62 protein-coding genes, 1 rRNA gene and 1 other annotated feature (1 of these 64 running past the window's edge) are annotated in these 55,529 nt (G+C 42.6%); of the genes, 9 read left to right on the top strand and 54 right to left on the bottom strand.

Features of this window, described 5'->3' with window-relative positions:
• The 9 genes from AABI20_RS02410 to pepV form a co-directional block, all read right to left on the bottom strand.
• On the bottom strand, nucleotides 1–558 hold the 5' portion of the coding sequence (locus AABI20_RS02410) for an ATP-binding cassette domain-containing protein (protein ID WP_338346689.1). The gene continues 105 nt to the left of window position 1, outside the view; 558 of the gene's 663 nt are visible here — the first part of the coding sequence; it begins with the start codon at nucleotides 556–558; the stop codon falls past the left edge of the window.
• Nucleotides 559–568: 10 nt separating this feature from the next.
• Complete coding sequence (locus tag AABI20_RS02405) at nucleotides 569–1,315, bottom strand: hypothetical protein (protein ID WP_338346688.1); 747 nt, start codon at nucleotides 1,313–1,315, stop codon at nucleotides 569–571.
• 141 nt (nucleotides 1,316–1,456) lie between these two features.
• The gene (gene msrB / locus AABI20_RS02400; RefSeq protein ID WP_047975548.1) at nucleotides 1,457–1,894 is read right to left on the bottom strand and encodes a peptide-methionine (R)-S-oxide reductase MsrB; all 438 of its coding nucleotides are present in this window, start codon (nucleotides 1,892–1,894) and stop codon (nucleotides 1,457–1,459) included.
• A gap of 2 nt (nucleotides 1,895–1,896) precedes the next feature.
• Nucleotides 1,897–2,418, bottom strand: a complete 522-nt coding sequence (msrA, locus tag AABI20_RS02395; protein WP_059393265.1) for a peptide-methionine (S)-S-oxide reductase MsrA — start codon at nucleotides 2,416–2,418, stop codon at nucleotides 1,897–1,899.
• A 73-nt stretch (nucleotides 2,419–2,491) separates the two neighbouring features.
• Nucleotides 2,492–3,076 carry a ribosome biogenesis GTP-binding protein YihA/YsxC gene (yihA, locus tag AABI20_RS02390; protein WP_047975546.1) on the bottom strand — a complete coding sequence of 195 codons (585 nt, stop codon included), beginning with the start codon at nucleotides 3,074–3,076 and terminating at the stop codon, nucleotides 2,492–2,494.
• 2 nt (nucleotides 3,077–3,078) lie between these two features.
• A complete protein-coding gene (clpX, locus tag AABI20_RS02385; RefSeq protein WP_338345849.1) occupies nucleotides 3,079–4,332 on the bottom strand; it encodes an ATP-dependent Clp protease ATP-binding subunit ClpX in 1,254 nt (417 codons plus the stop codon).
• Nucleotides 4,333–4,459: 127 nt separating this feature from the next.
• Nucleotides 4,460–5,752 carry a trigger factor gene (tig, locus tag AABI20_RS02380; protein WP_047975544.1) on the bottom strand — a complete coding sequence of 431 codons (1,293 nt, stop codon included), beginning with the start codon at nucleotides 5,750–5,752 and terminating at the stop codon, nucleotides 4,460–4,462.
• Between the two features lie 309 nt (nucleotides 5,753–6,061).
• Nucleotides 6,062–6,760, bottom strand: coding sequence for a hypothetical protein (locus AABI20_RS02375; RefSeq protein ID WP_288846430.1), 699 nt, complete (start codon nucleotides 6,758–6,760; stop codon nucleotides 6,062–6,064).
• Between the two features lie 208 nt (nucleotides 6,761–6,968).
• Nucleotides 6,969–8,387: a dipeptidase PepV gene (gene pepV, locus AABI20_RS02370; protein WP_338346685.1), complete on the bottom strand. Its 1,419-nt coding sequence runs from the start codon at nucleotides 8,385–8,387 to the stop codon at nucleotides 6,969–6,971.
• A gap of 114 nt (nucleotides 8,388–8,501) precedes the next feature.
• On the opposite strand from pepV, the gene AABI20_RS02365 reads away from it, so the two are divergent.
• Entirely contained in the window at nucleotides 8,502–9,335 is an 834-nt protein-coding gene (locus AABI20_RS02365; RefSeq protein WP_338346684.1) for an NAD(P)H-hydrate dehydratase, read from the top strand.
• A 60-nt stretch (nucleotides 9,336–9,395) separates the two neighbouring features.
• Nucleotides 9,396–10,214: an exodeoxyribonuclease III gene (locus AABI20_RS02360; RefSeq protein ID WP_047975540.1), complete on the top strand. Its 819-nt coding sequence runs from the start codon at nucleotides 9,396–9,398 to the stop codon at nucleotides 10,212–10,214.
• Between the two features lie 177 nt (nucleotides 10,215–10,391).
• Here AABI20_RS02360 and AABI20_RS02355 read toward each other — a convergent pair whose 3' ends face one another.
• From AABI20_RS02355 to AABI20_RS02340, 4 genes are all read right to left on the bottom strand, one after another.
• On the bottom strand, nucleotides 10,392–11,141 hold the full coding sequence (locus AABI20_RS02355) for a helix-turn-helix transcriptional regulator (RefSeq protein ID WP_338345852.1): 750 nt from the start codon (nucleotides 11,139–11,141) through the stop codon (nucleotides 10,392–10,394).
• 670 nt (nucleotides 11,142–11,811) lie between these two features.
• Nucleotides 11,812–12,060 (bottom strand): GNAT family N-acetyltransferase, encoded by a 249-nt coding sequence (locus AABI20_RS02350; RefSeq protein WP_338346683.1) that lies wholly within the window; start codon nucleotides 12,058–12,060, stop codon nucleotides 11,812–11,814.
• 44 nt (nucleotides 12,061–12,104) lie between these two features.
• On the bottom strand, nucleotides 12,105–12,305 hold the full coding sequence (locus tag AABI20_RS02345; RefSeq protein WP_338345854.1) for a hypothetical protein: 201 nt from the start codon (nucleotides 12,303–12,305) through the stop codon (nucleotides 12,105–12,107).
• Nucleotides 12,306–12,415: 110 nt separating this feature from the next.
• Nucleotides 12,416–13,615 carry an MFS transporter gene (locus tag AABI20_RS02340; protein ID WP_338346682.1) on the bottom strand — a complete coding sequence of 400 codons (1,200 nt, stop codon included), beginning with the start codon at nucleotides 13,613–13,615 and terminating at the stop codon, nucleotides 12,416–12,418.
• Between the two features lie 82 nt (nucleotides 13,616–13,697).
• Between AABI20_RS02340 and AABI20_RS02335 the strand changes: the two genes are divergently transcribed.
• A complete protein-coding gene (locus tag AABI20_RS02335; protein ID WP_288846437.1) occupies nucleotides 13,698–14,612 on the top strand; it encodes a helix-turn-helix domain-containing protein in 915 nt (304 codons plus the stop codon).
• Between the two features lie 323 nt (nucleotides 14,613–14,935).
• On the opposite strand, the gene AABI20_RS07565 is transcribed toward AABI20_RS02335, so the two are convergent.
• From AABI20_RS07565 to tsaE, 4 genes are all read right to left on the bottom strand, one after another.
• A complete protein-coding gene (locus tag AABI20_RS07565; RefSeq protein ID WP_082131961.1) occupies nucleotides 14,936–15,040 on the bottom strand; it encodes a putative holin-like toxin in 105 nt (34 codons plus the stop codon).
• A gap of 231 nt (nucleotides 15,041–15,271) precedes the next feature.
• Nucleotides 15,272–15,805, bottom strand: coding sequence for a 3'-5' exonuclease (locus AABI20_RS02330; protein ID WP_338346681.1), 534 nt, complete (start codon nucleotides 15,803–15,805; stop codon nucleotides 15,272–15,274).
• Entirely contained in the window at nucleotides 15,805–16,341 is a 537-nt protein-coding gene (locus AABI20_RS02325) for a GNAT family N-acetyltransferase (RefSeq protein WP_047975704.1), read from the bottom strand. The genes AABI20_RS02330 and AABI20_RS02325 overlap by 1 nt, the downstream gene beginning before the upstream one ends.
• Nucleotides 16,338–16,796: a tRNA (adenosine(37)-N6)-threonylcarbamoyltransferase complex ATPase subunit type 1 TsaE gene (tsaE, locus tag AABI20_RS02320; RefSeq protein WP_248661327.1), complete on the bottom strand. Its 459-nt coding sequence runs from the start codon at nucleotides 16,794–16,796 to the stop codon at nucleotides 16,338–16,340. Before tsaE ends, AABI20_RS02325 begins: the two co-directional genes overlap by 4 nt.
• Nucleotides 16,797–16,938: 142 nt before the next feature.
• Between tsaE and budA the strand changes: the two genes are divergently transcribed.
• Complete coding sequence (gene budA / locus AABI20_RS02315) at nucleotides 16,939–17,649, top strand: acetolactate decarboxylase (RefSeq protein ID WP_288846440.1); 711 nt, start codon at nucleotides 16,939–16,941, stop codon at nucleotides 17,647–17,649.
• A 109-nt stretch (nucleotides 17,650–17,758) separates the two neighbouring features.
• On the opposite strand, the gene queA is transcribed toward budA, so the two are convergent.
• The 4 genes from queA to murI all read right to left on the bottom strand — a co-directional run bounded on the left by queA (nucleotide 17,759) and on the right by murI (nucleotide 21,604).
• Nucleotides 17,759–18,820: a tRNA preQ1(34) S-adenosylmethionine ribosyltransferase-isomerase QueA gene (queA, locus tag AABI20_RS02310; protein WP_288846441.1), complete on the bottom strand. Its 1,062-nt coding sequence runs from the start codon at nucleotides 18,818–18,820 to the stop codon at nucleotides 17,759–17,761.
• Between the two features lie 106 nt (nucleotides 18,821–18,926).
• Nucleotides 18,927–19,985 (bottom strand): Holliday junction branch migration DNA helicase RuvB, encoded by a 1,059-nt coding sequence (gene ruvB / locus AABI20_RS02305; protein WP_338346767.1) that lies wholly within the window; start codon nucleotides 19,983–19,985, stop codon nucleotides 18,927–18,929.
• Between the two features lie 97 nt (nucleotides 19,986–20,082).
• Nucleotides 20,083–20,688 (bottom strand): XTP/dITP diphosphatase, encoded by a 606-nt coding sequence (locus AABI20_RS02300; protein ID WP_288846442.1) that lies wholly within the window; start codon nucleotides 20,686–20,688, stop codon nucleotides 20,083–20,085.
• An 82-nt stretch (nucleotides 20,689–20,770) separates the two neighbouring features.
• A complete protein-coding gene (gene murI, locus AABI20_RS02295) occupies nucleotides 20,771–21,604 on the bottom strand; it encodes a glutamate racemase (RefSeq protein WP_047974888.1) in 834 nt (277 codons plus the stop codon).
• A gap of 97 nt (nucleotides 21,605–21,701) precedes the next feature.
• Between murI and AABI20_RS02290 the strand changes: the two genes are divergently transcribed.
• Nucleotides 21,702–22,751 (top strand): YslB family protein, encoded by a 1,050-nt coding sequence (locus AABI20_RS02290; protein ID WP_053068939.1) that lies wholly within the window; start codon nucleotides 21,702–21,704, stop codon nucleotides 22,749–22,751.
• Between the two features lie 85 nt (nucleotides 22,752–22,836).
• On the opposite strand, the gene AABI20_RS02285 is transcribed toward AABI20_RS02290, so the two are convergent.
• The 6 genes from AABI20_RS02285 to AABI20_RS02260 all read right to left on the bottom strand — a co-directional run bounded on the left by AABI20_RS02285 (nucleotide 22,837) and on the right by AABI20_RS02260 (nucleotide 29,427).
• The gene (locus tag AABI20_RS02285) at nucleotides 22,837–24,195 is read right to left on the bottom strand and encodes a DEAD/DEAH box helicase (protein ID WP_338345857.1); all 1,359 of its coding nucleotides are present in this window, start codon (nucleotides 24,193–24,195) and stop codon (nucleotides 22,837–22,839) included.
• Between the two features lie 16 nt (nucleotides 24,196–24,211).
• The gene (locus tag AABI20_RS02280) at nucleotides 24,212–25,180 is read right to left on the bottom strand and encodes a DHH family phosphoesterase (protein ID WP_047974886.1); all 969 of its coding nucleotides are present in this window, start codon (nucleotides 25,178–25,180) and stop codon (nucleotides 24,212–24,214) included.
• Nucleotides 25,181–25,280: 100 nt separating this feature from the next.
• Nucleotides 25,281–26,375: a DNA polymerase IV gene (gene dinB / locus AABI20_RS02275; RefSeq protein ID WP_288846446.1), complete on the bottom strand. Its 1,095-nt coding sequence runs from the start codon at nucleotides 26,373–26,375 to the stop codon at nucleotides 25,281–25,283.
• Between the two features lie 79 nt (nucleotides 26,376–26,454).
• Nucleotides 26,455–26,817: a 50S ribosomal protein L19 gene (gene rplS / locus AABI20_RS02270; protein ID WP_047974884.1), complete on the bottom strand. Its 363-nt coding sequence runs from the start codon at nucleotides 26,815–26,817 to the stop codon at nucleotides 26,455–26,457.
• A gap of 223 nt (nucleotides 26,818–27,040) precedes the next feature.
• Entirely contained in the window at nucleotides 27,041–28,744 is a 1,704-nt protein-coding gene (locus AABI20_RS02265; RefSeq protein ID WP_288846448.1) for a phospho-sugar mutase, read from the bottom strand.
• 2 nt (nucleotides 28,745–28,746) lie between these two features.
• The gene (locus AABI20_RS02260; protein WP_338346679.1) at nucleotides 28,747–29,427 is read right to left on the bottom strand and encodes a DedA family protein; all 681 of its coding nucleotides are present in this window, start codon (nucleotides 29,425–29,427) and stop codon (nucleotides 28,747–28,749) included.
• Between the two features lie 610 nt (nucleotides 29,428–30,037).
• Here AABI20_RS02260 and AABI20_RS02255 point away from each other — a divergent pair.
• Genes AABI20_RS02255 through AABI20_RS02245 form a run of 3 tightly spaced genes read left to right on the top strand, consistent with a single transcriptional unit; the run spans nucleotide 30,038 to nucleotide 32,195 of the window.
• The gene (locus AABI20_RS02255; protein WP_047974881.1) at nucleotides 30,038–31,054 is read left to right on the top strand and encodes a zinc-dependent alcohol dehydrogenase family protein; all 1,017 of its coding nucleotides are present in this window, start codon (nucleotides 30,038–30,040) and stop codon (nucleotides 31,052–31,054) included.
• Nucleotides 31,055–31,059: 5 nt separating this feature from the next.
• Nucleotides 31,060–31,770, top strand: a complete 711-nt coding sequence (locus AABI20_RS02250; protein ID WP_338346678.1) for a DUF6198 family protein — start codon at nucleotides 31,060–31,062, stop codon at nucleotides 31,768–31,770.
• A 35-nt stretch (nucleotides 31,771–31,805) separates the two neighbouring features.
• A complete protein-coding gene (locus tag AABI20_RS02245) occupies nucleotides 31,806–32,195 on the top strand; it encodes a VOC family protein (protein ID WP_047974879.1) in 390 nt (129 codons plus the stop codon).
• Nucleotides 32,196–32,465: 270 nt separating this feature from the next.
• On the opposite strand, the gene trxB is transcribed toward AABI20_RS02245, so the two are convergent.
• From trxB to miaA, 24 genes are all read right to left on the bottom strand, one after another.
• Nucleotides 32,466–33,407, bottom strand: a complete 942-nt coding sequence (gene trxB, locus AABI20_RS02240) for a thioredoxin-disulfide reductase (protein ID WP_047974878.1) — start codon at nucleotides 33,405–33,407, stop codon at nucleotides 32,466–32,468.
• 114 nt (nucleotides 33,408–33,521) lie between these two features.
• Nucleotides 33,522–34,397, bottom strand: coding sequence for a UTP--glucose-1-phosphate uridylyltransferase GalU (gene galU, locus AABI20_RS02235; RefSeq protein WP_047974877.1), 876 nt, complete (start codon nucleotides 34,395–34,397; stop codon nucleotides 33,522–33,524).
• 69 nt (nucleotides 34,398–34,466) lie between these two features.
• Complete coding sequence (locus tag AABI20_RS02230) at nucleotides 34,467–35,477, bottom strand: NAD(P)H-dependent glycerol-3-phosphate dehydrogenase (RefSeq protein ID WP_288846450.1); 1,011 nt, start codon at nucleotides 35,475–35,477, stop codon at nucleotides 34,467–34,469.
• Nucleotides 35,470–36,435, bottom strand: coding sequence for an HPr(Ser) kinase/phosphatase (gene hprK, locus AABI20_RS02225; protein WP_047974875.1), 966 nt, complete (start codon nucleotides 36,433–36,435; stop codon nucleotides 35,470–35,472). Before hprK ends, AABI20_RS02230 begins: the two co-directional genes overlap by 8 nt.
• A 3-nt stretch (nucleotides 36,436–36,438) precedes the next feature.
• Nucleotides 36,439–36,792, bottom strand: a complete 354-nt coding sequence (locus tag AABI20_RS02220; protein WP_047974874.1) for a phage holin family protein — start codon at nucleotides 36,790–36,792, stop codon at nucleotides 36,439–36,441.
• 113 nt (nucleotides 36,793–36,905) lie between these two features.
• Nucleotides 36,906–37,580 carry a phosphate signaling complex protein PhoU gene (gene phoU / locus AABI20_RS02215; RefSeq protein WP_047974873.1) on the bottom strand — a complete coding sequence of 225 codons (675 nt, stop codon included), beginning with the start codon at nucleotides 37,578–37,580 and terminating at the stop codon, nucleotides 36,906–36,908.
• A gap of 118 nt (nucleotides 37,581–37,698) precedes the next feature.
• Nucleotides 37,699–38,466, bottom strand: a complete 768-nt coding sequence (gene pstB, locus AABI20_RS02210) for a phosphate ABC transporter ATP-binding protein PstB (RefSeq protein WP_288846454.1) — start codon at nucleotides 38,464–38,466, stop codon at nucleotides 37,699–37,701.
• The gene (gene pstB, locus AABI20_RS02205; RefSeq protein ID WP_421823427.1) at nucleotides 38,463–39,227 is read right to left on the bottom strand and encodes a phosphate ABC transporter ATP-binding protein PstB; all 765 of its coding nucleotides are present in this window, start codon (nucleotides 39,225–39,227) and stop codon (nucleotides 38,463–38,465) included. Before pstB (AABI20_RS02205) ends, pstB (AABI20_RS02210) begins: the two co-directional genes overlap by 4 nt.
• An 85-nt stretch (nucleotides 39,228–39,312) precedes the next feature.
• Nucleotides 39,313–40,197 (bottom strand): phosphate ABC transporter permease PstA, encoded by an 885-nt coding sequence (pstA, locus tag AABI20_RS02200; RefSeq protein ID WP_248661345.1) that lies wholly within the window; start codon nucleotides 40,195–40,197, stop codon nucleotides 39,313–39,315.
• The gene (pstC, locus tag AABI20_RS02195) at nucleotides 40,197–41,120 is read right to left on the bottom strand and encodes a phosphate ABC transporter permease subunit PstC (protein WP_047974869.1); all 924 of its coding nucleotides are present in this window, start codon (nucleotides 41,118–41,120) and stop codon (nucleotides 40,197–40,199) included. The genes pstA and pstC overlap by 1 nt, the downstream gene beginning before the upstream one ends.
• Nucleotides 41,121–41,128: 8 nt before the next feature.
• A complete protein-coding gene (locus AABI20_RS02190) occupies nucleotides 41,129–42,019 on the bottom strand; it encodes a phosphate ABC transporter substrate-binding protein PstS family protein (RefSeq protein ID WP_288846457.1) in 891 nt (296 codons plus the stop codon).
• Between the two features lie 177 nt (nucleotides 42,020–42,196).
• Entirely contained in the window at nucleotides 42,197–43,315 is a 1,119-nt protein-coding gene (gene recA, locus AABI20_RS02185; protein ID WP_047974867.1) for a recombinase RecA, read from the bottom strand.
• A 128-nt stretch (nucleotides 43,316–43,443) separates the two neighbouring features.
• Nucleotides 43,444–44,022 carry a CDP-diacylglycerol--glycerol-3-phosphate 3-phosphatidyltransferase gene (pgsA, locus tag AABI20_RS02180; protein ID WP_338346674.1) on the bottom strand — a complete coding sequence of 193 codons (579 nt, stop codon included), beginning with the start codon at nucleotides 44,020–44,022 and terminating at the stop codon, nucleotides 43,444–43,446.
• A gap of 7 nt (nucleotides 44,023–44,029) precedes the next feature.
• A complete protein-coding gene (locus AABI20_RS02175) occupies nucleotides 44,030–44,899 on the bottom strand; it encodes a helix-turn-helix domain-containing protein (protein WP_288846460.1) in 870 nt (289 codons plus the stop codon).
• An 8-nt stretch (nucleotides 44,900–44,907) separates the two neighbouring features.
• The gene (gene yfmH / locus AABI20_RS02170) at nucleotides 44,908–46,176 is read right to left on the bottom strand and encodes an EF-P 5-aminopentanol modification-associated protein YfmH (protein ID WP_338346673.1); all 1,269 of its coding nucleotides are present in this window, start codon (nucleotides 46,174–46,176) and stop codon (nucleotides 44,908–44,910) included.
• Complete coding sequence (yfmF, locus tag AABI20_RS02165; protein ID WP_047974863.1) at nucleotides 46,163–47,476, bottom strand: EF-P 5-aminopentanol modification-associated protein YfmF; 1,314 nt, start codon at nucleotides 47,474–47,476, stop codon at nucleotides 46,163–46,165. The genes yfmH and yfmF overlap by 14 nt, the downstream gene beginning before the upstream one ends.
• 65 nt (nucleotides 47,477–47,541) lie before the next feature.
• On the bottom strand, nucleotides 47,542–48,384 hold the full coding sequence (locus AABI20_RS02160; protein ID WP_047974862.1) for an amino acid ABC transporter substrate-binding protein: 843 nt from the start codon (nucleotides 48,382–48,384) through the stop codon (nucleotides 47,542–47,544).
• Nucleotides 48,384–49,022: an amino acid ABC transporter ATP-binding protein gene (locus tag AABI20_RS02155; protein ID WP_047974861.1), complete on the bottom strand. Its 639-nt coding sequence runs from the start codon at nucleotides 49,020–49,022 to the stop codon at nucleotides 48,384–48,386. The genes AABI20_RS02160 and AABI20_RS02155 overlap by 1 nt, the downstream gene beginning before the upstream one ends.
• A 4-nt stretch (nucleotides 49,023–49,026) precedes the next feature.
• The gene (locus AABI20_RS02150) at nucleotides 49,027–49,668 is read right to left on the bottom strand and encodes an amino acid ABC transporter permease (RefSeq protein WP_047974860.1); all 642 of its coding nucleotides are present in this window, start codon (nucleotides 49,666–49,668) and stop codon (nucleotides 49,027–49,029) included.
• 73 nt (nucleotides 49,669–49,741) lie between these two features.
• Nucleotides 49,742–49,974, bottom strand: a binding site (T-box leader).
• A gap of 39 nt (nucleotides 49,975–50,013) precedes the next feature.
• Nucleotides 50,014–50,541 (bottom strand): rod shape-determining protein MreD, encoded by a 528-nt coding sequence (mreD, locus tag AABI20_RS02145; RefSeq protein WP_338346671.1) that lies wholly within the window; start codon nucleotides 50,539–50,541, stop codon nucleotides 50,014–50,016.
• Nucleotide 50,542: 1 nt separating this feature from the next.
• Nucleotides 50,543–51,397, bottom strand: a complete 855-nt coding sequence (gene mreC, locus AABI20_RS02140; RefSeq protein WP_047974858.1) for a rod shape-determining protein MreC — start codon at nucleotides 51,395–51,397, stop codon at nucleotides 50,543–50,545.
• 87 nt (nucleotides 51,398–51,484) lie between these two features.
• On the bottom strand, nucleotides 51,485–52,492 hold the full coding sequence (locus tag AABI20_RS02135) for a rod shape-determining protein (protein WP_047974857.1): 1,008 nt from the start codon (nucleotides 52,490–52,492) through the stop codon (nucleotides 51,485–51,487).
• Nucleotides 52,493–52,598: 106 nt separating this feature from the next.
• Nucleotides 52,599–52,772 carry a hypothetical protein gene (locus tag AABI20_RS02130; RefSeq protein WP_200898274.1) on the bottom strand — a complete coding sequence of 58 codons (174 nt, stop codon included), beginning with the start codon at nucleotides 52,770–52,772 and terminating at the stop codon, nucleotides 52,599–52,601.
• A 13-nt stretch (nucleotides 52,773–52,785) separates the two neighbouring features.
• Entirely contained in the window at nucleotides 52,786–53,685 is a 900-nt protein-coding gene (miaA, locus tag AABI20_RS02125; protein ID WP_338346670.1) for a tRNA (adenosine(37)-N6)-dimethylallyltransferase MiaA, read from the bottom strand.
• Between the two features lie 85 nt (nucleotides 53,686–53,770).
• Between miaA and AABI20_RS02120 the strand changes: the two genes are divergently transcribed.
• Nucleotides 53,771–53,956, top strand: coding sequence for a DUF3042 family protein (locus AABI20_RS02120; RefSeq protein ID WP_047974855.1), 186 nt, complete (start codon nucleotides 53,771–53,773; stop codon nucleotides 53,954–53,956).
• Between the two features lie 37 nt (nucleotides 53,957–53,993).
• Here the strand turns inward: AABI20_RS02120 and AABI20_RS02115 are convergent, their stop codons facing one another.
• The 3 genes from AABI20_RS02115 to rrf form a co-directional block, all read right to left on the bottom strand.
• Nucleotides 53,994–54,395, bottom strand: coding sequence for a rhodanese-like domain-containing protein (locus AABI20_RS02115; RefSeq protein WP_059393320.1), 402 nt, complete (start codon nucleotides 54,393–54,395; stop codon nucleotides 53,994–53,996).
• A 179-nt stretch (nucleotides 54,396–54,574) separates the two neighbouring features.
• Complete coding sequence (locus AABI20_RS02110; protein WP_338346669.1) at nucleotides 54,575–55,270, bottom strand: adaptor protein MecA; 696 nt, start codon at nucleotides 55,268–55,270, stop codon at nucleotides 54,575–54,577.
• A gap of 140 nt (nucleotides 55,271–55,410) precedes the next feature.
• Nucleotides 55,411–55,527 (bottom strand): 5S ribosomal RNA (gene rrf / locus AABI20_RS02105).
• Nucleotides 55,528–55,529 lie beyond the last annotated feature (2 nt).

Raw genomic sequence — 55,529 nt, 5'->3', positions numbered from 1 at the left:
TATGTGCGTTCGATCCGGAATTAACTCTTCAAATTGATGAGTTGTTAATAAAATGGTTTTCCCTGTTGCTAATTCTGAATAGAATAATTTCATTAATTGAGATACGTGATAGGGGTCTAAATTAGCGAATGGTTCATCAAACAAATAGAGTTTTCGTGGTACCTGTAACGAAGCCCAAATGATAATAAATCGCCGTTCGCCTCCCGACAAATTACCAAATCGTGCTTCCATATTTTTAGAAATGATTTCAGGTAAATTCAAATGATTTACCAGGTCAACGCCAGCCATTTCTCCAAATAATTTTAACGTTGTTAAAACAGTCACTTCATCAATAAAGCTTGCACCTTGAGTTTGATAGATAATATCTTTGGCATCCGGAAAGCCAATAAATTCCGCCGGTCGATTTCTATCCAAATTAGATATTTTATCCAGAATAACTGTTTTGCCAACTCCATTATTACCTATTAATAAATTTAACCGATTCGAATCAACTACAAAGGATCCCTGTCTAATTAATAATCGCTCACCAGCATAAATATCACATTTTTCTACTTTCATTATCTCCCCTTTAACCTCGTACATGAATTGAGGATACTGGAACTTTCTTAACCAAAATCAGACCCACAATAGCGATAACAATTATTGGTAACAAAACAGGCATCACAGTAACTATGGATAAATTGCCTTGATGATAAATTAGACTACCAACATCAATTGTTAGTGTGTACATACTAACCATGTTTAATAAGATATGAAGGAGAAAATTGTTGGTCTGCAGGCCTGATAATGCCAAACCAACAATAATATAAGTTGTTAAAATCATTGGAATACTGGAAAGCTTCATCCGACTAATTAAAATAATTGTTGAAGCTAAAGAAACAATGATATCCATTACGACAGCAGTGGTCAGTAAAATCAGAATAACCAAACTATTAATTGAATGAGTGATTCCTTGATAAATAGCCACAATAGCTAAAACTTGCAAGAGGTTCGAAAATAAATTGACTACAAAATTAGCAGCAAAAATATATAATTTATTACCAACAATTGAAGTAAAAGTTTTTAAGAAATTACGCTCTCTACTAATGAGCGTATTCATTACCCAACCATTAAGTACTCCGGTAACAACCATATAACCGACAAACGGTAATAAATCAGATAACTGATTTGCCGAACTAATTTGTCGATGGCTGTTCGACATAGTGTTTACTAATAAATACGCCAGTGGCATAAAAAATGAATAAACTAAGTCTATCTTGTTATCAAGCGCAACTTTAATTTGAAAGAAAATCAAAGCCTTTATTTTCTTTATCATCCCTTTTCTCCCAATAATTATAATGATAATCATCTAATATTAATATCATTATATTATCATATAATATTTGAAAAGGAAATTATTAATATTCATTCTAAAAAAACGCCGCCCCTAAGGGCAGCGTTTTTCTGTCAAACTGATTTAATTAAACAGGTAAGAATACTTACCATAGCCTTCTTTTTCCAAGTCTTCCTTTGGAACAAAGCGCAAGGCTGCAGAATTGATGCAGTAGCGCAATCCGCCTTGTTCAGCTGGTCCGTCATTAAAGACGTGGCCAAGGTGTGAGTCAGCTTCCCCAGAGCGAACTTCCGTCCGCGTCATGCCCAAGGAATTATCAGTTGATTCTTTCAAATCAACATCATCAATTCCCTTGGTAAAGGATGGCCAACCACAACCAGAATCATACTTGTCGGTTGATGAAAAAAGTGGTTCACCGGAAACGACATCAACAAAGATGCCGTCGTTCCACCACTGGTCGTACTTACCAGTAAAAGCACGTTCAGTAGCAGCATTTTGCGTCACATCGTACTGTTCAGGTGTTAAGCGTTGCTTTAATTCTTCTTGATCATACTTTGCCATGACTACTTGTCCCCCCAATACTTTGCTTGATAATCGTGTCGAGGGGCCATCATTGCTGCTTCACGCAATGGGTCCTTTTTATAGAAGTCTTGGTGGTATTCCTCGGCCTCATAAAATGGCTTAGCATCCTCGATTGACGTCAAGATTGGCTTGTCGAATCGACCTGATTCGTTCAACTCCTTCTTTGACTCCTCGGCAATTTGGCGCTGCTCAGGTGAGTTAACAAAAATTACTGGGCGGTATGAATCACCACGATCAGCAAATTGTCCAGTTGCATCAGTTGGGTCAGCTACTTGCCAATAAAGTTCAACCAAATCCTTGTAAGAGAACTTGTCAGGGTCAAACCAAATCTTTACTGCTTCGGTATGTCCGGTAGTATGGGAGCAAACTTCCTCGTAGGTTGGGTTTGCCACGTGGCCACCAGTGTAGCCGGAACGAACCTTTTCGATTCCTGGCAACGAGTCAAATGGCTCGACCATGCACCAAAAACATCCTCCAGCAAAAATTGCTGTATCTTGTGACATTGCAATTACCTCCTACATAACATTGTAAACAGTAACGAAAAATAGTCAATGGTATAGTTGTATTTTTATAAATTTAAAGTCGGTCTTCAATCCATTGCCAAACTTCATTTTTTCCTGATTTAGTAACGGAAGAGAAAAATTGGAAATCAGAATTTTCATCATCAAAATCAACTGCTTTTTTGATAATTGATTCAGATTGGTTTAATTTTCCACGGGCAATCTTATCAGACTTAGTTGCGACCAAGAGAACCGGAATATTGTAATACGCCAACCAATTGTACATCATGATGTCCTCTTCGCTTGGCTTATGGCGCGCATCAACCAAAGAAATCACACCACGAAGCTGCTTCCGAGAACTAATGTAGGTCTCAATCATTTGACCAAAGGCTTCACGCTTCTTTTTGGAAACCTTTGCATAGCCATAACCAGGAACGTCAACGAAGTAGAGCTTTCCCTCCACATCATAAAAGTTCAGTGTTTGAGTTTTTCCAGGCTGACCGGAAGTTCGGGCAAAATTTTTACGATTAATCAGGGTGTTCGTCAATGATGACTTGCCGACATTTGACCGACCGACCAAGGCAAATTCCGCCCGACCGTCCGTAGGATATTGGCTTGGTGAGACCGCTGACATCACCATTTCAACGTTATGAACGTCCATACTTAGTCCTTTTCATCTTTCTTCAAAACCAGCTCGGGTTCCTTACCAGACGTTACAGACGCCTTAGTGATTACAACCTTTTCAACATCATCACGACTTGGGATATCAAACATCGTATCCTTCATGACGTTTTCAATGATTGAGCGCAAACCACGGGCACCAGTGCCTCGTTCGATGGCCAAATCAGCCATAGCAGACAAGGCAGCAGGCTGGAATTCCAACGCAACGCCATCCAAGCCGAGCAATGCTTGGTACTGCTTAACCAAGGCATTCTTTGGTTGCGTCAAAATGTGGGTCAAATCCTCCACCGTTAACTCATCCAAAACCGTGATAATTGGCAAACGCCCAATAAATTCTGGAATCAAACCAAACTTCGTCAAATCTTCCGGTTCAACATTCTTCAAAACATTTGGCTTTTCCAAGGCCTTGGCCTGGTCTGATGTGCTTGAACCAAAACCGATTACTCGACTTCCCAAACGTTCCTTAATCAACGTATCAAGGCCAGCAAAGGCACCACCAACGATAAAGAGGATATTGGTGGTATCAACTTGGATTAATTCCTGTTGTGGGTGCTTACGACCACCTTGTGGCGGCACGGAAGCAATCGTCCCTTCCAACATCTTCAGCAAAGCCTGTTGGACTCCTTCACCCGAAACATCACGGGTAATCGAAACGTTTTCTGATTTTTTAGCAATCTTGTCAATTTCATCGACATAGATAATACCACGTTGAGCAGATTCCACATCAAAATCAGCAGCCTGCAAAAGCTTGAGCAAGATGTTTTCAACGTCTTCACCGACATAGCCAGCTTCTGTCAACGTTGTTGCATCCGCAATGGCGAACGGAACTTGCAAAATCTTTGCCAATGACTGAGCCAAGTAAGTCTTTCCTGACCCAGTTGGTCCTAGCAAAGCGATGTTTGACTTTTGTAATTCAACATCCGTCGTCTTCAAAGCATTTTCGTTAACACGCTTGTAGTGGTTATAGACTGCCACAGCCAAGGTCTTCTTAGCATCTCCTTGGCCAATCACGTAATCGTTCAGATTTTCAACGATTTCCTTTGGCGTTGGCAAAGTCAACTGCTCAGACTGCTGGTCAACTCGCATCTCTTCTTGGATGATTTGATCAGCCAATGCGATACACTCGTTACAAATATATAATCCATCAGGACCAGCGACTAGCTTTTTGACTTCGTCAGCATCCTTACCACAAAAAGAGCAGTGGACTGGAGTGGTTTCATTCGGTGTTTGGACCATAATATTCCCCCTCTATATCGTCTTTCTCCGGCATGAGCACTCGCCTGCCGGCTTGTTCAAAAAGAACAGCTGCCTAAATCAGTAGGCTATGTAAGAAAAAAAGCCCAACCGGGCTCTTTTTAATGGCTTACTTCACCTTGGCAGATGAAACAATCTTGTCAACGACTGCCTTCATAGCAATGTCGTGCTTCAACAAATCATCTGACAATGATTGCTTAACTTGTTCTTCTGAAATATTGTATTGATCAGCCAATGACTTAACTTCGGCAGCAACTTCATCAGCGCTTGGATCAATCTTTTCGGCCTTAACAATCGCTTCCAAAACCAAGTTTGTCTTAACGCGGTTGTCAGCGCCTTCTTCAAATTGCTTGTGGAATGATTCCTGAGTTTGACCAGAAATCTGGAAGAACATTTCTGGTGAAATGCCTTGTTGTTGCAATTGAGCCAAGTATTGTTGCATTTGACGATCAACGTCTTCGTGGATCATCTCTTCTGGCAAGTTGCCACCAACAACTTCAGCATTGTCAACTGCGGCTTGCACAGCAGCATCTTCGAAAGCATCCTTAGCTGCTTCGTCGCGTGCTTCTTGCAAGTTCTTCTTTGTCTTTTCCTTCAATTCAGCCAAAGTTTCAACGTCTTCATCAACGTCCTTGGCGAATTCATCATCTAAATCAGGCAATGACTTACGCTTGATTTCGTGAAGCTTTACTTCAAACAAAGCTTCCTTACCAGCCAAGTCCTTAGCTTGATATTCTTCAGGGAAAGTAACCTTAACGTCAACATCGTCGCCGGCTACATGACCAACCAATTGGTCTTCAAATCCTGGGATAAATGAGCCTGAGCCCAATTCCAAAGAATAATCCTTAGCTTGTCCACCATCGAAGTGGTCGCCATCAACAGAACCGTCAAAGTCAATGACAACAGTGTCGCCATTTTCAGCCTTTGTGCCATCTTCTTGCAAAATCAATTCGGCTTGGTTTTCTTGTTGGCGCTTGATTTCGGCATCAACTTCTTCGTCTGATACAGTGGTGTCTTGCTTTTCAACAGACAAACCAGTGTAATCACCCAACTTGATTTCAGGGGCAACGGCTACTTCGGCCTTCATTTGCCAGTCAGCACCCTTGTCCATTGAAACTGGAATGATGTCGGGGCGACCAACAACTGTGATGCCTTGTTCAGCAACAGCTGCATCATAAGCGGCTGGCAAAACGATATCCATGACGTCTTGGTACAATGCTTCTTCACCAAACTTTTGCATGAACAATGACATTGGTACCTTACCCTTACGGAAACCGGGTACGGCAATTTGGTTCTTGTTCTTGTCAAATGCTGGCTTCAAGGCCTTTTGTACATCAGCTTGAGCAATTGAAAATTCTAGTGTACCGCGGTTTGCATCCGCAGCAGCTGTCCATTTAGACATGTTAAATCCTCCAAAAATAAGTTCTATATAATTTTAGACCAAATGACTGATTTTATCAAGGCCAGCGACCAATATGCTCATGGCGATTAGCAAGTAATAGCAATGATTGATTGCCCTTCAACCAACTTTTGCTCAAAAACTAGACCAAAAAGACTATCCATCCATATTTTTTCATCCCCATTGAACTAGCAAGCACCTACCCTTTGGCGGATTCTTCTAAATTTTTTCACATAAAAACCGCTATCGTTAGCGTAGCGGTACTTTCCCATTCTTTACACTTTTTTTGACTAGACATTGATCTTCTGGCCATCATAATTCGACAAATTCACCTTCATCGTTTACATCCGCATCGTCAAACACGTTCAAATCAAAGACACGATTGAATTCTTCCATGTTGTCTGGATAATCGTTGCTACCCTCGATAGTCAAGACTTCTAATCCGTGATTGAAATAAATACGCACACTCCACTGAGTCGCATCCATGACGCTTTCATCCACATACTTTCTCTCCCAACTACCAACTCGAAGGTCTTTCAAAGCCCGGAAGAAATCAGTCTTAGCCATCAATCGCTCACTTTTAAAGTTTAAATCATCCGTTTCTTCCGTCCCCATTTTGACAAAATAACTAGAAGCGATGAGGTCATCCCCAACTACGGTAAAGGTATCATTCTGCTGTCCCCACATGTAGTCACCAGTTATAACCTCCATCTTGTCGATCGTCTCAATTTTATGATTAAAACCAGCTTCACGCAGGTCAGTTTCCATTAGAGGATAGGATCCACCATGAAAAATTAGTTCCGCCTTTTTCTCAATCAATTGTTCATAAACCTGGTCTGATTCCATTATTTGCCCGTCAGTTCGTAATAGCTCCTTTGGTGCAAAGCCCACAAGACTCCGGCGTGATTGACGCATTTTTTGCCAGTAATCTTGAATTTCTTCAATTTCACCAACCAAGTCATCGTTTTCATGACGATGGTTATATTCATGAAAAAAGTCTTCTACTCTCATCTCTCTAACTCCCCTAACTCTCTAACTCGAATTAGATTCATTATATGAGAATCAAAAAACGACTCTTTTATTTTTTACATGCAAAGCGGTTACATTTTAAAGACAATTATTATTGGCCAAAATAAAAAGCCAGACAAAAGTCTGACTTTGATGAGTGACTCCCTAAAAGATGTTTTAACTTTCAGAGTGTGCATCGCTTTACTGATTTTTATTCGGGCAAATTAGCTAAGTCCACAATGGCTTGACCGTAGATTCCCATTGAACGAACAAGGTCATCAACCAAGGCAAATTCGCCAACCTGGTGCATCGTATCTGGTGAATCAGGGAACAAAGCCCCAAAGGCAACCCCGCGGTCCATCAAGCGGCCGTAAGTCCCACCACCAATCACTTGGTCATGTGCTTCTAGACCAGTTTGGTTGTGGTAAATGTTCAACAAAGTCTTAACAACTGGATCCTCAGGTGAAACATAGTGTGGCACTTGAGCATGGCCACCAATCTTGGCTGAGTAATCCCAGACTGGCATTGCCTTTGCTAACTTTTCCTCGATGAATGCTGGTTCGATTCCCTTTGGATAGCGGAAATTAAAGTTGATGTAAACGCCCTTTTCCAAATCAAACTTTTGGATTCCAACGTTCATTGACAAGGCACCCATCACGTCATCAACATGGTTGACACCTAATTTTCGACCAGTTGGATCATCGTGTGACAAGTCACCCAAGTAGGCAAGAAAGTGAGCAGCTGTGCCACCAAAGTCATATTGCTTCAAGAACTTTGCCAAGTAAGTTCCGGCGTTTTCACCCGTTTCAGGCAAAGAACCGTGGACCTGCTTACCAAAGACTTCAAAGGACAATTGGTCTCCATCTGTTGTCACCGTTCCAGACACCTGAGGGTTATCAGTCAAGAAGGATGCAAAATCAGTTTCCACCTGATCAGCGGCAAGACCTGATACGGCAGCACGGGCAACACCCGGCACCATGTTCGTCCGAATTCCTGATTCAAATGAAAGCAACTGGGCATCATCCCCGTTAGTTGCTGGTGAAGTGATGTTCACCTGCAAGTTTCCCTTTTCACCATTAATAATTGGATATTCGGCATCAGGGGAGAAACCAAAGGCTGGTGCTGGTTCAACTTCGAAGTAGCGCGTCATGCCAGTCCAATCGTTTTCTTCATCAGTACCGAAAATCAAGCGGACACGACGCTTCAACGGCAAGTCCAAATCACGAATCATCTTAAAGCCGTAATAGGCAGCCAAACCGGGTCCCTTATCATCAGATGCCCCACGGGCAATCACCTTACCGTCTTCAATGACGGGATCAAAAGGATCCGTTTCCCAACCTTCACCAGCAGGCATAACGTCCACGTGAGAAAGCAAGGCGACATATTCATCAGCATCCTTGGGGCCAATTTCGATGTAACCAACCAAGTTATCAATGTTCTTAGTTGTAAAACCATCTCGGTCGGCCAAGGCCAAAATATGAACCAATGCATCCTTAGGACCAGGTCCCAACGGTGCATCCGCCGTCTTCTTGCTATCGTCACGAACAGAAGCGATTTTCAAAAACTCCTTCAAATCAGCCAAGTAAGCCCGTTCTTCTTCCTTAGCTTTTTCCTGCCAATCAATCATCAAAGACCTCCTTGTGGGAAGTGACCAAAGTCGCTCTCACCTTTTTCATTATTTTCTCATTAAGTTATTTTCATTATACACATCTTAGGCGTAAAATGCTTAACAGAGAGGTGAAAAATGATTAAATTAACTGAGAAAATCGTGCAAGAAGTGATTCAAGTTCGACCCCGCCAATCACATAAGGGCACTTTCGGCAAAACTTTAATCGTCGCGGGTAACCAAGACCTGGGCGGAGCAGCCATCATGAATGCCCAAGCCGCCATTTACGGCGGTGCTGGTTTGGTCACGGTGGCCACCGACCCTGTTAATAAAGTTGCCCTTCACGCCCGCTTACCAGAGGCCATGGTCGTTGACTATCATCAAGACCTATCGGATTTAATTGCCGGCGTGGACGTCGTCCTCATTGGTTCTGGTTTAGGAAATGAATTAACCATTTTAAAGCAAGTCCTAAATGAACTCACTGACAAACACAAAGTCATTTTGGATGGATCAGCCTTGACCATGATGGCACAGGAAAACTTACCTCTACCACAGGGCCAAATTATCTTAACGCCTCATCAAATGGAGTGGCAACGTTTTGGTCAAGTCGCCATTGCTGACCAATCAAAAGAAGACAATAATTGGGAGGCCCTTGTCGCCATGAATGCTGAACCAATTTTGGTTTTGAAGTCTGACCAGACTCAGGTATACTTGGAAAATGAGCTTTACCAATTGACAGTTGGTGGCCCCTACCAGGCAACCGGTGGCATGGGTGATACGTTGGCCGGTATCATTGCGGCCTTTATAGCTCAATTTCAAGACACAAATAGAGCCGTTTTGGCAGCAGTCTACAGTCATTCGGCCATTGCAGAGAGTTTGGCGGACACAGCCTACGTCACCTTACCAACCGAAATTGCCAAGGCCCTCCCGGCCTTCATGAAGGAAATGGCGGACCAAACTCCAACACTCTAACCAGCATTTGCCAAAGTTGGTTTACCCTCAACTAAAATCAGCAAAGGATACTGAGACATAATGAAATTTATTTCGTGGAATATCGACTCCATTAACGCCGCTGTTGAACACAGTTCAGATCGTGGCAAGATGACCTGGGGCGTTTTATCTGATTTGGCTGCGCAAAAGCCAGACGTTCTCGCCATCCAGGAAACGAAACTCAAGGGCTCCGGTTTAACTAAAAAGCACCTAGCCGCCTTGACTGAACTCTTCCCGAATTATCACTTTTACACCAACTCATCAACAGCCAGAAAGTCTTACGCTGGTACCATGATGATTGCTAAAGAAGAGCCAGTTGCCGTTGACTACCCAACGATTGGTGCCCCTGGTGAAATGGATCAAGAAGGACGGATTGTTACCCTTGAATACAAAGACTTCTTTGTTTCGACAGTCTACACACCTAATGCTGGTTCAAAATTAGATCGACTTGAGGACCGTCAGGCGTGGGATGATGCCTACCGGTCCTATATTGATGGTTTGAATGAAAAAAAGCCCGTCATCTTTTCCGGTGACTTTAACGTTGCCCACGAAGAAATCGACCTCAAGCATCCAAGCACCAACCACCATTCCGCTGGCTTCACCGACGAGGAACGCGAAAAGTTTACCTTGTTGCTGGATGCCGGTTACACCGATACCCTGCGCGCCAAAAATCCTGGACAAGCAGATATCTATACATGGTGGGCACAGCGAGTTAAAACTTCTAAGATTAATAACTCTGGTTGGCGGATTGACTATTACTTGGTTTCAAACCGGATTGCCAATCAGGTTCAAGATATCAAGGTCGTTGATACTGGTGCCAGACAAGACCATGCTCCAATTGAGCTGACTATCGACTTATAACAAATAAAGCCCTCATCGGTGAGATAATTCACTGATGAGGGCTTTTATCAAAAAATAAGTTATTCTTTTAAAAATGGACAAGACACATTTTGATGAAAAACAACTGTATCGCTTAGAAAAATTTAATAAAAAAGGGGCCGCTACTGTTTATTCGCATAACGACCCCCTTTTGTAATGCTAATTGTTATTTATTGTTCGAATTGTATCGGTGAGATGCACTTTCTTTTTCAAATCCTTTTGAAAATTAGAATCATCGCTCGCACCTTTTTTAGATGTTTCTTGTTGATATTTTTCAAAAGCCTCAAGGTCTCCTCGAACAAGCGTGCTAACCTCGCTTGCAGGCACAATTCGGCTTATTTTGACATAACTGCCCTTGTGATAAGCCATCACATAGGGTTCCACAACACCAGGATTTTCACCAGTTGACAAGGTTAACTTGGTCCAAGAGGTTCCCATTTCATTATCAGAATACCAAGCCGTCCATTCACGTTGGCTATTTGTCTTTGTTAAAGCTGGCATTTTTGTATAAGAAACTTGATACGTCAAAAAGGGGTTCCAACGATCAATAGCACCAATTCCTTTTGAGTAGCCAAAAATTAGTACACCAATCCAAGCGCAAAAGAAAATAAAAATCGTTGCCAATGTAATTGTCAATTTTTTATAGCGTGTTTTTAATTTCACCTCCCGATCAATTGTCGTCGCCATATCTTGCTTATTTTTCATTGTGTTTTCTTCTCCAAACATAATTTGTTCGAAAGACACATCAAACAAAACACAAATGCTTCTCAAAATTTCCAAACTAGGATAATTTTTCCCATTTTCCCAGGTCGACACCGTTTGGCGACTGACGTGTAGAATGTCAGCTAATTCTTGCTGAGTCATTTTTTTACTTTGACGAAGCCTTTTAATATCTTGCTCAAAACTCATATCTTTCACCTTTAATTTAGAGAATTTACTCTTATAAGACTAGCAAGAAAGACTGTCATTCGTAAAGCAAGTTATACTTGCACCATGTCTATTAGTGTCCTTCTGTTATATCCCTCAGCAAATATAGTGACTTCTTTTTTGATATAATTAAAAAAGAAAAATAAGGGAGAAAAGTATTGACTCAACATAAATTCGCTAAAATTGTCATGATACTTATACTAATTGCTGAACTCTATTGGCTATTTTTTGATTTCGTATCAGAAGGTTTTTGAGGTGCTGTTATTCCATTTTCAGCAGTCATTTCGAACTGTTTTTTTACTTTCAGCGGTCTTTGGAAAAAAATCTAATGATGATTTTCAAAGATAATTTTTATTCAAAAAGTGTAGACTGGAGAGAATTTTGAAACAATATTTGAAGAAAAACTTTTTATTTTATTTGATGAGTACAACTGTGTACTATGTGCTTACTTTTTTTGTGCTTAAAATAATTAATTTTGGATTGATCAAGAGTATTTTAGCGATAGTAGTGTATTTTTTTGTTTCATTATTAATGGGTTATTATTTAGATAAACGCGCTCATAAAGAGTCTCATCAAAGATAATTTCACAAAAAGCCCACAATCCTGATATTCACCAGGTTGTGGGCTTTTACTTTTTATAAGACGTGTTATATCAACTAGTTATATTGATTAGATAACGTTCTTTCATTTTATCTTCAACGATGTATCTAACATCTAAAACACCATGGTTTTTTAAAATGATTTTCTTGGAATTTTCGTTAAAACTATTGCAAGTCAATACAGCTTGACGAATACCTTTTTCCCGTAATTTTTCAAGTCCTAATTCCAGTAACTTATTACCATATCCTAATCCTCTAAAATCAGGACTAACTCCGTAGCCAATATGACCGCCTTCAATCATTAGATTTTCAGTTAAATCGTATCTAATTTGAACACTACCAACGATTACATCATTAGAAAATAAAAAAGAGTTTCTGCTGGAACAAACTTACCATCCTTATTTACCTTGTCATCTTTTAGCTTTTGAACAAAGTCGGGAAAAGTTTGATTAGTAAATGAAGATGTTGGCACCATCTTTTCCTTCCAAGAATTTTTATAATTGTTGTAGGCAATTTCATCACGTATTGTTAATTCTCTCAGCTGCATAAGTCTCTCCTAATTCATGTTTAGCTTATTTTATCAAACAGTCGCTGTAAATAAACTAATCTATAACTACTATAAAAAAACATATTATCTGTTTATTTAAAGAAAATAAATTATCTTTCATGAGCCAACGGCGATACCGCTGCTCCTACCCCAGCACTTGCCCTTAATACTCCTGCTATTAAAATGACCCAAGACATCGAAATACCTTGATTTAACAGTAAACCACCAAACCAAGATCCAACTGGAATGGAAGCATAAGAAACCATTCTAGTAACAGAAACAACCCGACCTAATTGTTCACTCGGAACGGTATGTTGTCGCAGTGTGAAATAAGTGATGACGTTGATTGTGCCAAAGAAACTAACCAATCCTAAAATGACACCAATATAAATGTAATTAGTATTAATCAATAATAAAAGTGTACTTAATCCTGCTAACACCGTGCTGATGGATAGTAGCACACCGGCTCGAAATCGCTCAACAATTAATGAACTAACTGGTCCGGCTATTAATGCGCCAACTCCACCTAACGATAAGGCTATCGTTGCATCTATCAGTGGGTATCCTAATGCCTTCGTCATATAAAAAATATAGTTTGCTTCAAACATATTGAGAGCAAAGTTAGTTATGAAGAACATCAAAGACCCACTAAAAATCACTTTTTGGTGAAAGCTATATTTGGCTCCCTCTAAAATGTCATTTTTAAGGAGGTTAAGCGTAATTTTTTTCGTGTGCCCTTTGTCAGTCTTTGGTAAAGCATATAAAATGCAAGCCGAAAGGATAAAAGAAAAAATATCAAACCAAAGCGCATTGATACCCCCTATTAGCATAACAACACTGCCACCTGCTAATGGACCTAAAATGGTTAATGTATTATCAATTGTTTGAATCAATGCATTCGCTTTTACATAATCGTCTCGTTTTATACTTTCTGGAATAATACTTTGAAAGCTTGGGTGAATTAACGAATCAACAGAAGCTAGCAAAAATACGGCTAGGTATAACAACGTAAAATTAATGTTCTTTACACTCAAAATAAATAACAAAAAACCGCTAAATATTGAGGCAAAAATATTGCCCACAACTAATATCTTTCGTTTGGAAAAATTATCAGCCAATGTACCCCCTATCAATGAGAATACGACCCAAGGTATAAAAGATATGCCAAAAGCCGTCGCAGCATGGTAAGCAGAACCAGTTTTTGACAAAACAATGATTGGTAAGGCAAGACGATACATCCAATCACCCAAAGTAGATACTAAAAAGCTTAACCACAACAGGTGAAAACTTTTTTTCTGAAAACTAAGCATTCATCAACCTCTTTCTAAATGTATGCCCTAATGATAGAATACGCATATCAGAAAGAGACAAAATGTGCATATAGGTAAAATTATGGCTGAAATCGGTGAAGTTTTTAAGACATTTCGAAAAGGAAAAAATATCACTTTAAAAGAAGCAAGCAGTGGCATTGTTTCATATACTTTTTTGTCTAAATTTGAAAGAGGATTGACCGATATTTCCTTCATGCACTTACTAGAATTGTTGGATAGAATTAATGTTCAACTTTCAGAATTTGAATTCGCTTATCAACAATCAAATAACTATCTAAATGATTTTTTACCCTCCCTACAAAGAGCCTACCAATCATCCGATATTGATTCTTTAAATGACCATCTGCGACGATGGCAAAATAAATCTGATAAATTTTCCAAACTACAAGTAATCCAAATCAAAATGATGTTGACCACACTCGGTAAAGGCACCATTACTGAAGATGAAATTAATACTCTACAAAATTATTTTCAAAGCATCGCCAACTGGACATTCTTTGAACTTTACCTCTTTGGGCATGCAATCCCTTTTCTCGAAGAAAAATTCATGTTAAATCTATTTTTAGAACTGCAAAAAAAGGCCATATTATATGACCTTTTCAGATATGACAGTTTCTCAATGCTCTTTTATATTTACAATAATATGATTTTACATATGCTTGAACAGCAAAACGCGGTTGTTGCCCAACAACTCTTGGATAATCTTGCCTCTTACTTTCAAAATCAGAAAAGGGACTATTACCATAGTGCACGGTTGCTGAATTTAAAGGGACTGACTTTATACGTTGGTGGCAGTAAGGAAAGCGGATTAATGCTTATTAAAAAGTCTAATATCATTACTTTTTTAATACATGACGACTCGCATTTTGCGCTAAATGAAAAAAATTATTTATCAAAATTTTTAAGTAAAGATGAATTAGAGGATGCTTTTAACTTCAAAGACATCGACCTAATCCATTTAAATAGTTTCGATTAAATTAACATTAGCGTATTAACTAATCAACCTATTGAAATACGATAAAATTTTTTATTGTATAGCCTCTTACTTATTAGTATCCTAATTCTTTAATGCTGTTTCAGAATAACTTAAAAACTGCTATATCGTAATTTATATTATTTTTTCTATATATCACCGAATGTACTAATAGTTCATTAGTCTTTTTTTTCTATAAGTGATATAATAAGGGCATAAGAAAAGCGGTGTTGTTCAAGCAACACCGCTTCACTAGCAAACCTGTTAAACGGTGGCTAGCCTTTTATCTTTGTTAAATAACCATCAGCTAGCCAAAGTTGTGATGGTTATTTTTTTTGACCTAATTTAATGAGATCAATAACAATGCCGATGAGCGTTAGAACAAACATTCCAAACGCCCACAACAATGTTAAGACATCCACTACGGACATCAGGCTTCTCCTTTCCTAGGATGCTGGGGGTTATGATTTTAAAACCATAGGCACCACCACCTTTCCAGGATAGCCACCATCTTCACTTGTTTGCATACCGATATTATCGCATAAACGCCTCAACCATGTGGTTTACAGCAGTGCCGACTAGTTAAACGATTCATTGAAAAATGTATTTAAAGAACAATATTACGCCGTTAATATCCTCTTGAAAAGCACAATCAACATACCTTATTTATTACGAACATATTCTTTTAGGACCTGATTTCCAAAGAGTTCACTTTGATAAATCAGAATCTCCGCACAGGCTAAAGAATCTTCCAGCGCATTATGGTGGTGATCCAAACGAATATTCAAAGCGGCAGAAACTGTGTTGAGCTTATGGTTTTGTAAATCAGGCAAGAGCCGGCGCGAGGTTTGCACAGTATCCAACAGTTGGTAATGAGCTTCAGGCAGACCATAATAGTCTAAGCAAGCCCGTAAAACCGAGGCATCAAAGTTGGCGTTGTGCGCCACCACGAGTTTTTCCTCGGTAAATAATGGCGCAATCGTTGGCCAAATTTCTGCAAATGTGGGCGCATTGACAACGTCCTTTGGATAAATACCATGAATTTGCGAATTTCGCGCTGAAAACGGCGTTGGTGGCTTAATCAAGGAATAAAATTGATCCACAACCTGGTTGTCACGCACGACAACCAAAGCAACTGAAACAGCCGAATGGCGCTGGTTATTGGCTGTTTCAAAATCAAAAGCGACAAAATTCATTAGAACAGTAACTCCATTTTTATGAGGTTTGCTTGGCGGCCGGACCGTAGTTCAATTGGCTCCGGTTCTTCACCGACTTCCGTGAAACCAAGCTTTTTGTATAGATGACGAGCAACCTGATTTTCCAGATCAACATCGAGCCAAAGACGATCATAACCGGCTTCTTCGGACCAAACAACCATTGCTGCCAGCGTTGATTGACCCAGTCCATGACCCTGAAAGGCGGCCAAGATTGCCAAGCCGACTTCGCCATCGGCAATCGAGGCAATGCCAACAGCAAGCGCGTCACTGTCTTCTTCATGGCCCAATGGCTTGGCCCAAATCAACCAAGTCTTGTTGGGCAGGTCATCGTTTTTCAAATCAGCTTCTACAACTGACGATTGATTAGACGCTGCCAGTGAATCACGGACTTCCGCTAATTCAAAAGTATCCGATTCCTGTTTCAATTGCACCAGCAAATCTTGGGCAGCTTGGGCCTGCTGGAGGTCCAAGCCAAGCATTGAGTACTCATAGTGGTCAAATTGTGCTGCAATCATCCGTGTAAGTCCTCCTCAATTTGAGTGGCTTGGCCCAAGCCCCGAACCACAATTTCACGATCAGAGTCTGCGCCCGCCATGCGGGTAAAGGTCATTTCTAAGCGATCATTTGGCAAAAGATCCGCCATGTACTGGGGCCATTCAATCAAAGTGACGCCATCAGTGCCCAGGTAGTCTTCGAACCCTTGGTCGGCTGCACCCATATTTTCAAGACGATAAGCGTCGAAATGGTAAAGTGGAATTCGCCCTTCCTCATAAGTGTTCAGGATATTAAAAGTCGGGCTTTTAACCCGACTCGTAATTCCCAAGGCTTTCGCCAATCCCTGAGTAAAGGTCGTCTTACCAGCGCCCAAGTCGCCTTGGAGGGTCACCACCAGGCCGGGGTAAACGAGCTTGGCTAATTGCTCAGCCAACGCCTGGGTTTCTTTTGGATTGTTCGTCTGATAGCTTTTCATATTCCATATTATAACACTGTCATTTGACTGAACACTGGGCACTTTGTTGGTTTTTTGTCCTGATTTTAAAAATTTCTTGTCAGTCCCCCAGTTGATAGGAGTACAATAAAAATAATCAAAAGAATTGAGAGGATTTTTACGAATGTCAAAAACAACTTTATTCCAAGTTGGCACGATGCAGCTACTCGCTAACAGCCTCTTAGACGGGACAATGTCCATCCACGACCTCCTGCAACACGGCGATTTTGGAATCGGCACAGGTCAAGGTCTAGATGGCGAACTGATTATCTTAGATGGGAAAGCCTACCATACCTTGGTCTCTGGCGAATCTGAAGTACCGGACGAAAATTTCAGCTCCCCATTTGCTGCCGCTCATCACGGTGATTTCAAAGATTTTAGAACAGCGGAAAATGCTGATTTGGAAGTCGTTTTACAGGACACCATCGACAAGTTACAGGCGCAAAATCAGTTTGCAGCTTTCTTGGTCGAAGGCGAATTTGAGACCATAACCACTCGCTCAGCTGCAGGTAGCCAAAAACCATACCCATCTCTAACTGAAGTCGCCGAAAAGCAACAGGTCTTTCACGGTTCAAAAGTTAAGGGTCGTCTCCTTTCCTATTACGCACCAGCTATTTACCAGGGCGTCACCGTAGCAGGCTTCCATTCCCACTTCCTTTCCGATGACCATGACCTTTCTGGCCACGTTTTGACCGGAAAAGTTTTGTCAGCCACGGTGAAGGTGCAAAAGTTCGATACCATCGAACAAGTCTTGCCTACTGAAAACCCTGATTTTAAGGCAGCTGATTTGACTGACTTGTCGATGGTTCACAAAGCCATTGAAGCGGCTGAATAAGTTCCATAAAATACATTTAAATCAACAAAAAACAGTTGCCGTGGTGGTAGGCCTCAAAATTTGGACAAACAAATTTCGGGGTTCACATCAACAGCAACTGTTTTTTATTTTACTTATGAATAAACATCGCATCCCCAAAGGAGAAGAACCGGTACTTGGCTTCAACCGCATGGTGATAGGCATTCAAAATGTTCTCGCGGCCGGTAAAGGCTGCAACCAACATCACCAAAGTTGACTTTGGCAAATGGAAATTAGTGATAAAGGCATCAACAACTCGCCACTGGTAACCAGGCTTAATAAAAATTTCCGTCCAACCAGAATCGGCCTGAAGTTGCCCATCAAATTTCGAACCAATTGTTTCCAACGTTCGAATAGACGTCGTCCCAGTAGCAACGATTCGACCACCCTGCTTACGGACCTTATTCAATGTGGCCGCTGCTTCTGCACTCAATTGATAAAACTCAGAATGCATCTGGTGGTCTTCAATATTTTCTTCTTCCACTGGTCGGAAGGTTCCCAAACCAACATGCAATGTTAATTCCACCAGTTCAACGCCCTTATCGGCAACCTTTTGCAGCAATTCTGGTGTCCAATGCAGGCCGGCAGTTGGTGCAGCAGCTGAACCATCCACCTTGGAGTAAACCGTTTGATACCGCTCTTGGTCTGCCAACTTTTCCTTAATGTATGGTGGCAAAGGCATTTCACCCAGCTCGTTCAAGCGTTCCATAAAGATGCCGTCATAAGAAAATTCAACATAGCGGCCGCCGTGTTCCAATTCACCAACAATCGTCGCCGTCATCACGGGCTTTTCTGGATCATCACCAAAAAGAATCGTTGATCCAATTGGTGATTTTTTAGCTGGTTTTACCAACGTTTCCCAAACATCCCCATGGTCTTGGCGCAATAATAGAACTTCAGCATGGCCACCAGTCTCTGGACGAATTCCGTGTAACCGGGCTGGCAAAACTCGCGAATTATTCATCACTAAGGCATCACCCGGGTTCAAATAGTCCAAAATGTCATAAAAATGCCGGTCCTCATAGGCCCCAGTTTCGGCATTCAGCACTAAGAGACGAGATGTATCGCGTTCCTTTAATGGCGTTTGCGCAATTAATTCTTGGGGTAAGTCATAGTCAAAATCTGATAATTGATAATGTTTTTCTTCTGTCATAAATCTCTTTTAAATTCTTTTATTCATCAGCCAGCAGGCTGCTAGTGTTTATGCTTTCGAGCAAATATACTCTAGTCCGGACCTTAATTCATCAAAAACGAACAAATCAGTCCTTTGGTTCAGGCACCGGCCGGCCCAAATGTTGGTAGGCCGCTTCCGTCACCACCCGACCTCTTGGGGTTCGACGGATAAAGCCTAATTGCAGCAGGTAAGGTTCCACCATCGACTCCAACGTGTCGGCTTCTTCCCCGATATTAGCAGCAATGGTCGCAAGACCAACCGGTCCACCATGATAAAAATCAATCATAGCGTTTAGCAGCTTATGATCGGTATCATCCAGGCCCTTTTGATCAACGCGCAACTTATCTAAGGCCGTTTCCACCAAGTCGGTATCAATCGCTTCTTTTCCAGCAACTTGGGCAAAGTCGCGCACCCGCTTCAACAGCCGATTGGCAATTCGCGGTGTTCCTCGTGACCGGGAGGCCACGGCATAGGCGCCGTCCTTTGTAATGGGCGCCTCGAAAATATCGGCCGTCCGGACCACAATCTGCTGTAAGTCTTCTGGCTGATAGTACTCGAGCGAGTTAATGATGCCAAAACGGTCACGCAAAGGCTTGGAAAGCATCCCAGGGCGAGTCGTTGCACCAACTAGGGTAAAGGGTGGTAAAGGAAAATGAACGGCTCTGGCAGTTGGTCCCTGCCCGACCATGATATCGATAAAATAATCTTCCATGGCGGAATACAACATTTCCTCAATCGCCGTTGGCATGCGGTGAATTTCATCAATAAAAAGCACATCCCCTGGCTCCAGACCATTGAGCAAGGCAACTAAATCGCCACCCTTTTCAATTGCCGGACCAGAGGCTGTCTTCAGATGCACACCTAGTTCATTCGCAATAATCATTGCTAACGTTGTCTTTCCTAACCCTGGCGGTCCGAAAAGCAGAACGTGGTCAAGGGCTTCTTCACGCATTTTGGCGGCTTGGAGATAAACCGCCAGCTCCTCTTTTAATGGCTGTTGACCAATATATTCCCGCAGGTACTTAGGTCGCAGGGAAAGCTCATCTTGCTGGTCTCTCGCATTTTCAGCTGCATCACGCAGCAATTCATCCGTTTCATTTTGGCCTTCAAACCAAGTATTAAATTGTGGGTTTTCATCAGTCATATCATTACTATTATAGCGCATTTGTTCGCCTCCTTCCCTGCTTGCTTGGCAAAAATAAAAGACGACCAATTCCGGTCGTCTTGTCGAATCAAAGACCTTACTGATTTAGCCAAGCCGGTAGCGCCTTGACTAATTTTTCTAGAGCCCGGCCCCGATGTGAAATCAGGTTCTTCTCAGACACCGTTAATTGAGCAAAGGTCTTCTGCAGTGGTTCGTAATAAAAGATTGGGTCGTAGCCAAACTTGTTGTCACCAATCTCTGTCTCCGTGACTTGCCCGTCAACATGGCCACTAACAACCAAAGGTTCTTTACCAGGACCAACCAGTTCGAGAACGGTCGTGAATTGCGCTTGCCGGTCCTGTCCTGATTTTCCAGCTAACTTAGCCAAAACCTTGGCATTATTGGCATCATCATCGTGGTCACCTGCATAGCGAGCCGAATAAACTCCTGGCTCGCCGTTTAAGGCTGCAATCGTTAACCCGGAATCATCAGCCATGATATAGTCGTCTGGATAGACGGCCGCTAGAGCAGCAGTCTTTTTATGAACGTTTTCTGCAAAGGTTGTGCCATCTTCAATAATTTCAGGAATCTCATCCAAGTCTTTTAAAGACAAAATATCCCAGCCCAAATCGAGCTTGGCCAATGCCTCCTTTATTTCTTGAACTTTATGGGTGTTGCCAGTGGCGATAATTAAGCGCGTCATCGTTGCTCCTTCTTTTACAAAATCAGAGTTACTTTCTTTAACAGGTTGGACCACCTAACTGCTGGTCACTAATCCACTGCAATCAATCTGTTGCCGGTAAATTTAGGTGAGTAAAATGCCAATCGTGTTTTGAACCCAGCCATTGCTCGGCAATGGTTGAAAAAGTTGAGACCGGCCCAGTTGTATAGAGTTGGTACTGCTTGTTTTCTGGGTGAACCTCCATGTCGCTATCAGCCAACAAGTCCTGTTCTTTCAGGATAGTCGCTAATTTTTGCGCTGTGGCAACTCCCGGATCAACTAAGGTTACCTCTGGTAAGGCCTGTTGAATGACGTCTGCCAATAGCGGAAAGTGCGTGCAACCAAGCACCAACGTGTCGATACCTGCCTCTTTAAGAGGCTGCAAATGATCTTTAACAATTTCAGCCACCTCAGCGTCCTGATAGCGGTTTTGCTCAACGAATTGGACAAAATCAGGCTCTGCTTGTGCAAAAATTTGACTACCCGGCGCCGCCGCCTGAATCTCAGCCTGGTACTGACCTGAATCCACGGTTCCCTCAGTTGCTATGACACCAATTTTCTTCGTCTTACTTGCCAAAACGGCCGATTGGACACCGGAATCAATCACACCGATAACCGGAATGGCCAAGTCTTCTTGTAAGCCAGGTAAGGCGCAGGCAGTTGCCGTATTGCAGGCAATCACCAGCGCCTTAATGTCATGGCTTTCAATTAAGTAGTCGGCAATTTGTCTGGTAAAATCAGCGACTTCCTCGGGCTTACGAGGGCCATAAGGCATTCGTGCTGTATCGCCAACATAAGCGATGGCTTCTGCCGGCAATGAATGAACGGCGGCTTTTAAGACGGTCAAACCGCCAATACCAGAGTCCATCATGCCAATTGTTTTTGTATTTTTCTTCATAATAGTCTTATTATCTTCCCTTCAAAACAAATTGCAAGCCTTTGCACCCGTTTAATCTCTCTTTTGCTATAATAACGGAAGAAAGGAATCTTTACTTATGTCAAATGCTCATTCTCAATCAAATAACGGTACCAATCAGACCGTTAGTGCCTTTGCACCACTACTCTTACGTGATGCTCTTTTGGCCAATATCTTAACAGATGATTATGCCAACATTACCTACTGGGCCGGAAAAGAGTTGGCTCGCCAGTTCCCTGTGGAAACGAGTGCTGATTTGCCTGACTTCTTTGAAAAGGCTGCTTTTGGTGATTTAACAATCAAATACCAAAGCGGTGATCAGCAGCAATGGCTTCTTTCTGGTGCCATGGTGGAAGACCGGTTGGCAACAAACCACCAAGCTGATTTTTCATTAGAAACTGGCTTCTTAGCGCAACAGCTGGAGTTGCAAGAAGAAGTTGTGGCGGAAGGAACCTTCCAAGTTTCTGCTCGACAACAGACAGTAACAGTAACGATTTTAACTGATATGTCTCATAAGATAAGCTCTTTAACCTCTTCTGAACAGGTTGCGCTTCGTGATCGCTTCTTAGACCAGGGCGAAGAAATCACCACTGAAGACATTGATAACCCTGAAGCACTCATCGTTAATCGCCAAAGCGTACCGGTTGATGAACCAGCAATTCAAATTAGTGAAGTTGACCAGGCCACATCAGAAGCGCCCGTCGAAGTTAAGCCAGCAGAATCTGCGGCGCCAATTGAGGCGGAACCAACAACATCGGCGGCTTCTTCAAACACCGAACCAACATCTTCCACAGCTTCAACTGAATCTGAACCAGCGGCATCTACCAGCACGACTGACTCTGAACCGGTCATTAACCAAAGTCAGAGCAAAAAAAGAGCCTTTTCCTTCTTCCGACCAAAGAAGAACCAAGCAGAATCAACTGCCCCTGTTTCAACAGACCAAGAACAGCAAGAAGCAATCGTTCCTGCACCTGAAAGCGAAAGCGCGACAGTGGCCGCAGAACCAACAGACAGCCAGGTAGCCGATACTCTTTCAATCGAGCAATCGATTACAAATTCGTTGTTAGCCTTTGGCCAAGAACGACGCCAAAAGTTTAGTCAAAAAGACGATTCAAGCTTGAACAAATAAAGCACTAATCGAGACAAAGAAAAGAACAGCAGCCCCACAATTTTGCGGGTTGCTGTTCTTTTTTAGTACCAAAAGTCAGACAGCCTTAACCTTCCTTATTTTGGCGACGCGTGTTACGACGATCTTGACGAAGTTCAATTCGACGATCCATTTGACGCTTACGCTTAATCTTATTCTTAATTTGACGCTTATAGCCAGGCTTGATGTTCTTCTTCTTTTTCTTGACCATCCCGACCATTTCAGGATCCAACTTATTAGTTGTTGCGTGGCGCTGTGTCCGGGCCTTACGATCCTTGACCGCCACGATTTCATCCCCACGAATCTGCTTATGAGCAAATTCGATACCGATTTTTTCCAGTTCAGCAATCCGGTCTTCTTCATCAGGTCCGTAAAGAGTTACGGCAGTTCCAGCCATACCATTCCGCCCTGTTCGACCGACACGGTGAACGAAGAATTCTAATTCGTCTGGCACACCATCATTAATAACGTGCGAAACACCTTCAATATCGATACCACGAGCAGCTAAATCAGTAGCAACCACGTATTGGTAATCCAGGTGCAAGACACCCTTCATCGTTCGTCGACGCTCACGTGGCGGAATATCACCATGAATTTCGGCAACCTTGAGCCCTTGACCACGTAAATGTGCAGCCAATTCCTTAGCTCGCTCCTTCGTATTGGCAAAAATCAGCGCCAAATAAGGATTGAAAATCGTCAACAACTTATCGATAACCTCTTCCTTATCCTTGGACTTCGTTGGCACCAACCAGTTATCAATCGTATCGGCAATCGTCGCTTCCGTTGGAATCGTTTGGAAATCAGGATTGTCCAAATACTTCTTTAAGAACGGCTTCAACTTTTCTGGCATCGTTGCTGAAAAGACCAACGTTTGCAGGTCCTTTGGCATCGCACCAGCCAAGAAATCAACTTCGTTCAAGAAGCCCATGTCAAGCGTCATATCCGCTTCATCAACAACCAAAGTCCGCACTTGGTTAACCACCAAGGCACCACTTTGAACTAAATCCTTTAATCGTCCTGGCGTTCCAACAACGATTTGTGCTTGGTGCTTCTCTAACTGACGAATCTGGCGGGCCTTATCAGTTCCACCGACATATTCGACAATCGAAACCTTCACCAATTCCATCTTTTCTGCAAATTCGCGGGCAGCCTTAGCAATCTGAGCAGCCAATTCCCGTGATGGTGTTGTAATCACCACCTGGGTTTGGTTCAATTCTGGTTGCAAAGCGTTAAAAATTGGTACTAAGAAAGTATGCGTCTTTCCAGACCCTGTCTGTGACTGACCGACAACATCCCCACCACGCAAGATTGTTGGAATCAAGCGCGCCTGGATGGGCGTTGGCTGGTCAAAACCAATCGCCTTTAAAGCTGAAAGCACTTCCGGCTTTAAATTATATTCACCAAATTGTTGGTTTGTGTTTTTCATGTAAAATCCTTTAAATTTAATCGGCTTGGTCTGCCTTTAAAGCGCTATCCACCCGGTCAATCACCTTTTGGATATCCGCTTCGTTGTATGCCCAGGCACCTGAAGCCATGGGGTGACCCCCACCATCAAAGTCTTGGGCAATCGTGTTAATGACAACCGACCGTGACCGCAAGCGGACCCGGTAATCACCATTTTCTTGTTCTTCAAAGATTGCCCAGGCCTTGACCTTGTCAATCCGTGACGGAATAGAAACGACAAAAGAAGTCCCTGCATTGCCCAGATCAAAGCTATTAATCACATCTCGCTTAAGAATCACGTAGCCGAAACCAGATGGCAACAGGTTAATATGTTGCATCACATAACCCGAGAACTTCACTGCATTTTCCGACAAAGTCGTCATCGCGTTATAAATCTTTTGATAATCAAAGCCATAGGTAATCAACTCACCGGCCACATCAAAGGTTTCTTTATCCAATGAATACATAAAGCGACCGGTATCACCGATAATTCCAATATAAAGGTACCGTGCGGCCTTTTCCGTCATCTTCAGGCCCTTGTCAGCCAAGGCTTGATAAAATTGATAAATCAGGACGGAAGTCGCTGAGGCTTCATCCTCCACCCACTGCCAATCACCGTAAGGTTCTACGTTGGGATGGTGGTCAATTTTAACGATTTCCAAGCCATTCCGCCAGCGTTGGTCATCAATGCGGGGGTCATTAGCTGTATCGCAAACAATGACCAAGGCCTTCTTGTAGGCCGAATCAGGAATCTCATCAGCCAAGGGCTGACCATCCCCAATCCAAGCTAACCCGGGAATTTCCTTCCCAACGGCATAAATCTTCTTTTCAGGAAAAGATGCCTGCAAAATTGCCTGCAAGCCCAATTGTGATCCGTAAGCATCCGGATCAGGTCGTTGGTGACGGTGAATAATAATGGTATCGTAACGTTTGATTTGTTCTAAAATATCTTCGTGAATTTTGGCCATATGCGCCCTTTCAACTCTTATTACTATTCTTTATTATACCGTAAATTCGAAATTCGTTGTCAGGGCATTTGAAATCAGATTAAACCACTGATTTGACCAATCAATCATAATCAAAGAGCGATAACGATTGAAAGGCTTGTAGACTGACATTAGAAAAGGTTAGCCCCAGCAGGCGAATGGCGAAGTCATCTGGATACAGGTCATCAAAGATTGATTGCGCCTTTCTCGCCAAAAAATCAGAATCAAGCTGAAACGGGTTTGCCTGTGTAATCGACCTGGTCAGCGTATTAAAGTCATCATCACGGACCTTAATATTCAATGTTCGACCAACCAGATGTTTAGACTCCATATTCGCCACGACCTTTGTCGCTAAATCCTTGAAGGTCGCCAGAACAGCCGACCGGTCGTGAAGGGGAAATTCAAAGGTTCCCTCTTTTCCGACTGACTGCCGAATGCGATGGTCTTTCACCTGGCCAAAGTGCGTTGCCCGCGCTTGCCAATACAGTTGGTCACCAAAGGAGCCAAAGTGGATCCGCAGTTCGTCTTGGCTTAAGGCCCGAAGATCAGCACCCGTTTGAATCCCTAATTTTTCAAACTTTTCTTGTGATTTCTTACCAACACCACGAAAATCCTTAATGGGTAAAGCCGCCACGAAGTCCAGTGCCACATCGGCACCAATGACCGTTACTCCGTTTGGCTTGTGGTGTTCGGACCCAAGCTTTGCTAACACCTTATTATAGGAAACCCCCACCGAACAAGTTAGTTTCGTTTCCTGCCAGATTCTATGCCGTAACTCGGCTGCCAATGTTGCCCCCGCCATCGGGCTTTGACTGACGTCCAAGTAAGCCTCATCAAGGGCAACTGGCTCAACCTTCTCGGTGAATTCGGCAAAGACTCCATGAATCTGAGCTGACACTGATCGGTATTTATCAAAATCAGGAGCAACAAAAACAGCGTTGGGACAAAGCCGCTTTGCTTCAATCGATCCCATGGCCGAATGAACGCCGGCCTTTCTGGCAATGTAGTTGGCGGTTGCCACGACCCCATGACCATGGTGTAAATCAGGATCACGACCAATGATTAAAGGTACCTTCTTTAAGGTAGGGTTATCGCGCATTTCGACTTGGGCATAAAAAGCATCCAAATCGACATGTAAAATTTTTCGGTCATCAACCGCTTGCAAAAATTCAGCCATGCCAGGCTTCCCCCTTCTTTTCAAAACTGATTTTTTTAAAAAGAAAAAGCCCCCACTATGTGGAAGCTTTTTGCCGTAATCACTTAACGTCGAGACGACGTTCCTTGATACGAGCGGCCTTTCCTTGCAATGCACGCAAGTAGTACAACTTTGCGCGACGCACGCGGCCCAAACGAGTTACTTCAATCTTGTCAACCCGTGGTGAGTGCAATGGGAACGTACGTTCCACACCAACACCAGAAGAAATCTTACGAACAGTATAAGTAGCCTGGATACCAGCACCCTTACGCTTGATAACAACTCCTTCAAAGAGCTGAACACGTTCGCGAGTTCCTTCAACAATTCGTGCGTGGACACGAACTGAATCACCAGCGCGGAATTCAGGAATATCTGTCCGCAATTGGGTTGAAGTTAACTTTTCTAAAATGTTATTTTGACGCATTGTCATTCTCCTAATCGCTAATCTTACACTCGTCCTTAGACTAACGCACAGCGGATTACCGTTAATTACGGCTTATAGCCAAAGATTAGTATAACAAAAGATGGGTGGTCCTGTAAAGGGTAATCCCAAAATCACCCTAGTAGGGGGCTTTTCCAACCTTACTTATATCCGATAAATAAAAGCTAGCCTCATTTCTTCCAACGGCCAAAAATACCCGTTAAAATTAAGCCTTAATCTTTTCTTTCATCATAGTTTCAAAGTTTTGCAACTTTGCATCCGCTTCGGCCTGCGAATCAGCTACAACACCCATGTAGAGCTTCAACTTTGGTTCCGTACCAGATGGGCGGAGCGCAATCCATGAACCATCAGCTAACCAGTACTTCAACACATTAGCCTTTGGCTGTGGCAACTTCTTCTCTGCTCCAGCTCGATCAACTTGTCTCTGACTCGCAAAATCTTGGGTTGCCAGAACTAATTGATCACCAACCGTTTCCAACTTTTGGTTGCGGAACTTAGTCATCAAAGCAGCCATTTCTTCATGACCATTGACACCAGGGAAATCAAAGGCAACGGTCTTTTCCTCAAAGTAACCGTGTTGCTCGTACAATTTCTTCAAGCCATCCGCAAAGCTCTGTCCCTTTTCCTTGTAGTAGGCAGCCATTTCGGCAAACAAAACCAAAGCCTGGATAGCATCCTTATCATGAGCAAATGGTTTTACTAAGTAACCAAATGATTCTTCAAAGCCGAAGAGGTACGTATAATCCTTCTTCTCTTCAAAGCGGTCAATCATGGCGGCAATATACTTAAAACCGGTCAACACGTCTAAGGTAGCAACGCCATAGCTCTTAGCAATCTCGCTAGCAAAGCGCGATGAAACAATCGACGTTACAATGGCACCATTTTCAGGCAATGTCTGATTTTTCTTCTTAGCGGCCAACAAGTAATTGACCATCAAACCAGCAATTTGATTACCAGATAAGACTTGATATGAGCCATCGGCCAAGCGAACAGCAGCACCCATCCGGTCGGCATCAGGGTCCGTTGCCACGACCAAATCAGCTTCTTCCTTCTTGGCGTATTCAATAGCCAATGATAAAGCGGCTGGGTCTTCTGGGTTGGGCTTCTTCACCGTTGGGAAGTCGCCATCGAGTTCCGCCTGTTCCTTCACGATTGTGTAGTTGGTAAAGCCTGCTTGCTGCAACGCTTTTTCACCAATATACTGACCAGTTCCATGCAAAGGGGTGTAGACAAACTTCAAGTCTGCTCCCTCTTTTTGAATCAAATCTCGGTCAACAGAAATTGTTTTGACCTCTGCCAAATAAGCATTATCCAAGTCATCATCGACTACTTGAACGTTGGCTTCTGTTTCGTCTTGTACAATGGCAAACTCATTTTCCACCGCTGCCATTCCATCGATAACGGCCTGAACGGCTTCAGGAATCATTTGACCCCCATCAGCTCCATAAACCTTATAACCATTATCCTGCTTAGGATTGTGTGAGGCCGTGATCATGATGCCAGCAAAGGCCTTCAAATGCCGAACGGAAAATGACAATTCAGGTGTTGGACGTAATGATGAGAAGCGGTAAACCTTAATCCCATGTGCTGATAGCACGCGACTTGCTACCCGAGCAAATTCTTTTGAGTGGTGACGAGAGTCAAAGGCAATGACTACCCCTGCCTTTTTAGCAGCGTCCCCGCTTTGATCAATGTAAGCAGCCAGTGCTTCCGTAACTAAGGCAACCATCACAACATTAATGCGGTTAGTTCCAACGCCCATTTGACCACGCATACCAGCGGTTCCAAATGGTAAGTTTTGATAGAAGGCATCCTCTTGTTCAGCTGGACTCAATTGCTTCAATTCAGCTGCCAAATCAGCAGGTAAGTCTGCTTGCTGCCAACGGGCTAAAGTATCTTGATAAGTCATTCTTAAAGCTCCTCTTCCTTTTCTCGACTAGGTTTTGTAATTAATTTAATAATAATTTGCCGAAATCTGAGCGACCGAATCACTGCCAATACAAAAATAGCAGCTAACACAATGACGGTGATTGTCACTTCTCTTGGCAACTGCAAGTGGCCAAAATAATAACCAATTGTCACCATAGTTATTGCCCAGAGGCAGGATGCCAAAACAGACATCCGAAAGTAAGTCGCAAACCGTAACTTCAAACGGTGAGCAGATAGCGGAACGATTGTCCTGACAAAGGGAACAACGCGCCCCAAAATAATAAAGAGCAACCAACGCTTCGGATTTAAATTCGCTGAAATTTTTTCGGCAAAGTCACCGTTTACGTGGCGGGCGACCCAGGGGATTTTATCAATCTGCTTAATCACCCAAGCACCAAACCAGTAATTAATTGAATCACCCATCATCGAGGCGACCGCAAAAATCACCACCAACAAAGCAAATTCAACCAAAGAGTGATGGCGGCCGGCAAAACCCGCAGCCGTCATTACTAACGCATCAGCCGGAATAAACCCTGTGACAATTCCACCCGTTTCAATCAAAATCAAAAAGAACAAAATTGACAATTCAATTACAGAAAAATTGGCATTCGCAGAACTAATATGCGTCAACCAATCCGACACAGCAGCAAAAGCTAGAACCATACAGTCAGGGTACTCCTTTAGAAAAAAGTCTGTCTGAATATCACTACTAGTCCACGCTTTGGGTACATGAATTTGCCCTGAAGGCTAGCAAGATACTCATGAATCAGCACATAATAATCAGTAAAAGTTAATACTGATATTATCTTGATAAAATTAAGGCTAAATAAAAAACAGCCTATGTCTATCATACGCTATTTCCCCTGCTAAGTCTGCTTTCAAAGCGTAAAATGCTAGGAATATCAAGGTAAAATCATACTAATTTTTTAAACGTTCATTCGCTCAATTGCTTACTTTTTCTATCATACACAATTTTTTTAAAAATCTTATGCCAAATCAGCATAAAATTTTTAACCAATCTTATGCCAAATCAGCATAAAATTTTTTATCAAGATGTACTACAATGGTGGCGGGAAATGGCAGAATGCAAAACCAGGCGGCCGACTGGGAAATGTTTTCTTTGCTCACTTCTTATAGTAAATAATTGTCTTTGAAAGGTACTGTTATCAATGTTTTGAAAAAGTTTTCTTTTTCACTTGACAAAAGTTTGTGCAAATATTATTATGTATGTGTAAGTTGTTACAAGGAATTATTCATTGGAGGATAACAGAACATGGAAGCCTTAGTGTTAACTGATAAGAAGAAGTTGGAATTGAAGGACATCGAAAAGCCTGTCTTGAAGCCAGACGAAGTTTTGATTCACACTGCCTTTGCCGGTATCTGTGGAACTGACCACGCTTTGTATGCTGGTGAACCAGGATCAGCCGATGCTGTTCCACCAATCGTTTTGGGACACGAAAACTCAGGTGTTGTTAAGGAAATCGGTTCTGCTGTTACCAACGTTAAGGTTGGCGACCGCGTTTCAGTTGACCCTAACATCTACTGTGGACAATGTAAGTTCTGCCACACTGGCCGTCCTGAATTGTGCGAAAACTTGTCTGCTATTGGAGTAACTCGTGATGGTGGTTTCGAAGAATACTTCGCAGCTCCTGCATCAGTTGTTTACCCTATCCCTGACAACGTTGACTTGAAGTCAGCAGCCATTGTTGAACCAATTTCATGTGCCATCCACGGTATGAAGTTGTTGAAGCCATCACCATACCAAAAGGCTTTGGTTATCGGAGACGGATTCATGGGTGAATTGTTTGTTCAAATCTTGCAGGCATACGGTATCCACCAAGTTGACTTGGCCGGAATCGTTGACGAAAAGTTGAAAATGAACAAGGATTTGTTCAACGTTAAGAACACATACAACACTATGAACGGCGACAAGATCCCTGCTGGAGAATATGACGTTGTAATCGAAGCTGTTGGTATGCCACAAACACAAGAATCAGCCATCGAATCAGCTGCCCGTGGTGGTCAAGTTTTGATGTTCGGTGTTGGTGGACCTGATGCTAAGTTTGAAATGAACACTTATGAAGTCTTCCAAAAGCAGTTGACTATCCAAGGTTCATTCATTAACCCTAACGCATTCGAAGACTCATTGGCATTGCTTTCATCTGGTAAGTTGAACGTTAAACCATTGTTGTCACACGAATTGGATTACAACCAAGTTGACGATTTTGTTAACGGTCGCTTAGGCGTTGTTTCTAAGGCCGTTGTTAAAATCGGTGGTGAAGAGGCCTAAATTTTATGAATAATGCAAAGCGGACAATTTCTTGGACCGCTGCCCTGAGTTACTTTGCTTTTTCTTTGGTAATTAACTCAATGGGTAACGTGCTAACAATTGTTACCAGTCAAAAAATTCATCCGTCAATTTTAGGTTCTGCCTATTGGACAGCTGCTCAAAATGGATTAAACCACTCATTACATGGTAATAGTACAACACTATCCATCGTGTTCTTCGTGGTTGGTATGTTAATCGCTGTTTTGAACATGGTTTTGGAGCACCGCATCGATATCAAGCGTTTCCTTGGAAACTTAGCTTTCATGGTTCCTTTCTCGGCCTTGATTTCAGTCTTTGCAAATGCTTTCTCAAAGCTCTTACCGGAAGCTCACAGTTGGCCAATGGTTGCCTTCTACATTTTCTTGAACTTCTTTGGTGTTTCCTTAATTGCGATTGCCATTTCAATTTATCAGCGGACCAACATCGTTTTGCACCCTGCTGATGATTTGATGCAGGTTCTTCGATTCAAGTACTTCAAGGGTAATGCCGGCATCGCCATGTGGGTTTCTTATATCCCACCTACCATTATTGGTGTTATCGCCTTGATTATGGTTCCTGATTTTACCAACTATGGTATTGGAACCATCTTCGCCTTCCTCTTCCAGGGAAGTATCACTGGATGGGCAGACACACGTATCTTTAGCAAGTTAAAGCACCAGGGAATCGCTATCGACTAAGATAGTCTCCCTCAATTGAAAGGACGGGTTATATTATGGCCTTTACTGATTATTTTGATGACATTCAACACGTTGGAATTCCAACAGCCGACTTGGACCGCGCTGAAAAGTTCTGGACAAGCATCGGTTTTGAAAAGACCGGTGACTTTAAGGAAGGCGGCCCAGTTAAATTCTTTAAGTACGGTCACCTCGTTATTGAAACGTGGTTGTCTGATGAAGGAACTGGCAAACCCGGTTCAATCAACCACATCTCAATGAACACTTCTGATGCTGATGCAGCCTTTGTAGCAGCAAAGGAACAAGGATTGGATTTGATTGATTCAGAAGTACAACACCTTCCCTTCTGGGATAACGGTATTAAGTTCTTCAATGTTCGCACCCCAGATGGTGTAACCTTGGAATTCTGTGAAATCGTCAAGGGTTAATTCATAAATCGGGAGCCTCAACTACTATTCGGTAGTTGAGGCTTTTTTGTATCTTCTATTTATGATTAATCGGCAGTTGAAAAATATCCATTACTTTTATCAAGCTTTTAAGGCTCTTTCAGATCGCTTTATTTTAATTCGTCCAGTCATTTCTATCGGTCATATACGCGTAAACAGCCTCACTAGTCATTGCTCATTAGAACACCGGGACACAGAAAAAAGCCTGAAACCATTCGGTAACAGACTTCTTGTCATCATTTTATTTATTATTTATGCTTCTGACTTTAATTCAGCAACGTACTGATAGGCTTCTTGACCAGCCAAACCACCATCGCCAACAGCAGTCGTGATTTGACGCAAGTTCTTAGCACGAACGTCTCCAGCAGCAAAGATACCTGGAACAGCGGTTGCCATCTTGTCATCCGTCTTAATCCAGCCACGGTCATCAGTAATTCCCAAATTTTCAAATACCTGAGTATTTGGCTTGAGACCAACATAGATGAAGATTCCACTTTGATCAACAACCTGATCCTCACCAGTTTGGTTGTTATGCAGCTTCAACTGTGAAACAGCCTCGCCATCCCCTTCAATAGCGGTGACTTCAGTATTCCAGACAAAGTGCATGTTTTCCTGCTTCTTTGCGCGCTGCTGCAAGATTGGCTGGGCCTTTAGCTTGTTATCGCGAACATAAACCGTAACGTCCTTAACCACATCAGCTAAGTACAGCCCTTCCTCGACAGCGGAATCGCCACCACCGACAACCGCAACGCTTTCACCCTTAAAGAAGGCACCATCGCAGACAGCACAGTATGAGACACCCTTGCCTTGGTATTCTTCCTCACCGTCAACACCCAAGTGGATATGTTCAGATCCAGTCGCAATAATCAAAGCCGGTGCTTGAAAATCACCCATATCAGTGTGGACCAATTTTTCATTTTTATCTAAAACTTCCACACCAGTAATCATGCCAAATGAGTATTCAGCGCCAAACTGCGTTGACGAAGCATACATTTTTTCGGCCAAATCAGGACCCATAATGCTATTATAACCAGGATAATTTTCAACTTCGGCAGTATTATTCATCTGCCCACCATAAATCCCCTGGTCAAGCATTACAGTCTTTAAGTCCGCCCGTGAGGCATAAGTAGCGGCCGTCATTCCGGCTGGGCCAGCACCAATGATGATAACATCATATTGCTTGACTTCTGTCATGATAAACGGAACCTCCTTTTTTATTATGACGTCTATTGTACCTTGAATTTGTTCTTTTGTCTAATTTTAACCAACAAAAAAGAGGTATACCACCTCTTTTGTTTTTGCTGAATTTTACAATTTAGCTGCAAGCTCTTTAATATAAGCGCGGAGCTGATCCTTTGTTTGTGGATGCTTCAAACCAAATTCAATATTGGTTTCCAAGAAACCAATCTTAGAACCAATATCATAACGGTCACCCTTGAATTCATGGGCATAAACGTGTTGACGATTATTTAATGAATCAATGGCATCCGTCAATTGAATTTCGCCACCTTTACCAGGCTTTGTTTGTTCCAATTCTTCGAAAATCTCAGGTGTTAATAAGTAACGACCAATGATTGCCAAATCAGAAGGGGCGTCTTCAGGCTGAGGCTTTTCAACGAATGACTTAACCCGATACAAACCATCTTCTTTCACCTTAGCGGCAGGATCAATCACACCGTATTCAGATACTTGATCATGAGGAACTTCCAAAACTGCCAAAGTTGATTCACCAGTTTCGTGATAACGTTCAATCAATTGCTTTGTCAATGGCACTTCATCTTGCATTAAGTCGTCACCCAAGAGCACAACGAATGGTTCGTCACCAATGAAATCCTTGGCTGTTAAGATGGCATCACCCAAGCCCTTTGGATGTGACTGGCGAATGAAGTACATGTTGATATCAGTCGTCTCTTCGACAAGCTTCAACAATTCCAACTTGTTCTTTTCGCGCAAGTTGTTTTCCAATTCTGGGTTTGAATCAAAGTGGTCTTCGATTGAACGCTTTGACTTTCCATCGACAACAACAATGTCTTCGATTCCAGAAGCAATGGCTTCACGAACGATATATTCAATCGTTGGTGTGTCAACAATTGGTAGCATTTCCTTAGCCAAGGCCTTTGTGGCTGGCAAGAAACGAGTTCCCAAACCAGCGGCCGGGATAATGGCTTTACGTACAGGTTTCATACTTTCCTACTTTCATTAATGACGCCAAAGGCGTCGAAGTATTCTATTGTTATTATAACAAATATATGGTCAATCTTCAGCTTTTAATGGGCGAGTCATTAGTAATTTAATTTGCTCTTCAATCTGAGCCCCTTCATACAAGACCTGATACAAAGCAGTTGTAATGGGTAAGTCAAGCTGATGAGCCTGCTGGTATTCATAAACTGCCTTCACGGTATTCACCCCTTCAATTACCATGCCCATCTCTTCTTGGACCTGATTTAACGACTGACCCTGCCCCATGGCAAAACCAGCACGGTAATTACGTGAGTTTGACGACATACCAGTCACAATTAAATCACCAATGCCGGCTAGTCCTAAGAAGGTCTCGGGCCGAGCCCCCATTTTTTGACCTACCGCACGCATTTCGACCAAGCCACGTGTCAGGAGGGCTGCCTGGGCATTGACGCCGTAGCCTAAACCAACGAGCATTCCAGAACCCAAAGCAATAATATTCTTTAGCGCCCCACCTAACTCTGATCCCAATAAATCATGGTTGGTATATGGTCGGAAGTTTTCACTAGCCAACGCTTCCTGCAAAACAATCGTAGCGGCTTCGTCAGTGCCGCCAATAGAAACTGCAGTCAAATCACCCTTAATCACATCTTCAGCATGTGATGGACCAGAAATAACGACTAAGGATGAATAATTTTGGCTGGGCACGACCTCTTCAATCATTTGAGAAATCCGTAAGTGCGTTCCCTGTTCCAACCCCTTCGTGGCATGAGCCAAAATCACTTGTTGATCCAAATTTTGCAAAACCTCTGCTAGTTGGGTTCCAACGGAACGAATTGCCTTCGTTGGTACCACCATTAAAACAACATCGGCATCCGCTACAGCAACCTTCATATCAGCAACCGCTAATAAGTTCTCTGACAAAGTTGCGCCAGGTAAATAATGGTCATTTTGGTGGTGCTCATTAATTTCATCAACCTGGTCTTCACGGTGTGACCAGATATTAACAACTACGTTGTTTTTCGCCATTGTATTGGCAAGGGCGGTTCCCCAGGAACCAGCCCCTAAAACAGCGACTTTAGTCATGCTTTTTTGCCTCTTCATCTTCTTTTTCATTAACTTGCATTGCGGCACTCATCCGCTTCTCAAGTGTTTCTAAGGCATCATAGCCCATGTTTTGTGTCCGGAACTTAACGGCCGCTGCATCAATAACGGAGGCAGTATTTCGTCCTGGTGTCACCGGTACAACCATCTTCTTAATTTTGACTCCGAGAATATCAAGGGTATCATCCTCATTTCCCAAACGATCAAAATTTTCTTCGCCAATTTTACCATTTGATAGGTGAATATTAAGCATAATTGAAGCATGAGAACGGACAGAAACAGCACCGTAAACCTGCTGAACATCAATAATGCCAACACCACGAACTTCCATCAAGTTACGCAAAACTTCCGATGGTTGCCCAATCAAGCGTTGCTCATCTTCTTGGTGAATATCAACACGGTCATCAGCAACCAAACGCGCTTTACCCTGTTGAATTAGTTCCAGAGCGGATTCGGTCTTGCCAATTCCAGCATCACCGGTAATTAAGACTCCTAATCCGTGCACATCAATCAAAACGCCATGGACAGACTGCCGTGGTGCTAACTCACCCCCAAGGTAGTAGGTCATGTTTGACAAGATTTGTGATGAAGTCAAACGAGTGTTTAAAATGGGAATCTGAGCCTCTTCTGCTGCTTGCTTCAATTCATCAGCAATTGGCAAGTTCGTTGAAACCACAAAGGCCGGTGTTTGCTTGGAAGCCATTTTCCGATAAACCATCAATAACTCGTCATGGCTCATTCGGTCTGAAAAAGAAGTTTCCGTGATTCCCAACAACTGCACCCGTTCAGGAGCATAATATGTAAAGTACCCCGTCATCTCCAAGCCTGGCCTAGAAATATCTGCAGTAGTAATCACTCGATTTAAATAATCGTGACCAGCTACAATTGTTAAGCGAGTGTTATCAACTAAGTCTTTAACTGTTACGGTTGCTTGCGCCATTTTTTACCTCCGCACCGAAATCTTCGTTTGACCCATGAATAAGAAATTAGCCACGGTCAACAATATTGCGACCAGCATTGCCCAGCCAAAAGAGGCAAAGGCAAAACCATGAATGATATGTGCTGTTAATTCTAGCAGCGCTGTATTAATAATTAATAAAAAGAATCCTAACGAGATGATGACTAATGGTAGTGAAACAAAGACCAAGATGGGCTTGATCAAACGATTCAATAAGGCGAGCAGCACTGCTGCCACCAAAGCGGTCATCATGTTCGCTAAAACAAAACCGTTTGGAAACAGTAACGCACAGGCCAGAAAGACAGCCATATTAATCGCCGCTTGCATGATAAAACGCATAAGCCCTCCTTTAGTAAATTTATTTCCTACCTTCTATTATAACAAAGTTTCCTACCACAAAAAAAGGAACCCAAAGGGTCCCTTTTGCTCTATCAAATTAGATTTCTCTCAAATTAGATAAAGTAGTTATAGCCTGGGTTCAATTCAATAATCTTACCCGTACGCTTATAAACAATCCATTCAGCGATGTCGGTTGTATAGTCACCAATACGCTTGATGTAACCGGCAATCACTAAGTAGTCAGCTGCTGAATCAACCAATTCAGAATCTTCCTTCATTCCATTGACGGAATCAGTTCGAATCTGAGCGGCTGCATTCGACAACTGGTGGTTCTTGGTCGCGATGTTTTCAGCACCCAGGGCATCGTTCTTCACGTAGTAACCCATGACTTCTGAAACCATTGAGGCAACCAATTCACCCATTTCACCCAACTGCTTTTCAACAGCCTTCATGTGCTTCGTTCCCTTAACACGGATGGTTGACGTAGCAATGTTTCGTGCCTGGTCACCCATTCGTTCCAAAACAGAAACGGCCTTCAAAATCGTCACGATTTCACGCAAATCAGTTGTCACCGGTTGGTACAAAGCAATCATTTCAAATGACTTCTTTTCCAAAGCGGCTTCCCGTTCATTAATCTTATAATCATGATCAATAATCTTGTGGGCACCATCGCGATCGTGCTTAATAAAGGACTGAACAGATTCCTGAATGGTCTTGGCAACCTGTTCACCCATTTCCGTAAAAGAAGTATCCAAATCAGCTAATTCTTCATCAAATAATCGACGCATGACAAATTCCTTTCATGTAACCTGTTTTTCTCTAATAACAGTAGGGCATTTTAAAAGCAAAGATATTTTTTGAACAGCCTGAACGATGGGCTTCACTAACCAATCATCCAGTCACTTTTTATCCAAAGCGACCAGAAATATAATCGGCAGTTTCCTTTTTCTCGGGCTCCAAGAAAATCTTACGAGTGTCCCCAAATTCGACCAAGTTTCCACTAAGGAAGAAAGCCGTCTTATCAGAAATTCGTGAAGCTTGTGATAAGGAATGGGTCACAATAATCATGGCATATTGGTCACGGAGTGACAGCAGAGTTTCTTCGATGTTGTGAGAAGAAACGGGATCCAAAGCTGATGTTGGTTCATCGAGCAACAATACGTCCGGCTTTGTAGCTAAAACACGGGCAATTGAAACACGCTGTTGTTGTCCACCAGAAAGACCAAGAGCTGATTTATTCAATTCATCCTTCACTTCGTCCCAGATAGAGGCTGCCTTTAATGACTCCTCTACTGCTTGGTCCAAAGTCTTCTTATCCTTCACTCCAGCTAAACGCAGGCCAAAGGCAACGTTGTCGTAGATGGAGAATGGAAATGGATTTGGCTGTTGGAAAACCATTCCAACGCGCTTACGCAAATCAACGGTATCCGTTGTTGGCGCATAAATATCCTTCCCAAGAAGGTTGAAAGAACCCGTCACAGTGACATTTTCTTCCAAATCATGCATCCGGTTTAAGGCTCGCAAGTAAGTTGTCTTACCCGATCCAGATGGGCCAATCAAGGCAGTAATGCCCTTGTTGGCAAAATCCAAATCAATGCCATGTAAGGCTTCCTTGTCTCCATACCAGAGCTTGACGTTACGAGTTTGTAAGATTGTTTCGCTTTGTTTTGTCATCCAAAATTACCTGAAATATAATCGTTGGTCAATTCCACCTTAGGACGGGTAAAGATCTTACGAGTCAAATCGTATTCAATTACCTTACCTTGGTGCATAAAGGCCGTGTAGTCAGAAATCCGGGCTGCTTGCTGCATATTGTGCGTCACGATAATAATCGTATAGTTTTTCTTCAGCTCCAGCAAAGTATCTTCAAACTTAGCAGAAGAAATTGGATCCAAGGCTGATGATGGTTCATCAAGCAGCAAGATATCAGGCTTTAAGGCCAAGGCACGGGCAATCACCAATCGCTGGGCTTGGCCCCCTGACAATGAAAGCGCTGATTTGTTCAACTCATCTTTAACCTGGTCCCACAAAGCAGCTTGCTTTAACGTTGTTTCCACAATCTCATCGAGCTGTGCCTTGGTATACTTACCGCGGCGAGTCAAGGGAAAGGTAATGTTGTCATAAATTGACTTAGCAAATGGGTTTGGCCGTTGGAAAACCATTCCAATGTGGCGACGCATTTCATAGACATCAATATCCTTTGAGTTGATGTCCAATCCACGGTACCAAATATGGCCGGTAACATTGGCAACACCATCGTTCATCCGGTTCAATGACCGCAAAAACGTTGACTTACCTGACCCAGATGCTCCAATCAAAGAGGTAATCTTGTAGCGTTCAAAACGCAAATCCCCTTCACTTAGGGAAAGGTTATCGCCATAACTCACTTGCAAGTTTTCAGTTGAAAGGGCAATTTCATGCTTATCATCCTCCATTGGAATGATATAGCGTTCCGGTGCCTTTTCAGGAATAAAATCTGATACTGGCTTTAATTCTTGACTCTTATCTGTCATGCTAACCTCACGATTTTGTCAACTTCTTATAGAGAAGTGTTCCCAAGCGACGTGCACTAAAGTTAAAGAGCAATACCACGATAATCAAAACCGCTGATGCTCCCGCTGACACAAGTGATAAATCCGGCATAATTCCTTCCGAATTAATCTTCCAAATGTGCACGGCCAAAGTTTCGGCTGGTCGGAAAGGTGACAATGGTGATGCCAAGTTAAATGGGTTCCAGTCACCAAAGTCCAATGAAGGTGCCGATTGACCAGCTGTAAAGATCAATGCAGCAGCTTCACCGAAGACACGTCCCGCAGAAATCACAACTCCTGTCACAATGGATGGTACCGCTGCTGGCAAGATGATATGAATGACTGTTTCAAATCGTGAAAGACCCAAAGCCGCTCCAGCTTCACGTTGCAGGTTTGGAATTTGGCTCAATGATGTTTCGATTGAACGGGTCAAGATTGGCAAGTTAAAGAATGTCAATGCAATGGCCCCAGAAATAATGGAGAAACCAAGCTTCAACTTCACAACGAAAATCAAGAATCCAAACAACCCAACAACAACAGAAGGCAATGATGACATCACTTCGATTGCTGTACGAACCATTGACGTCCAAACCGTTGGCTTGGCATATTCATTCAAGTAAATAGCCGCTCCAAGAGCGATTGGGAATGAAATCAGCATAGCCAAAATCAAGAGATAGAAAGAATTGAACAACTGAATGCCAATTCCACCACCAGCTTCAAATGACCGAGCTTGTGCAGTCAAGAAGTGCCATGATAAATGAGGCAATCCTCGAACCAAGATAAAGGCTAGCATTGCTGCCAGCACCAACGCTACTGAACCAGCGATTCCGTAAATCACGGCTGTAGCAATTTTATCAGCAGTTTTTGCTTTCATTACTTCAGTTCTCCTTTTCGACCAATCCAGCGAATCAAGAGGTTAAAGACAAGAGACATTAGAAGTAAGATCATTGCTAATGACCACAAGACGTTGTTTTGCAACGTACCCATGACCGTGTTTCCAATTCCCATCGTCAAAACGGAGGTCAAGGTTGCTGCTGGTGAAACCAGAGAACCTGGCATCTTGGCCGCATTTCCGATAACCATTTGAACAGCCAAAGCTTCACCGAAGGCACGAGCCATTCCAAAGACAATGGCTGTCAAGATTCCTGGTGTTGCTGCCCGCAAAATCACCTTATAAATCATCTGCCAACGTGTGGCTCCAATTGCCAAGGCTGATTCACGGTAATAGCGAGGAACGCCCTTTAAGGCATCGACAGTCATAGAAGTAATGGTTGGTAAAATCATGACGAACAAAACAATTGTTCCTGACAAAATTCCAAGACCGGTTCCGCCAAAAATTGAACGAACAGCTGGAACCACAACGGCCAAACCAATAACACCATAAACAACGGAAGGAATTCCAACCAACAATTCGATGACTGGTTGCATAATACGAGAACCACGTTTCTTAGCAATTTCAGTCATAAAGACTGCTGTTCCAATTGCGAATGGCGTAGCAATAATGGCAGCCAAAACGGTTACCGCAAGAGAACCAGTAATAAGCGGTAATGCGCCAATTCCTGGCTGACCAGTCTTAGGGTCAACAACACTCGGATTCCAATTCGTTCCAAAGAGAAACTTACTAACTGAAACTTTATTGGTCGTAAAGGTGGCTAACCCCCGAGTGATAACAAAGCCGAAAATTAAGACAACCACCGCAGTGATTAGAATTAAGGCAAGAGCCGAGATAAACTTTCCAAATCGGTCTTGCTTGGTTGACAACGAAGTTTTTTTAATTTTTTCGGTAATAAGATCCATTGTCTGCCTTACCCCTTCTGCTTAGCGGTAATGTTACCATGCAGGTCACGCTCAATCTTCATATTTGAGTTTGAGATGTAACCCAACTTTGGCACGTACGTTTTCTGTACACGATCTGAATTAAAGAAATCCAAGAACTTAGCAACTTCACCTGTTGGCTTGCCGTTCGTGTAAATGTGTTCATATGACCAGATAGGGTAAGCCCCATCTTCAACATTGGCATCGGTAGGTGCGACACCATTAATGTTTGCCCGAACAACATCATTTGACTTATAAGCAAAGGCAACGTAAGAGATAGCTCCCGGAGTGCTTTTAACAATTGACAAGACCATTCCTGATGAATCTTGTTCTTGTGCAGAAGCACTCTTTTTGCCACCCATAGCCCACTTTTCAAAAGCAGCTCGAGTTCCGGAACCGGCGGCACGGTTAACTAGCACGATTGGCATGTCTTTTCCGCCCAGTTCACTCCAATTTTTAATTTTACCGGTAAAGATATCGGTCAACTGTGCTAGTGTCAAATTTTTGACACCGGCTTGCTTATTAATGATTGGCGCAATTCCAACGACTGCGACTCGATGATCAACTAAATTCTTTGTATCAATCCCCTTCTTTTCTTCAGCGTAGAGATCTGAGTTTCCAAGGGAAACAGCTCCTTGCGCTATTTGTGACAGACCCGTACCACTTCCACCACCTTGAACGGTAATGGAGACACCAGGGTGAGAACGTTGATAGTCCTCCCCGGCAGCTTCAACCAAAGGTTGCAGTGCAGTTGAACCAACTGCAGTAATGGGTGCGGTGTTGGCTTGCTTGTCTCGGTTTTGATAGGCAATTCCCAAGATAATAGCAAGTACAACGACGACAGAGGCCACTATCCATGACCCGCGATGCGATCTTTGCATGATTCCTCTTCTCCCAACTGGGTGCAAAAGATTATCCTACAACAACAAGTATCTATTCCAAACTAATCCGAATAATTTGTGTGAAAATGAATCATTCACTTCAGTTAAGAACAAACACATTATAACAAAAAAAAGCGTTTTATAACGCTTTTTAATATTAATTTATTATTACTATTTCTAAATAATAGGTTCGTCAGTAAGCCCGTCATTATCGTGATTTTCTGCACTTTTGCTATCACTTTCGTCAGGACCGGCATCAACGGCTGGCTCATCGCCAATACCATAAGCATTTCGCACTTGTGTATAGATATCTTCCTTCAAAGCAGCGTGCTCAGGATCATCCAAATATTCCTTGGCCTTCTCGCGACCTTGACCAATTCGTTCCCCATTATAGGCATACCATGCACCGGCCTTATCAATGATGTCTTGGTCAACGGCCAAGTCAAGAATTTCGCCAGTTTGTGAAATTCCCTTTCCATACATGATATCAACTTCGGCAACCTTAAAGGGTGGCGCAACCTTGTTCTTCACAACCTTGACCTTGGTCAAGTTACCAGTCACATCAGAACCATCTTTAATTTGAGTTGATCGACGGACTTCCAATCGAATGGTCGAGTAAAACTTCAAGGCACGACCACCAGGCGTTGTCTCGGGATTACCAAACATCACGCCAACCTTTTCACGAATTTGATTAATAAAAATTGCAATCGTTCCCGTTCGGTTCAAGGTTCCAGCTAACTTCCGTAAAGCTTGAGACATCAACCGCGCCTGCAAACCAACGTGAGCATCCCCCATTTCACCTTCAATTTCCACACGAGGAACCAAGGCAGCCACGGAATCCACTACAACCATGTCAACGGCACCAGATTGAACCAAGGCATCAGCAATTTCCAATCCCTGTTCACCAGTATCCGGCTGTGACAGCAGCAATTCATCTTTTTTAACACCTAAAGCTTCAGCATACTTCACGTCCAAAGCGTTTTCGGCATCTATATAGGCAGCCGTGCCACCATTTTTTTGAATTTCAGCTACTGCATGCAGGGCAATCGTCGTCTTACCTGATGATTCAGGCCCGTAAACTTCAATAATCCGTCCCTTTGGATATCCTCCGACGCCCAGAGCCACGTCCAATTTAACAGACCCTGATGGCGAAGTTTCAACCTGCGTCAAGGCGTTATCGCCCAACGTCATAATTGAACCCTTTCCAAAGTTTTTTTCAATTTTCTTTAAAGCTTCATTTAGGGCAGCCTGACGGCCGTCCTTCTTGTTATCATCGCTTGTCTTTTTTGCAACCATGCTTGATACTCCTTAAATGTCTATCAACAGTGTACGGACTTTTTCAACAAAATGCAAGGGCTTTTACGAACATTTGTTCGCATCATTTTTGACCTTATTTAATTGGACGAAAAAAGCGCTTAAAGCGCTTATAGTCCGTCTGCAAAAACCGCGCGGCTTTTCCAGAAATATTCGATTCCTGAATAAATTGTAAAGAAAACGGCAATATACAAGAGGACTTGACCGATTGGAAAATTCACAATTGCAAATGGCCAATCCTTTAAGTAGAGGAAGAAAATGGCAAACATTTGGGAAAATGTTTTAATCTTACCTGGCCAGGCAGCAGCCATGACTGCTCCATTGTTTTCAACAACCAGAGTTCGCAAACCAGTTACTGCTAGCTCCCGGATAACAATGACTGCTGTAACCCAAGCTGAAACTTGGTGAAAGGCGGTCAGGTAAATCAAAGCAGTCATAACCAACAGCTTATCAGCTAATGGATCAAAGAATTTACCGAAGTTGGTTACTAAGTGCTTTCGACGAGCAATTTGCCCATCTAAGAAATCAGTAATACAAGCAACGGCAAAGACAATGGCTGCCAGGACCCATGAAAAGGTCAAGTCTAAATCAGTATTCACAACTGCTGAGCCTTTTGAAAAAATCAAAAGGAGCATGAAAACTGGAATCAAGATGATTCGAAAGACCGTTAGTTTATTTGGTAGGTTCATTTTGTTCTCACTTATTCAAATTCAAGACAACGTTCCAAGTCGTTGGAGCTGGGTTCGTTGGCAAGTTTGGTAAATCAATATGTTGGTTGTTAATCGTTAAGTTAACGTGGCTAACCTGCGAAACTTGAATATTCACAATCGCCGTATTGGCTGGAATTTCAACGCTCTTTTCATCAGCTTGGTTCAACCAAGCGTTGTATAAGACCTTACCGGTTCCATCAGTTACCTTAAACATCGAACCGCCATTTTGGCCCTTAGCAACAATGGTATGCGTATTGGCCAATTGTCCGCTAACAGTATAGGTGGTTGTCAACTGAGCCGTGTTCGTGGTTGCAGTTCCGAGGTTAATACCACCGTTAGCACTTGAAGAGGAAACCACTGATGACGATGATGACTGTGGTACCGATGACGATGCAACCTCAACTTGGTTGCCACCGTTAGATGAATTAGAGCCTGAACTTGCCCGTGTTACCACAAACCAAGCAACCAGCAAAATGGCAACAACGATAATTGCTATCCAAATTCTTGGGATAAAACCACGAAAACGTGACTTAAAGGCCTCTGAATTATTAACCCCTGCTCGAACGACACCGTCTTCATCACGGTGTGCATGAGATAAATCACTAGTCACCTGTGGGTCAAATTGAACTTCATCAAAAAGGTCATCAGGGTTTAAACCGACAGCTTCAGCAAATTGCTTAGCAAATGCCCGAGCATAAAACTGACCAGGTAAGACATCCTGTTCACCATCTTCAATCGCTTGTAAGAAACGGGGTTGGATTTTGGTCATTTCGGCCAATTGGTCGATTGTATAACCCTTTTCCAATCGTGCTTCTCGTAACTGTTGACTAACTTCACTTGCTAAATATTCAGCCATTTTTTCTCTTACTTTTCTAATACTAAGCGAGTCAAACGACCACCTTCAAAAAGCCGTTTGCCGCACTGGACAACATCATCTAAGCAAAAACGTGTTATTATGTTCATTTTATCAAATAGTGATACCCCATACAAGGCTAAATCCTCGTCTAAACCAAGGCGATCCGGGCGATTTTGGCTAGCCAAAGTTTGCCCAGCCAAAGCTTTTTGCAACCGGGTAAAATCAGTCTGACTTTCAGCTAAAATAGAGGGTGCTTCTGCTAGTCTTTTCAGCAAATATTCTTGAACCTGATCTTGATTTTCACCATCTGCAAAAAAAGTTAAATACTGGTATGCGCCAAAATTACTATACTCATAATCAAAATCATCACCGAAGATTCCTTTTTCATAAGCGTCTTGGAACCACCCCGTTTGATCACCAAATACTAAGTCCAAGGCCAGTTCGCCTAATAGGATTTCTTTAACACGTTCAATTCCTGAAATATCCTCAAGGCGACTTGGTAAGCGAAGACCATAGGCCCCTTTTTCTAGCGATAGTCCTTGCTCCTTTCGTGCTGCAAAGGTCACCTGTTTTGCCAAATCTTCTTTTGCTACCAAGACAGTTTCTGTCTGACTACTGATTTGTTCTTGTTGCTCTTTAATAAAAGCGATTAATTCATTGATATCAAAGTCGCCAACAACGGTTAACACTAAGTTTTGGGGCTGGTAAAAGCCAGCATGAATTTGATAGAGCAAATCAGGAGTAATTTCTTGCAGACTGTCCTTGGTTCCTGCAATATCTTGGCTTAACGCTGATTTTGGGTACAGTAGTCCGATAATTCCCTGGTACAATTGCCAAGCCGGATCATCCTGATAAAGCTTAATTTCTTCCTCAATAATCCCCCGCTCGCGAACGACTTTTTCTTTCGTAAAATAAGGATCTTGGACAAAGCTCATTAGCCAAGCCAAATTTTCTAGGATTTGGCTAGTAGCAGTAAAATAATACGTTGTTTGGTTTGGACCAGTAAAGGCATTGGCATCAGCTCCCAGCTCCGTAAAGCGAATTAAAGCGTCACCATCTTTTTTATCAAAGATTTTATGTTCTAGAAAGTGTGCAGTGCCGGCAGGAATAGCAACCTGTTGTTCACCATTCACCGTCATCGCCGTCGTTAACGACCCAAAACGAGCAGTCAAGGCCGCCAAAAATTGGTGATAACCCGGTTTTTTAATCAGATTAACCGTCAGGCCCTCTTTCGTTTGAAAAACGAAGGGCTGTTCTTCATGATCATTTGTTTCCAAAAGATTCCCCCTTTTCCCCAGGTGCCAGAACAAAGCGGCTTTGCAAGATTAAGTCCTTGGCAACATCCTGCACATCCGCTACTGATACGTGATCGATTGCGGATAGAAAATCAGTAGTACCCTCTTTGGCCTGACGCAAGAAACGATCAGCCTGACGAACAGCCAGATAAGTCTGGAAATCTTGGCGAATTAAGTACTCATTTTTCAAGCTTTGCTTGGCATTCTCAAGCATTTCTGCTGCAATCTGGCCTGCAGCCAATGTCTTCAGTTGAACCTGAATCAGTTCTTCAACCAAATCAACCTGGTCAAAATCAAAACCAGCCACAACGGTCAAAATCGCTAAGTCCGGCTGAAAGCGCGACGAAATATTATAAGCTAAACTATTTTTTTCTCGGACCTCAGTAAAAAGCAGACTGGCTGGGCTAGCACCAAAGATTGTGTTCAACACTAAAGTTGCATAATAACGTGGACCATTATCGTGTAGGGACAGACCCTTCACCTGAAAATTTTGCACCAAAACTGCCTGTTGCCAGTCTACCTTTTTTACAAGCTTTCTTTGACCGGCAGCTAACAACTGGGGAATCTGCGCTGAATAGTTCTGGTCAACAGCACTCTTTTCCTTGCGACCAATATCAGCCCAAGGCCAAGCAGATAACTGCCTTGTCAATTGATCAAACTCTAAGTCCCCGACAACCGAAATCACGACTTGATCTTCGGCTAACAGCTCTTGCTGTGCCCGCTGAACATCCTGTAAAGTCAGTTGATCCAATTCCTCAATTGATCCTAAGATTGATTCCCGGACAGCAGCATCGGCAAAGGTTAACTCACGCGATTGGTCCAAAGCAAACGCCACCTTATCATCCTGGCGACTTAAAATCGCTTGCCTCAAGTTCTGTCGCTCCTGATTAAACGTTGTTTGGGCTTGGTCACTTTCCCAATCAAAATCAAAGAGCATTGCTTGCAAAAAATTTAAAATTTGCTCCAAAAGCTGATTTGAATTTGGTAACAGACCCGGTTTGATAAATTGAATCGAAACCGTTAAAAGGTCCAAATCGCCAAGCGTTGCCACCTTTGTTTGAAAGTTAGCCCCAAAGGCATCAATCATTGCCAAAGAAACCGTTCGTTGGTCTGGAAACGCCTTCGAAGAGACTGCCATCAAGTAGGACAAGAGCGCCCGTTTGGTCGCAATAGCCTTCTTAGCCTTCGTCGCAAAGGTCACATTAACATGGATTGTTTTAAATTGCTTAGTTGGCTGGTAAGCCAGCTGGACGCCAGGCGCCACCATCGTCTTTTTTATCATATAACCATCTTACTCGGTTTTAGCCAAAGAAAAAACGCCCGTAGGCGTTTTTAATACTTTCTCAATTAATTTTGTGCAAACCACTTATTTTCCAAAGTTGAAACAAAGCCGCTCTTAGTTAACTTCGTCAATTCCTTGTTAACTGCTTCCTTGAGTTCAATATCACCCTTACGGAAACCAACAACATCTTCCGTTTCTGGGAAGTCCCCCTTTAAGATTTCATAATCCGCTGGGTTAGCCTGGTGGTTAATGTAATAACGAGCGTAATCCTCATCAACCAATAGGCCATCAATCCGATTAGCGTTTAAATCAGTAAAGGCCTTGTCAAAGGTGTCATACTCAACTGGCTTTTGTCCCTTAATATACTGCTTCAAAACCTTGGGCTGATCGTTCAATGACGATTCACCAGAAGAACCGGTTTGAACGCCCAAGACTTTACCGGACATATCAGAAAACTTATTAATGCCCTGGCCCTTCTTAACAACAACGGAAAGAGCTACCTTGTGGTAAACCTGTGAAAAGGCAACCTGTTTTGCTCGAGCAGGTGTCTTGGTATAGCCGTTCCAAATAGCATCAATATTACCGGTATTTAACTCAGTTTCCTTCATGGACCAATCAATTGGTTGCCAATTAACCTTGATGCCCAAATCAGAAAAGACCTTATCAGCCAAATCGATATCAAATCCTTCCAACTTTCCAGAAGAATCCCGGAAACCCATTGGAACGAAGGTATCATCCAAACCAATCGTAATCACTTTTTCCTGCTGAATCTTGGTCCAATTGTCTTTGGTGTTGGCATCATTATCTGACTTAGGTTTGGAAAGAAAGGCAACACAACCAGCCACCACGGCCAGAAAGACCACAATCACAGCCGTATTAACAATGATTTTCTTTTTCATCGTAATCATTAGCGCTGGACCTCCTTTTCAAAGTCAAAGACTGTATCCGCCACCTTATCGGCAAATGGCAAATCGTGGGTCACGACTAATTGAGTAACCCCAGCCTTCTTCAAGGCTAGCATCACCTGGCTAACCTGGTCAGTGGTCTTTTCATCCAGACCTGAGGTTGGCTCATCATAAGCGATAATTTGTGGATCCATCGCAAGTGCCCGAGCAATGCCTACTCGCTGCTTTTGACCACCAGACAACTGGTAAGGATATAAGTTAGCTTGGTCCGTCAATCCTAAAGTTGAAAGCAACTCGTCAGCCTTCTGATTTGCTTCCTTCTCGGACATTTTCTTGACTGTCATCGGTGCCAAAGTCAAATTCTTCTTGACTGTCAAATGTGGGAATAAATTAAAGTCCTGAAAAATCAGTCCAATCTTTGCTGCCAAGGCAGAATCGCCAACTTGGTAAGCCTGGCCGTTTAAATCAATCTCACCAGCACTAGCATCCTCTAAACCGGTTAAGGTCTTAATGAAAGTTGTTTTACCGGAACCGGATGGCCCAACAACTACTAGGATTTCACCATCAGCCATCGTCAGTGATAAGTCTTTAAAAATCACATTATCGCCATAGGCTTTTGTTAAATTTTTAATTGCAATCATAGTCTTACCTCCAAGCACTCAAGCGCTTCTCGCTACGGCGTAGGACAATCGTAACGACTGCTACCATGGCCAAGTACATCAAGCCAACAATTAAGTATGGTACCAATGAAACGTCTCGGCTGGCTGCAATCGAACCGGCTCGCAAGATATCGCCCAATCCAATCACATAAATCAAAGACGTATCCTTGACCAAGTTAACAACTTCATTTCCAAATGATGGCACCACAATTTTAATCACTTGTGGCAAGATAATCTTGAAAAAAGTTTGCACCTTATTCAAGCCCAAAACCTGGGCGGCATCGAATTGTCCCTGTGGGATGGCTTGAAGGCCACCACGGAAAATTTCTGCCAGGTAAGCGGCATAGTTAATAATAAAGGCAAAGGCCGCGGCATCAAACCGTGAGAAGGAAATGCCAACCATTGATAAGCCATAGTAAATAAAAATCAACTGCAATAAGAGTGGCGTTCCCCGCATCAACCAAATATAGCCGTTTACCAACCAACGAACACTAAAGTATGGTGATCGCATTGCCAAAGATACTAAAATCCCCAACGGAATTGAGCCAATGATTGTAATAAAGAAGACCCCCAGGGTCATTTGCAAGCCAGAGGCAATGCTTGGTAGTACTTCAAAAAAATATTTCATCAGGATTTCCCCACTTTCACTGTCAAACTATTAAAACGATGGGAAATAAAAAAGCCCCCTAAGTGCTAAGCACTTAGAGGGCGAATAGACGCGGTCCCACCTCATCGTTGTTTCTTTATTACTAAAGAAACCTCGTGGTGTTAGTTTCCTAACAACCGGTGCGATAACGGGCACAGCCGATGCTACCTACTCAAGGTTCAATAGCACACTCCTAGGTGTGGTTCACCAACAATTCCTGCTTACTCTCAATTGCCGTAAGCTTCCTGAAAAGAATTTGCTAGCTACTCGTCTAGTCAACGTTTTAATTGAGGCCATTATAACCCTGGCCCGGTAAAAAAAGCAAGCTTAAATTAATCTTTGATACAAAGACCAAGTTGGGTAATAGCCTAAAGCCGCCAACACTAAGTTCAAAGCCGCTGTTGGAAAAACATCTTGAATGATAAAAGAAAAAAGTGACAAATTAGCAATATTAATCATTGAACCGGCAAAATAAGTCACAACAAGATAGGTCAATAAGCCCACCAATAGCAAAAGCATCCCAGACATTAAGCGTTCATCAAAATAGGGACGTAGCTTATCCATCAAAATCGTGGCAGCCAAAAAGGCAACCGTATAGGTTCCAATAATGCCCGTATAATAAACATCAAAAAGTAAGCCAAACACGACTACATAAAAATAATAAGGCACGAAGCTTGTCGCCTCAAATTGGATGGCGTAGAAAAACCAAATCAACGTGAGCGTTGGAATAATATGAAAAGGCGAATGGAGTAAAAAAACACCAAACGAAGACATAATATTTCCATCGATGAAAAACAAAAGAATTAAAATCAGCGGATACACAATCCGAAATCGAATAAATTGCCAACCTGTCATATTATGACCCTACCTCTGTCCTGGCCACTAAGACGGTACTCAAACTGCTCAAATCAGAGCTCGATTGAATATAAATCTTACGTGATAGACCGTAATCATCGGTGGTGACCTTTGCCACCTTACCAATCAGAATACCAGACGGCATTGATCCACCTAATCCTGAAGTAACAACCGTATCACCAGGGTTAATCGTCTGACTTTCAGTGACCTGACCCATAATCAACAATTTCTGATCTGCATCATAGTCAGTAATAATCCCGTTAACATCACCTTGACTACCCTTAACCGTGATTGCAAAGCGGTTTGTATCCTCGCTCGTATCAGAAATCAACGTCACCTTCGAATTAACCGTATTCACTTCTGAAATACGACCGATCAAGCCAGAATCACCAAGGACGGGCATGCCCTTCTTCAATCCTGATTTAGCACCCTTATTGATCACAAGCTGTGACTGCCAAGTTGTAGGCGAGCGAGCAATCGTTACGGCAGAAATTGTTTCATAATCCGTCAACGTCGCTTTCAAGCCAAGCTGCTTCTTCAACGACTTATTTTCCTCTTCCAAGGTTTGCATCTTAACCTGATTTTGCGCATAGCCGTCTAACTTAGCCTTTAATTTCTTATTTTCGTCAAATGTTGACATCAAATTGGAAATTGAATTGGCCCGTGTCCCAATGGCATTCGTTGGCACAGCAATCACGCGTGAAATACCACCAGTAATATCATTAATTGCTCGCTGAAAGAAAGGAGGTGTATTTGTTTTATTGGCCCACCAATTTGATCCGGTAATCAAGCCAACAATAACCATGACTGAGACCATTAAAATCACAGCCGTTTTGGATGAAAATAACTTACGCATGGAATAATCCTTTTCACACCAACTGCCTTGAAAAGAAAAACGCAGCGCAAGCGCTACGCTTTTTGGCAGTTTACCTAACTTGTCTTATTAGTTTCGTTGCAAAACGTCCAAAGACTTCAATGATTCACCAACCCCCTTGACGACGGCATCCAAAGGATCTTCCGCCACGATTACGGGAACCTTCGTAATTCCTTCAATCAAAGTTGACAAACCGCGCAATTGTGCTCCGCCACCAGTCAAGACCATTCCATGATCAATTACATCGGCAGAAATTTCAGGTTGTGTTGACTCCAATGTTTCACGAATTGAGTTAACCACTTCGTTAATTGGGTCTTGGATTGCCGTTGCCACGTCATAGGCCGAAACTTCAATAGTCTTTGGCAAACCGGTCAGCAAGTCACGACCACGAGCCGTCGTTGGTTCCATCATTTTGGCATCTTCCAAAGAAACATTTCCAACTTCAATCTTCAAACGCTCAGCGGTTGATTCACCGATTGCCAAGTTGTTATTGTTACGGACAAATGATGAAATTGCTTCGTTGAGCTTGTCGCCCGCAAAACGAGTTGAACGAGCTGCAACAATACCACCAAGTGAAATCGTTGCAACATCTGTGGTTCCACCACCAAAGTCAACAACCATTGAACCAGTTGGTTCCATAACTGGCAAACCAGCACCAATGGCAGCCGCAAATGGTTCTTCGATGACATAAGCATCACGCGCACCAGCGACACGGGCAGCATCAATCACTGCACGACGTTCAACCGCCGTAATACGGGCAGGTACCCCAAGTGTCACGTATGGCTTACCAACGCGGCCTCCTAAAGCCTTCTTCAAATAATAAGAAATCATGGCAACTGTCGTGTCATAATCAGCAATAACGCCATCACGCATTGGCCGAATAGCTGCGATACTTGCAGGCGTACGACCGAGCATGTCGCGGGCTTCAGAGCCAACGGCAATCACTTCTTGCGTTTCAGTGTTACGTGCAACAACTGAAGGTTCACGTAAAACGATTCCCTTTCCTTCGACGTATACATAAGTATTTGTCGTTCCTAAGTCAATACCAACGTTATGTTGTCCAAATGATAATGCCACGATTTTGCCTCTCAATTAAAGTCGACACCCGAAAAAACCGAGTCCGGCCATTTTTAATATAGTTTACTTAAATAGTATTGTAGCATATTTTAATCACTACAACAGTCTATTTTGCCTGAATATATGTCACTTTTCCTGCTCTTTGAGCGATTCCCTTCACTGTGTTTTGATAGGGAAAAGCAGACCAGGCCTTCTGAAATGCAGGAAAAGTTTCGGGATCAACATCAAAATGATTAATTTTCCCATCTTTTAAATCGCTTAGTGCCTGAGCAAAATCCATTTGCCACTCCTTTTTACTGCTTATATTCTTTCAAAAAATCAGCAACTTTCTGATCAGCAATTGTCCATGCGTTTTGACCATCAATCCATTGTAACCCCGGAATTTGATGACGCCAATAGGTTAATTGTCGTTTGGCATAGCGCCGTGAATTTTGTTGGATGGTTGCTACAACTTCTAAGAGTGTCTGTTGTCCCTCAAAAAAAGGGTAAAATTCAGCATAGCCGATGCCACGACCAGCCTGCAGATTCAAACCGCCTTGGTCATATAGGCCTTTGGCTTCTTTCTCAAGCCCCTGATCTATCATAAGCTGAACACGACCATTGATGCGCTCATATAGGAGCCCTCTTGGCCAATCTAAGGCCAAAATGAGTCCAGTATAGTCTGGACGCTTAGGCCGATTAGCTTGCCCGTGACGGGCGATTTGAATTGCTCGAATGACCCGCTCCTTATTTTGCAGATCAACTCGATTCAATAATTTCTCGTCAGCCAATTGCCTCAATTTGACTTGCAGTTCCTCTAAAGGTTTTTTCTGATCTTCTCGAACCTCGTCTTCGTCTGATTTGGCAAAATCCAATGACTGAAAACCCAGCAGTGCTTTGACGTAAAAACCGGTCCCACCAACCACAATTGGGACTCGCCCTGAATTAACCGTTTCTAAAATTGCCTGATCTGCCAATGAGAGGAAATCAGCCACCGAAAAATCAACAGTTTTATCTGCCACATCAAGCAAATAATGAGGAATCCCTTCACGTTCTTGAATGGGTGTTTTGGCTGTACCAATATCTAACCCCTGGTAGACCTGCAAAGAATCAGCCGAAATAATGTTACCGTTATACCTTTTAGCTAGCTGGATAGCCAAATCTGATTTACCAGAAGCAGTTGGTCCTGCAATTACAATTACTGGGATTGCCATATTCTACCTCCATTTTACAAATAGGGATTTACAAAGTCTTTTATTTCAACGATAATGTTAAGAAAAGATGGAAAGGAGATTGAGGATGAAAAAAGATTTTAAATTTGGCTTGGCCACAGGCGTGCTTGGCTCAGCCCTAGCCGTTCTTTCAGCCGGCTTTGGCTATAAGAAATTGGTCCAAGAGCCAAAAGAACAAGAACAAGAAAACTATGAAGAGGTTTCCCGTGCTGCAATTCGCAAATCAGTTGCCGCTCATCAATCACGCTTCTAATAGTTACTAAAAAAGAATCGCTAAGCGATTCTTTTTTTTAGCTCTTCTTTTGCTCCGTCACTTGACGGTAGCCACCAGCCATTAAGAAAATTTGGCTCTTAGCCATCCCTTCCTTGCGAAGATGACGTGCAACAGAGCTTGCACCAGATAATGTATCCCCGTACAAGTAAACCGGCATATCTTGGCGCAAACCAGACTTTCCTTGTGAGAAAGTCAATGCTGGCATATTTCGAGCTCCCCTTAAGTGATTACGCTTATAGGGCTCCTTGTCACGGACATCAACCAATTGACCGTGGTTTTCTGCCTGCTGTGCCATAAAGTCTTCTGCCTTTAAGACAGTTCCCCGTTGCTTAGCCATGATGCGCGTGCCAAGGGCACTAACCACATAAAAAACAAACCAAATAACTAAGACCCAGGTGATAACAAGCAAGATATTCATGAAAATGCACTCCAATGCTAAATAATGATACTGCTATTATACCTGATAACAGAGCAGGAAGAAAATCTATTTTAGAAAAAGGATTGACTGTTAACGACCAATCAAAAATTCATTCATCCAACAATTTCACACTAAGACATAAAAAATGGAAAATCTTTTCAGATTTTCCATCAGTCATTTTATTCAGCTAAAAACAGTTGGTTCAATGATTGTACTGCTTGATTTTCGAACAGAGCCTTACCATGTTCTGACAAAACAGCCTCATTTAACTTAGCATAACGTCCGAACTCAACAATCGTGGCAGACAAAGTATTGTATTCAGCAGCTGTCAGCGACATCTTCGTTGAATCCAATACTAAGTAATAGTGACCCTTGTAGAAATAGGCACTATTATCGCCAGTAAATGTTTCTAACCGGTCTGAAAGTGACAAAAGCAAATCAAAATCAGCTAATTCAACAACATCAATATGACCATCAACACTCTTCTTTACAGCATTTTTTTCATCATCATGCGCCATCAAAGCCATTTTTTGCTCAAATGAAACATCGTCAATTGCTTCTTGGTTAACGACATCATTATCATCATCACTACGCTCACCAACAATGTTTGCTAACAAATCATTTAAAGCGTCTTGATCATCAAGACGGGAAATAAATAATTCCAAGCCATTTTGGTTAGGCAAAACTTGAAAAGAAACTTTGTCATTATCAACAAAATCCTCTTCTGTATCAATTTCAGATAAAATGTTATAAAAGAAAGATTCAATTTTATTACGATCGCTGAGCAAATCACGAACCGAAGTCCCGCGGTCTTGAAGGTCCTCATTTTCAATCATGACCCGAATAGTGTTATCGTTAATTCGTTCCATTTCCATAAGAATTCACCTCAACTTTGATTAACTTCAATGCCAAACCAAAGCATCCTGTTACTATTTACTATATTTTAAACTGTATATAAATAAAAAACAACAGGGGATTGATATACATCAATTCCCCCGTTGTCATTATATGTACGGCATCGCATCGTCCTATCCTCGCAGCCAGCGTTCCGGCAACTACTTTCGGCGCTATAGAGCTTAACTTCTGTGTTCGAGATGGGTACAGGTGGTTCCTCTATGCCATCAACACGACACC

It is taken from the genome of Fructobacillus cardui (genome assembly GCF_963580785.1).
Taxonomy (GTDB): domain Bacteria; phylum Bacillota; class Bacilli; order Lactobacillales; family Lactobacillaceae; genus Fructobacillus; species Fructobacillus cardui.
This window is presented reverse-complemented; position numbering and strand designations above follow the sequence as displayed.

What these genes read in the sequence shown, in the direction of transcription:
- mreD (WP_338346671.1), bottom strand. Translation starts at nt 50,541, where the DNA reads ATGACAGGTTGGCAATTTATTCGATTTCGGATTGTGTATCCGCTGATT.
- AABI20_RS02330 (WP_338346681.1), bottom strand. Translation starts at nt 15,805, where the DNA reads ATGAATTTTGTCGCTTTTGATTTTGAAACAGCCAATAACCAGCGCCAT.
- AABI20_RS02175 (WP_288846460.1), bottom strand. Translation starts at nt 44,899, where the DNA reads ATGGCTGAATATTTAGCAAGTGAAGTTAGTCAACAGTTACGAGAAGCA.
- AABI20_RS02245 (WP_047974879.1), top strand. Translation starts at nt 31,806, where the DNA reads ATGGCCTTTACTGATTATTTTGATGACATTCAACACGTTGGAATTCCA.
- AABI20_RS02325 (WP_047975704.1), bottom strand. Translation starts at nt 16,341, where the DNA reads ATGATTGCAGCACAATTTGACCACTATGAGTACTCAATGCTTGGCTTG.
- AABI20_RS02345 (WP_338345854.1), bottom strand. Translation starts at nt 12,305, where the DNA reads ATGCAGCTGAGAGAATTAACAATACGTGATGAAATTGCCTACAACAAT.
- pstA (WP_248661345.1), bottom strand. Translation starts at nt 40,197, where the DNA reads ATGAAAGCAAAAACTGCTGATAAAATTGCTACAGCCGTGATTTACGGA.
- tsaE (WP_248661327.1), bottom strand. Translation starts at nt 16,796, where the DNA reads ATGAAAAGCTATCAGACGAACAATCCAAAAGAAACCCAGGCGTTGGCT.
- AABI20_RS02130 (WP_200898274.1), bottom strand. Translation starts at nt 52,772, where the DNA reads ATGGATTTTGCTCAGGCACTAAGCGATTTAAAAGATGGGAAAATTAAT.
- hprK (WP_047974875.1), bottom strand. Translation starts at nt 36,435, where the DNA reads ATGGCGCAAGCAACCGTAACAGTTAAAGACTTAGTTGATAACACTCGC.
- AABI20_RS02255 (WP_047974881.1), top strand. Translation starts at nt 30,038, where the DNA reads ATGGAAGCCTTAGTGTTAACTGATAAGAAGAAGTTGGAATTGAAGGAC.
- miaA (WP_338346670.1), bottom strand. Translation starts at nt 53,685, where the DNA reads ATGGCAATCCCAGTAATTGTAATTGCAGGACCAACTGCTTCTGGTAAA.
- pstB (WP_421823427.1), bottom strand. Translation starts at nt 39,227, where the DNA reads ATGGAGGATGATAAGCATGAAATTGCCCTTTCAACTGAAAACTTGCAA.
- pstB (WP_288846454.1), bottom strand. Translation starts at nt 38,466, where the DNA reads ATGACAAAACAAAGCGAAACAATCTTACAAACTCGTAACGTCAAGCTC.
- AABI20_RS02150 (WP_047974860.1), bottom strand. Translation starts at nt 49,668, where the DNA reads ATGAAATATTTTTTTGAAGTACTACCAAGCATTGCCTCTGGCTTGCAA.
- AABI20_RS02280 (WP_047974886.1), bottom strand. Translation starts at nt 25,180, where the DNA reads ATGGCCAAAATTCACGAAGATATTTTAGAACAAATCAAACGTTACGAT.
- AABI20_RS02250 (WP_338346678.1), top strand. Translation starts at nt 31,060, where the DNA reads ATGAATAATGCAAAGCGGACAATTTCTTGGACCGCTGCCCTGAGTTAC.
- ruvB (WP_338346767.1), bottom strand. Translation starts at nt 19,985, where the DNA reads ATGACTGATGAAAACCCACAATTTAATACTTGGTTTGAAGGCCAAAAT.
- AABI20_RS02230 (WP_288846450.1), bottom strand. Translation starts at nt 35,477, where the DNA reads ATGACTAAAGTCGCTGTTTTAGGGGCTGGTTCCTGGGGAACCGCCCTT.
- AABI20_RS02375 (WP_288846430.1), bottom strand. Translation starts at nt 6,760, where the DNA reads ATGAGAGTAGAAGACTTTTTTCATGAATATAACCATCGTCATGAAAAC.
- AABI20_RS02350 (WP_338346683.1), bottom strand. Translation starts at nt 12,060, where the DNA reads ATGATTGAAGGCGGTCATATTGGCTACGGAGTTAGTCCTGATTTTAGA.
- mreC (WP_047974858.1), bottom strand. Translation starts at nt 51,397, where the DNA reads ATGCGTAAGTTATTTTCATCCAAAACGGCTGTGATTTTAATGGTCTCA.
- trxB (WP_047974878.1), bottom strand. Translation starts at nt 33,407, where the DNA reads ATGACAGAAGTCAAGCAATATGATGTTATCATCATTGGTGCTGGCCCA.
- AABI20_RS07565 (WP_082131961.1), bottom strand. Translation starts at nt 15,040, where the DNA reads ATGTCCGTAGTGGATGTCTTAACATTGTTGTGGGCGTTTGGAATGTTT.
- AABI20_RS02360 (WP_047975540.1), top strand. Translation starts at nt 9,396, where the DNA reads ATGAAATTTATTTCGTGGAATATCGACTCCATTAACGCCGCTGTTGAA.
- dinB (WP_288846446.1), bottom strand. Translation starts at nt 26,375, where the DNA reads ATGGCTGAATTTTTGCAAGCGGTTGATGACCGAAAAATTTTACATGTC.
- AABI20_RS02290 (WP_053068939.1), top strand. Translation starts at nt 21,702, where the DNA reads ATGTCAAATGCTCATTCTCAATCAAATAACGGTACCAATCAGACCGTT.
- AABI20_RS02110 (WP_338346669.1), bottom strand. Translation starts at nt 55,270, where the DNA reads ATGGAAATGGAACGAATTAACGATAACACTATTCGGGTCATGATTGAA.
- pstC (WP_047974869.1), bottom strand. Translation starts at nt 41,120, where the DNA reads ATGGATCTTATTACCGAAAAAATTAAAAAAACTTCGTTGTCAACCAAG.
- AABI20_RS02355 (WP_338345852.1), bottom strand. Translation starts at nt 11,141, where the DNA reads ATGAGTTTTGAGCAAGATATTAAAAGGCTTCGTCAAAGTAAAAAAATG.
- msrA (WP_059393265.1), bottom strand. Translation starts at nt 2,418, where the DNA reads ATGTCACAAGATACAGCAATTTTTGCTGGAGGATGTTTTTGGTGCATG.
- pgsA (WP_338346674.1), bottom strand. Translation starts at nt 44,022, where the DNA reads ATGAACCTACCAAATAAACTAACGGTCTTTCGAATCATCTTGATTCCA.
- AABI20_RS02335 (WP_288846437.1), top strand. Translation starts at nt 13,698, where the DNA reads ATGGCTGAAATCGGTGAAGTTTTTAAGACATTTCGAAAAGGAAAAAAT.
- galU (WP_047974877.1), bottom strand. Translation starts at nt 34,397, where the DNA reads ATGAAACCTGTACGTAAAGCCATTATCCCGGCCGCTGGTTTGGGAACT.
- AABI20_RS02265 (WP_288846448.1), bottom strand. Translation starts at nt 28,744, where the DNA reads ATGACTTATCAAGATACTTTAGCCCGTTGGCAGCAAGCAGACTTACCT.
- phoU (WP_047974873.1), bottom strand. Translation starts at nt 37,580, where the DNA reads ATGCGTCGATTATTTGATGAAGAATTAGCTGATTTGGATACTTCTTTT.
- msrB (WP_047975548.1), bottom strand. Translation starts at nt 1,894, where the DNA reads ATGGCAAAGTATGATCAAGAAGAATTAAAGCAACGCTTAACACCTGAA.
- murI (WP_047974888.1), bottom strand. Translation starts at nt 21,604, where the DNA reads ATGAAGAAAAATACAAAAACAATTGGCATGATGGACTCTGGTATTGGC.
- tig (WP_047975544.1), bottom strand. Translation starts at nt 5,752, where the DNA reads ATGTCTAAATGGACAGCTGCTGCGGATGCAAACCGCGGTACACTAGAA.
- AABI20_RS02405 (WP_338346688.1), bottom strand. Translation starts at nt 1,315, where the DNA reads ATGATAAAGAAAATAAAGGCTTTGATTTTCTTTCAAATTAAAGTTGCG.
- budA (WP_288846440.1), top strand. Translation starts at nt 16,939, where the DNA reads ATGTCAAAAACAACTTTATTCCAAGTTGGCACGATGCAGCTACTCGCT.
- AABI20_RS02115 (WP_059393320.1), bottom strand. Translation starts at nt 54,395, where the DNA reads ATGAATATCTTGCTTGTTATCACCTGGGTCTTAGTTATTTGGTTTGTT.
- AABI20_RS02340 (WP_338346682.1), bottom strand. Translation starts at nt 13,615, where the DNA reads ATGCTTAGTTTTCAGAAAAAAAGTTTTCACCTGTTGTGGTTAAGCTTT.
- queA (WP_288846441.1), bottom strand. Translation starts at nt 18,820, where the DNA reads ATGACAGAAGAAAAACATTATCAATTATCAGATTTTGACTATGACTTA.
- AABI20_RS02160 (WP_047974862.1), bottom strand. Translation starts at nt 48,384, where the DNA reads ATGATTACGATGAAAAAGAAAATCATTGTTAATACGGCTGTGATTGTG.
- AABI20_RS02285 (WP_338345857.1), bottom strand. Translation starts at nt 24,195, where the DNA reads ATGAAAAACACAAACCAACAATTTGGTGAATATAATTTAAAGCCGGAA.
- AABI20_RS02155 (WP_047974861.1), bottom strand. Translation starts at nt 49,022, where the DNA reads ATGATTGCAATTAAAAATTTAACAAAAGCCTATGGCGATAATGTGATT.
- AABI20_RS02190 (WP_288846457.1), bottom strand. Translation starts at nt 42,019, where the DNA reads ATGCAAAGATCGCATCGCGGGTCATGGATAGTGGCCTCTGTCGTCGTT.
- AABI20_RS02300 (WP_288846442.1), bottom strand. Translation starts at nt 20,688, where the DNA reads ATGACGCGCTTAATTATCGCCACTGGCAACACCCATAAAGTTCAAGAA.
- yfmF (WP_047974863.1), bottom strand. Translation starts at nt 47,476, where the DNA reads ATGATAAAAAAGACGATGGTGGCGCCTGGCGTCCAGCTGGCTTACCAG.
- AABI20_RS02260 (WP_338346679.1), bottom strand. Translation starts at nt 29,427, where the DNA reads ATGGTTCTAGCTTTTGCTGCTGTGTCGGATTGGTTGACGCATATTAGT.
- recA (WP_047974867.1), bottom strand. Translation starts at nt 43,315, where the DNA reads ATGGTTGCAAAAAAGACAAGCGATGATAACAAGAAGGACGGCCGTCAG.
- rplS (WP_047974884.1), bottom strand. Translation starts at nt 26,817, where the DNA reads ATGCGTCAAAATAACATTTTAGAAAAGTTAACTTCAACCCAATTGCGG.
- AABI20_RS02365 (WP_338346684.1), top strand. Translation starts at nt 8,502, where the DNA reads ATGATTAAATTAACTGAGAAAATCGTGCAAGAAGTGATTCAAGTTCGA.
- clpX (WP_338345849.1), bottom strand. Translation starts at nt 4,332, where the DNA reads ATGGTCCAAACACCGAATGAAACCACTCCAGTCCACTGCTCTTTTTGT.
- AABI20_RS02220 (WP_047974874.1), bottom strand. Translation starts at nt 36,792, where the DNA reads ATGCGTTTTATCATGCAAGCGGCGATTAATATGGCTGTCTTTCTGGCC.
- yihA (WP_047975546.1), bottom strand. Translation starts at nt 3,076, where the DNA reads ATGGACGTTCATAACGTTGAAATGGTGATGTCAGCGGTCTCACCAAGC.
- AABI20_RS02120 (WP_047974855.1), top strand. Translation starts at nt 53,771, where the DNA reads ATGAAAAAAGATTTTAAATTTGGCTTGGCCACAGGCGTGCTTGGCTCA.